The following is a 57671-nucleotide window of genomic DNA, read 5'->3' as shown; positions in this document are numbered from 1 at the left end:
TCTGCTGTAACAGCCTCCGAGCCCGCCAGGAGCATCCGAAACGATGTCTATCGCATCGGCATCGACAAGGGGAGTTCCGTATTCGATGAAGTCCTCAAGCTTTTCGTGTTCCCTCGTGCCAGCCTTAGCTGTGAGCGTCAGGTTCAGAGTTACTGGACGTAGGTTCGCGGATTCGTCCATTCGGGCGAAAACGTGTACTGCCGTCCACTGACCCGGATTACCGCGAATGTCGGAAAAAACTAGTCCGGCTGCATGTCTACGTGGTGGTTCTTGAGTCTGCGCCGTCTGAAGCTCGTAGGAGTACAAGGGGTCACAGGCGTTCAGCGTGTCGGCCAGGGCCTGGATGCGCTCCATCGAAGCGCCTGGCGATGCGCCAACACCAGGTGCGCCCAGGAGCGTAGCCATCCGATACAGTGCGGTTTCCGCGCGCTCACGGCCATTACCGACGAAGTAGTCGACCACATCGGGGTACTTGCTTGCAAGACCTTCGAGGAAGTCTCGACCTGCCCACCGAGCCTTGAAGGAGTCGTTAGCGGTGAGGTCGGTAAACCACTGATCGTTGTTGGGCGTCATCGACGATGGGAACGCGACTACCAACTCGGAAACTGCGAGGCCGGTCTCCGAGACTGTTTTGCGCAACCGTTCAACAGACTTTTTGATCTGGCTCCGCTCGCTGGTATCGATGGTGTCGGAGAACTTCTTGACCTGATAAATGGTGAAGCTGCTTCGGCCGGGCTCGTCTGGGACTCGAATATCTATCCCGCCGTCACCCTGACCGGGCTTGATCCGCTGCGCATGCGGATACTCGCGGCACAACAGGATGGAAACGAACTCCTCCACCTCGTCGCCGCTCATAGGCGACCACGACACGCGCATGAGTTACCCCTCGTCGGAAGTGACGGACTACACCTTCAATCTAGCCGTGCTCGTGCCTGCTTCCGGTAACAGCCAGGGCCCAGGCTCCGAGTGAGACGCGATGTTCCCACAAAATTTTTGCAACACGTCGAACCTATACCTGTATATAACCCGTAAAGGGCTTTACACGACTTCTTCTACACGCGAGGGATGGCATTGGTATGGAACGGCTCATCGATGATCGGGGGAGGCTGACGGTCGCGGGACAACGGTTGGCAGCCGAACTCTACGACCCCGCAGTGGGGACTATCAAAACGTGGTTGGCCGAGGGTATCGCCGGGGAAATGGCAAGCTTTGGCATGCTCCCATCCGCTGTGGTCGAAGCTGCTCAGAGTAACTACGACGTGCGAAACGACATTGCCCTCGATGTATTCGTCTCGGCGTTGCCGAGCTTCATGCGATATCTCGATAGCGGGAAGTACAGCGAAAGCGGTCCCGCCACTGTTCAGACCTTCTTCATTGGCGCATGCAGGAACATCCTTGCCGCAGTCGTGGAACGGCGCCACAAGAGCCTTCCCTTCGAGTACTCGCGTGCTGACATGCTCGAATGGGTGAAGGAGATAACTCATCTCGAGGGTGCGGACTATCGCTGGATACATAAGCTGCTCCAGCTTGCCCCGCATGATCTCAGCTCAGTCCTTATGCTGGTTGTCCGGGAAGGGATCAGTTTCAACGAAGCCGCACAACGACTGGGTAAGAAGCCCGCAACGATGCGTTCCCACCTTCATCGGTACCGAGGAAAGCTGGCCTACCTGCATTTCTCCGGGAAGATTGACATTCCGGAAACAACCGAGCTTGGCCAATGGGCACGACTCCAAGCCGCAAAAGGCGGCACGGCGTGAACACCCTCATATGGATCTGCGCGATCTGCTGGATTCCAATTGTCCTGGCAACCGTGTATGCCGTAGCCCATCCGGATGCCCAGCGCAGAAAAAACGCCCATCGTGTCCTTGCCACGCTCACCCACTCAATCAGGAGGCAGGACTCAGCCGGTGCAGAGAAAACGCCTAGTAGCTGTGACTGTCCGCGCCATCGTTAGCCCTCGTGTTCTGCACCGTCACCGCGATTGTGTGGGGAAGTGTCGGGTTTCCCAAGTTATCCTCCGCGACCACCTCAACCAGAGCTTCATCGCTCGCCCCTGCAAATCGAACATTGGCAATGAAGTCGGCGAGCGCACCGACAGTCAGATTCTCGACTCCCACGGAGACAGTGATGCAGGCATGACTCCATCCTAGGGTGTGCTGCCACTGAGGATTTGAAGTGTCATCACACTCAGCCCAATGCTTCCGCTAGGCCGCGCACGCGGATCAGCGCCCGTTGATGGTTGACAGTAGGTGCGGTGGTACTGGTTGTGCGGGTAGGTGGGGGTGTCCGAGGAATTCGCCGCTGCGGGTGGCGTCGGACATGGGTCCGGTTTCGGGGTCGAGGATGACTCGCAGGTGTGGTTCGAGGTGGTTGATCCACCAGGAGGACATGGCGGTCATGTCGTCGGAGGCTCGGGCTGCTTCCCATGCTTGGTGCAGTGCAGTGAGGCGGGCGACGACTTCGGGGTAGTGCCACCAGCGAGCGTCCCAGGACAGTCCGGATCCGGCTCCGTCGACGATTTTGCGGCGGATGAGTTTGAGGAAGTAGCCGTGGACCCAGTCCACGACGGTCGGGAACTGGGGGACGAACTCGCGCTCGCCACCGGCTGTGTCCTCGGTTGGAGTTTCGTGGCGGTATGCGGGTGGTTCGGGGTCGGTGAATTCGTTGCTGAACACGTCGTCGTCGAACATCTGCTGTCAGGCTTTCTGGGAGTGGTCGAAGAATTGTGAGGTGGCGAGTGCTTCGTACTCGCTGTCCACAGCGGTGCGGGGGGTTTGCGTCCGCTGGTTGGGTTTCGGCGGGAGCAGTGCGTTCGTGTCGGCTGTCTGTTTGGAGGCGGTGACGGCGTGTTTGTGTTTGCTTTCGAACCAGAAGTCTTTCTTCACGAGCAGGGGTTTTGACCCGCCGATCTTGACGATGGCGCGGGTGCGCGGGAGCGCTTCGAGGTCGGAGACGTCCATGATTCGTTCGCGCTGCCAGGATCGCTGTGAGGACCCTCCGGTGCCGTTGCGGAGACTGGTTGACACGGACATGGATTCGGTTTCGACGTAGTGGTCCCCGATCGAGGCGGAGAGGTCGCCGAGGTATTTTTTGTCGTCGACGTTGCCGCCGTACCAGGTGAGGTTCGCGGCGTCGCTGAGCAGTTTCGCGCCTGCTTCTCCCCACACATCGACTGCTTGTGAGGGTGATTGGAGGATGGTGATCGCGTTGATGCCTTGTGACCCGAAGTAGCTGTACCACTTTGGCAGTTCGCGCAGGCGGCAGACGTTTGCGGCTTCGTCAAGCACGGCGAGCAGCGGCAGTGGCATGCGTTTGTTCGGCTGGGTGCGGCCGTAGAGTTTCGCTTCGATGAAGACCGCACCGATCAGTGCGGTGCCGATAGCGGCTGCGCTGCCGGGGCCTTCCTCGGAGAGCGCGTAGATGGTGTCGGTGCTTCTGACGAACCGGGCGATGTTGAGTTCGGGCAGGTTGTGGACGTGGTTACCGTCGCTGACGGTGATTTTCCCGTTTTCGTCGAGGCTGATTTTTTTGCGCTGGTTGGGGACCACCGCGGCGGCGAAGCGCGGCTCGTCCAGTGGTGTCAGGTAGCGGCGGGCCATGCCGTAGAAGCCGTCGCGCTGGCGTGAGTTGATGCGCTGGCGCGCTCTCATGGATTCGGCGAGGTCGTGGTAGCCGTTTTCGTCGAGTATGGTCGGCGCGACTTGTGACTGGATGTTGCGCAGCCACGAGGTCACGTGCAGCAGGTCCCCGCCGGCCATTGCCGCGGCGAGGATGTAGGCGCCGAAGAGGTCGCGGGATTCGGGGTCGAAGTAGGCGTCGGGGCGGGAGCCGGGTTCGATCGCGGCGGAGACGAAGCAATCCATGACGTGTTTGGCGGTGGGCAGGTCACCGACACCGCGCAGCGGGTTGAACCAGAACAGTGCGCGCTGCTGCTGGTTCCCGGTGACGACGCCCTGCAGGTCGAGCAGCCACACCGTGCCGTGCTGGCGGCGTATTCCCTGGGTGTCGGTGAAGATGTCGGGCTTGTTCGAGGTGGCGATCACCGCGCCGGGGGCTGCCACGATCGCAGGCACACATAAACCGGCTGTTTTACCCATGCGGGTACCGGCGTAGGCGAGTGCTACCCATTCCCACATCATTCGCAGGACGCGGTTCGCGACGACGGTGGTGCCCACGGGGACGCCGAGGAAGCCGGGGTGATTGTCAGGGACTTCGGGGGCGAGTTTCCGGGTCGTCGCGGCCTGGAACCGGGGGTCGGTCTCGGGCACGTCGTGCGGATTGATCATCGAGGTCCGGGCGAGACTGTCCAGTCGTTTCTCCACCCGGCGGCGCCGCATTTTCTCCGCGATCCCGGTGTGTTTGGCGATCACCGCCGCGGCAACGAGGAGCCCGAGTATCGCGAGCCCGACCGCGGCGAGGTAGCCGGTCGCGGCAGCGGGCCATGAGGTTTTGCCGAGGAACAGCAGCACGATCAGCCCGAGCGGGTTCCAGTCAGCTTCTCCCCCGCCGAGCTTGTATGCGGTGCTCATTACGCAGAGTGTGGCGATAACGGCGAGCACGATCAGGAACACCTTCGTGCTGCCACTGCCGGTGCCGGGCCGGTCGCGGCGAACTCGAGACGTCATGGTTCAGGGGTTCCTTTCAGCTGTGGAATCGGTAACTGGTCAGGCGCCAGCCGTCACTGGCTTCTGTGAGCGTGGTGCGCCATGTTCCTGGGGTGAGCGGAGTCGACTGCCCGGAGGTGTGCAGGACAGTCTGGGTGCACTCCACATCGACCACCACGGTGCGGGCACCTTCGGGCACTGCGACACCATCAGGCGCGGTGTCGCAGCGCGCGGTCACCACGTCGATGGATTGTTTCCACGCCTCCCAGCGGGGGTCTGGGCGGACCTCGCTGTCCGCGTTCGGTGTGAGTGCGGCATCGAGCAGTTCGCCGCTTAGCCACTGTTGCGCGCGCCGCAGCGCATCGGTTTTGCTGGTGTCGGTGGCTGGCTGCCACGACAGGATCGTCTGCATCGCGGCTCTCGCGACCGGCTGCGGTGACGCCTCAACGGGGTTGATCTCGACGTGTGCGTCCGTCCCTTCCGGGATCGGCTCGTCAGCGGGCTCTGAGCGGCCGCACGCCGCGGTGACCGCGATGAGTCCGATCAGGACCGCGGCCTGGCCCTGGTGCTTTCTCAGCATCCTGTACCCCTTCTTCTCTCGTAGCGTTGGCTAGCTTCCTGTCTCAGCTAGCGTTGTAGCGCTTCTGTGTCTGGTAGCGCTCGTGTTGTTAGTTCATTGCCCGGTACTTCGGTTCCGCGGCGAGGATTTTGTCTGCGTACGGCCGTGTTTCGGTGGTGTGCTGCCCGCCTGTGGGGAATCCGCCGGCGGACAGGACGGCGCCTTCTCCGGCGTTGTAGCCCGCGAGGTACAGCTCGGCTGCCCCGTTCGGGGCGCGGACGCGGCCTTCTGTGATCGCGGCGTCGATGGTCTGCGCGATGTGGCACATGTAGCGGCCCTGTGCCATTACCGAGTCGGGGATGGCGTTGACGTTGCCGGAGCCGGGTGGCCCGGTGGGGTTGCCGTTGTCGTCGACGGTGCGGCCCCAGCTCGCCCAGGTGGTGGGGATGAACTGGGCGGGGCCCTGCGCGGCCGCGGAGGAGACGGCGTGGGTGCGGAATCCGCTTTCCGCCTCGATCTGCGCGGCAAGCAGAGACGGCCTGATCTGTGGGCACCTTGATCCGGCGCGGGTGATCCACGGCGCGAACTCTGGTGGTACGGATCCGTCCGCGAGGTGGTCCCCAAGCCCGTCACCGCTGATGACGCAGTCGATCGGGGCCATCGGGTCGTAGCTTCCGGTGCGGCCGGGAGCGTGTCCCCAGTCCATCGCGGTGTCATCGAATCCGCCGCCGCGGACGGTGACGTGCACGTGGTCGAAGTGGTTTTCAGTCTCCGACCCCCGGTCTTCCATCAAGGAGGGGGCCTGGCCGGGCTTGATGTACATTTGCCGCCAGATCACGTAGTCCACGTCGAAGAAGCCGGCGTTGGACAGGACATAGTCTGTGACCTCGTCACCGAGAGCGACACCAGCGCCGGACGAGTAGTTCGGGATCATGACGTCAATGGCCTGACCACTCGGGTGATCGGGGAAGGGATCGTGCGGGCGCCACCCGCCGATCGTGTCGATCCGGTCCCCGAATTTGGCGTGGACGGCGCGCATCAGCCGTTTTGTGTTGACCTGAAGGTTCGCTTCCGAACCGACTGACGCGGGGACGGGACGGGAGAGATCACCGAGCGGTGTGACCGCTGCGGCCGGGCTCGGTCTGGTCCCGGTGTCCGCGGCGAGCTGGCTGAGGTCCTCTCGGGGCCGGGCGAGTTGTTCACCGGGCGCTGGTGCTGCCATGTATTGCGGGTAGGGGTCGACGGCGGTGCCGCCGTGTCCGCCCTGCCAGATTTCGAAGTGCAGGTGCGGGCCTGTGGTGATGCCGCGGTTGCCCATCGTGGCGATCTGCTGGCCTGCCCGGACCTGCTGGCCCACCTGCACGGAAAAGGCGTCGATGTGCCCGTACACGGTGGAGACAAGCTGGCCGTTCATGTGGTGATCGAGTACTATCCACAGCCCGAATCCTTGCGCGCCGCCCGCGTGGCGCACGACCCCGTCCGCGGCCGCGTAGATGGGTGTGCCGACCGGGCCTGCGAGGTCGATGCCCTGGTGCATCGTTCCCCAGCGCATCCCGAATCCCGAGGTGAACAAGACGTCATCAGGTTTGACGGGTTTGATGAACGATCCCGGTGGCGCGATGAGGTCACCCCCGCCGCCGGGAATCATCCGGCTGCCGGGAAGGCAATCGGTGGCGGCGCGGTCTTCTTCGTCCTGAAACACCGTCGCGAAGAGTATGAACAGCAGCAGCGGGATGAGCGCAAACGTGCCCAGTGCGACGAGGTTGCGGCTGTTCACTGAAGCCACCTGGTCTCGAACTGCTGCTGCAGGCGGCGATTGAGGTGCATGGCGGCTTCAAGGCGGGCGCGCAGATCGATCACTTCGTCCCACGCTGCGCGGGGCCGCCGTCCGGAGCGGTTCACCCACGTGCGGACTGCCTGTTCGGACACGTCGATCTGTTCAGCTACCGCTCGGCATGCTGCCGTGAACGAGGTGCCGCGCTTGATCTGCGCGACAACCGTTTCCACAGCGGCCTGCTTGGTGTCCTCATCGAGGAGGCGATACCGGCGCTTCGGTTTTTCCGCTGTCACCGCACCAGCACCGCCTCCCCTTCCACAGAGAAGGCTTCTGCTTCCTTGTTCGCTGCGTTGAGACGGACATCGGTGTCGTGAATGCCTGATGCTCGTTCAGACGGGGTCATCCACGTCCGGAAAGGGATACCAGGGCGGCGGCCTTCACCAAGCTTCAGCAAGAAATGTCCGGTACCGGCGGCAGTGATTTTCGGGACTTCCTCTCCACCGCCGTCGTTCGCCCTTTTCTGCCGCTTCGCGGCTTTCTGATCTACGAGCCGGTTCTGATCAGCTTCGTCGCTCCAGCCGATCACCATGTCCTTCTCGCGCTCGGAGAACGACAGCACCTTAGCCAGGCGCTCCACCTCGCCGCGCGGGACAGGCCCGATGATCCGGGCACGCGAGCGCTCCACGAAGCCGAGCGCGCCTGCTTCTTCCATCTCCGCGATGCTGTGCGTGACCGCAGTGATCGCGACACCGTACACACGCTGCAGTCGTTGCACTGCGTCGATCCGCCCGACCATCATGGGGCCGACTTTGATGACCTGCCACAGCTCATCCAGCACGACGTGGAAAGCAAGATTGGGGCCGAGCCCGCTGTCAGCAATTACGTGGGCGGCCTCAATCGTGGCGAAAGCCTCCGACCAGCCAGCCAGCAGCGCGGCCGCGCGCATTGTTTCATCACCGGGAGGGATCGACGACATATCAAGACAAATGGAGGGCCTGTCCACGTTCAGATGGACGGTGTCGGTGCCATTGAAAACCTCACCGAACCGGCCCTTCACCAGCGCGCGCAGCGACCGCAGCAGCGGTTTTACCTGAGACCGGTACTCCTCGGCAGTGTCTGCCACAGCATCAGCGAGCAGCTCCTCATGGCCGTTGTTAACCAGCTCGATCAGATCAGACACAATGGCAGGCCGGTCAGGGCCAAACCCGTGGCCGCCATCCGCGGCGGGCGTATAGAGCAGCCGGATAGCAGATGCGAGCAATGTTTGTTCGTAATCCTCAAGGGGGCGGTGGCGGACGATCTCAAGCAGGCCCGCCACCACATTCAGCTGCCGAGCGGCCAGCGCGAACTCTGTCTGGCGGATGCGCAGCTCGCGTTCTGTGCGAGCCTCATCGGGCAGCGTGGGCAGTGACTCGCGCAGTTTCACCAGTGCTTCGCCGATCGGCCCCGGTGCCAGCGGGTTGATTGAGCCGATCCCATATCCAACGGGAAGTACCTCCCCACCGACTCGTTCACTGAGCACCTTCCCGTCTGGCTTCACATCCCCCGGCCAGATCACACGCACGCCCGCAGCGATGTCTCCGAGCGTGATCCGGCGCAGCAGCGTCGATTTCCCGAAACCGTTCAGCGCGATGATGAAACAGCTCGGTGCCGTCATCGCTTTCAATTTCCACGCATTGAGCGGGTCAAAGCACACCGGAGCTCCTGTTGCGAGGTGATGCCCCAGCGGTGTGCCGAGAATGGGGGAATCGGCGCCTACCGACCATGGGTACAGGCCCGCGGCCTGAACGGTCGTGCCGCGGTACTCCACGGGAGGCACCACCGTGGCTTGCCGTCCCCCTCCCAGGCCCGCGAACCCGCGCTGGTCGAGCGGACGTACCCCGCGGTCTGAGCTGTCAGCGCGGGATTTCTCCAGGCGGGCCGCCATCGCGCGGCGGCGGTGCTGACGTAAAACTTGCAGCTCCAGCCACTGCTTTTTCGGGCCGGTCGCTTCGTGTGCGCGCGCTTCCAGGTCTTTCAGGTCCTCGTCGGAGAGAAAACCGATCTTGCTCGCCTGGGCGTGCGCGCCACGTGGTCTGCCTGCCTGCTTCCGACTGCTGGGTTTCTTCGTGGTTCTCGTCATCTCTGCTGCACCACCTGTTAGCCCGCGAGGAACTTCGGGATCGTGGAGTGTTCTGGCGGGATCACCCCGACCCCGAGAGATGCCGCGAAAGCGGGCGCTTGCCAGCAAAAGCTGCGGCGCACCGCGAGTGAGCACTGCTTGGAGAGGTCACGCACGATTTCGTCGACGCGCGGTACGTCCGCGTCCTCGTGCGGCTGCGTCACCGTGATCAGAATCCCGAAGCGCGTCAGCCCATGTCCGCGGGCCTTCTCGATACGGGCCTGCTCTGTTGATGCCACGTCCAGCTCAGCCTGGGCTGACGCAATACCCCGCGCAGACGACCGCGCCGTCAGCGCGTCTTTGTAGTCTTTGTCGACAAGCTCGGCCGCGTCGCCGGCCGAGTGCGGCCGATAGATAAGCGCGACGCGCTTTATCGGCAGTCGTGAATCCGGTTGCAGCAGTTGATACAGCACGTCCTCGGTGACGGCATCCTTTGGGGCCTCCCGCATTTCCCACGTCACCGACACCGCGCCGTCATGGAGCAGACGGTCGCGCTCCTCAATCTGGGTGCGTGGCCCCGCGTCGGCCCATGCCACACCTGTGCCCGCCTCGGAATACAGGCCCGTTTCGATATCACCGAGCGCGCCCGGCTCATACGATCGCCTCACAAACGCGGCGATGTCTTCGGCTGGCATCGGCGTACAGGGCACACCAGCACGCGCCGCCATCCCGGTCAGGCCGCCGAGGCGACGACCGATTTCAACTGCCTGCTCCAGCGGATCAGCGCGCCGCTCCTCTGTCTGTGCGACAAACGTGACCGCTATCCGTGCGGTCAGGCGCACCCCGCCGCTGATCAGACCTGTCGCCAGTTCGTACATCGAATCGCGTGCCAGCTGCGGCGCGTCAACGCGCACGTTCGCTGCGACCGTCTCGTAAAGCTCGATCCCCGTCTCGGGCAGCGTTTCAACGACCGCGACGAGAGCGGCGATATCACCGTCACTGCCCGCTGCAGAAAGCAGCCGCGCCCACTGCCCCACGGCGTTGTCGATTGTCGCTTGATCGAACGCCTCCGCTCCTTGCGGAAATGCCTCCAGCACGATCGTCGATAGGTGCTTATCGGGCATGTGAATCATCCCGAACCTGCGGTTCTGATCATCCACACCCTCGACGAGTTCTGTATCAGCCAAAACGCCGGGAAGCCGGTAACGGCCACCCGGAATCCGTGAGAACGGGCCGCTGGAATAAACATGCTCGCCGCGGCGGCTAGCCCGCCAGAATTGCCAGCGCATCAGTAACCTTTCGTAACCTGACCGGCCGTCGTGCACCACGAGCAGCGGCGCGATCACTATCGCCGAAAGCAGCCCGCCGGCCACCGTGACGAGGAAGCCGAAAATCAGACCTGCCAGAAACCAGAAAACAAACGCGGCCAGCACAACCATCGTTGTGCCGAACGTGGCGCCCCACACGCCCGCTGACCGCGGTTTACGCCACCCGCCGTAGGTCAGGAAAGCCGGTGTTTCGCTCACCGCCGGAACCCTCCCGTGTTAGGGCGCGGCATGCGCGCGCCAGTAGCCACGACCGGACGCGAGGACTGGGTACGCTCACCACGACCGCCTTGCGTCTGCGGCGCCCCAGAAGGAGCCCCGCCACTGCGCACCCGGCCGCCGCCATCCCGGCCACCAGACGGGCTCCCGCCCGGCCGCGAGCTACCCCCACCAGCGGTGCCCCCTCCCCAGCCGCCGCCTCCGCGGCCGAAACCAGCAGGAGCACCACCGCCGCCACCACCTGGAGGAGGCGACGGCGGACTATTCGGGGCTCCACCGCCTCGGCCACCCCCAGGCCCGCCGCCGGACATGCCTCGTCCAGCGGACATCGCCGCAGAACCACCCTTCGTGGCAATCAGCTTCCCGGCCGCAGCACCGGCCGCGACCACTCCCGCAGCAGCAGCAAGACCGCTGCCCCCACCGCCCAGAGTCGACAGCGCTGGGACAATCAGCCGCATCAAGGCTGGCAGCACAAGCGCGACCGAGGCCAGCAGAATCGCACCGGCCACAGCCGTGAACGGCCCGCCCGAATCTTCGTTTGACGGCGCGGATTTCATGAACAACAGCGCCGCCACACCGATCACGAACGCGCCTACTGGTTTGATCAGCAGGAAGGCAATAATCCAGGCGATCAGCTTGTCAAACGCCTGGCTGCCCACACGTGTACCGCCCGCCGCGCCCGCGATCGGCAGCGCCGCAGCCGCCAGCACCAGGATGCCGCTGCGGAAGATCATCACCAGCAGCATCGCGATCCCGCCGAGAATCCCGATGAACCCGATCACGAACAGGATCGCTGTGCCACCTGGATACAACGCGATCTGCACCATCGCCTCAACCAGAGCCTTCGGGTCACTGCCGACCGTGCCCTCCACGAACCAGCGGGCGATACCATCTGTCATCCGCATCGCAGCAGTGACCACCGCAGTGGTCACACCCGCCGCCAGCGTTGCGCGCACCATCTGCTTGAAGCCTTCTTCACCGACATCGCGCAGCGCACCAGACCGCGCGAGCGCCAGTCGCCCGCCAAGCACAATCAGCGACAAAGCAAGGCACGCTAGCTGCACCTTGTACGTGTAGTCCGCGATCTCGGATAGAACGTTGCGGAACGTCTGCTCTTCCAGCTCAGGAACGTGAATCCACAGCCCGATACCCCACTCGAGAAACGTTGCGCCTGCCTCACCAAACGACAAAGCCATGTCCTCGAACGCACCCGACGCGGCACGCTTCGCGACCTCTTCCGCTCCCTCTAATGCTCGGCCGCCTGCCGTTCCAGCGCTCTCCAGGCAGTTCGAGCCGATGTTGTTCTCAACCCCAATCCTGTCGAGAGTTCTTCCGAATGTGTTAAGCCCGACGTTCACACCGGGATGGCATGTGACCAGTCCTGCGAGTGCTTCAGCACCTGATTGACCGACTTCCGGCTCATCATCAGCTTCCTGTGCAAACGTTGCAGCCGCGCTCCCGACAAGCAGCGCCAGAGTGAGCACGAAGATGCCCACGATCCGCCAAACGCTGGCGGTCACCACCACTGTGACCACCCCTCCAGCGAATCCGCCCAGTCAGTCTTGAATGTTTCCGGGCCGCGGATCTTCACGATCCAGCCAGTGCCGTCACGCCAGACCAGGTCCATCCAGCCGATCAGATTGCCTGTTTCACCATTTGGTGCCCGCAGACGCACGCCATGAGACACCCGGCTGAGGTCGTCGTGATACTCCACCCGCAGAAACTCCGGAGCAATCTGCGACCGGCCATTCTCAGCCGCACCTTCACCCCCTTGGGCGTTGAGCATCACGATTTGCTGCAAAAAGCCTTCGTCGTCCTCGACCAGGCCAGCCTCTTTCATGAGGCTGATCCGGTCGTTACCGGTACTGAGGAAGGCGAGATAATGTGTTGCTGCAAGGCCCGCGCCTTGGGGAGTGCGGGAAAATCCGGTGGCGACGCCGTTTTCCGTGAAGCCGGTAGGCCCGTCTGTGGTGCTGAACGGGAGAACCAGGTTGCCGTGCACCACCTGGAGGACGATGCCACCAGGAGCGTCGGATTCTGCCCGCACCGAGGGTGGGGCCACCTGAGTCAGAAGTGCGCCACGATCGTCAACTGGCGTGTAGACCGGCCTGCCCAAATCATCAAAGAACGGATCGTCTCTAAACTTTTCCGCTGGCGGGGTTGCGTCTTCGCCGGTAGCGGGCGCTGTGGGTCCGGCGAGTGGTTCATCCCCGCCTTTGACGATGATCCAGATGCTGACAATCGCGCCCATCGCGATGATGACAGCGACGATCGCGATCGCGATCGTTGTTTTCGTTGAGGTCGGCTCGACCGTTTTCTCCGGGCGATCCGTCGCGTCGGGTTTCTTCTGGCCGCGCCACATCATTTGCTGGCCTCCTCTTTCAGGCGCACGGTGTCGTCAGGGATCGCGTCGAGCACTGTCGCCGTCCGGTCTTCACCTGGCCCTGGAAGTTCCAGCTGCCAGTCCTCTCCGTTCCACACCACGACAACTCGGTTCGCGCCGAGTGAGTCATCCGGGTATCGCTGCACCACGTTGATCTCGGCGAGAGCAGGCTCATAGGACCGCCACTGGTAGCCAATGATTTCCGGTGCTGCGCCGGGATCGACCATGTCTGTGATGGATATGAGCGCTCTGTGAGCGGCGTAGAAATCTCGTCCTTCACCAGGCGCGGCCACCGTGGACAGGATCTTCGTCCACTGTGAATCCACGGCCGTGGAAAGCTGCACCGATTGAGTGATCGCCGCCAGCGCTGCGCCCTGTGGCGTGTGCGTGAACCCGGTGAACGGCTGGTAGGGGCCGCTGGCTGGTCCATCTTCTGCCCCGAAAGGCACGTTGATCCCCTGCACGTCCTGCCACAACGCAATGACCGGAGGGTTATCGAGTCCAGAGCTATTCTCTGAGACTTCATCCTGAGGGGCTGAGCCGCATGCAGCCACACCCACGCACAGGACTGCAGCCATTGCGATCAGTCGTGCTCTCATCGTCCGCCTTCCCCACCGCCGACTCCGCCGCTGCCGGGTTCGCCGCCGTATTCATCGCTGATCTGATTGACCAGGCACTGCCGGTGTTCTCGCGTCGCGGTTTCCTGGCACTTTCCCGCAGGGGCAGACGCCTGTGGCCCGTAAGCCGAGGTCAGAAGCAGCGTCGCTATCGGCAGTGCGGCCGAGGCAGCAATGATCCAGCCCGCAAGTGCGGCAAGCAGTTCCGCTGTGGTTGGCGTTTCCACACCGGGATTGTGCCGACGGTCCCAGGCCCAGCGGCCGCCCACGAAGATGACCTTCGCGACAGCCGCCGCGCCGACAAGCCCTGCTGCCCACCCCAGGAGCAGGTTGATGTCGCCGACCACTGAGTCCGGCAGTTCCGCCGCCGCGAGGACAATCATGCGACGACCGCGTTGAGAATCTGGTTAGCCGAGTACGCGATGACTGCGCCGATGAGCGCCCACACCATGCCCTGGCCCGCTTCACCGCGGCCAGTCATGTATTTCTCCCAGGCAAATTTGCCGCCACCGTAAATCAGCGCGGCGACGCATGCGAGGACAACCGCCCACAACAGCCAGTTCACGATCCGGATGAACCCGTTCGCGCCCGGAGGCATCTCCGGGACGATGTTGAACTCCAAAGCGAGGTGACTCACCGTTGCAGCCTGAGCGAGTGTTTCGACAACCATGGGGTCATTCCTTTCGTGACAAGCAAAGAGGTGAAGGATTAGGCAGTGCCTGAAACTGGCGGCGCGGACTTCGCCGCGGCGCGGGAGCACAGCCGGTACGTGCCCGGCGCAAGCTGAACCGCACCAGCAACAGCAGTCTGGGACGTGGCGAACCACAGCATCCAGCCAAGTGCTTCCTGATGGTCAGGCGTGAGTCACCACCGGAATGACCAGGTACATCGCGTTCACAGGGGCACCCCCATCTGGGGCAGCTGCTGCTGGATGGCGGTGATGATCCCGGCACCGGCCGCGAGCACATCTCCGGGGAACTGGTGGCTGCCCGGAGGAATTCCGTCCTTCGCGCGCCAGCTTGGAAGGCTGTCAGGCCCTGCCGAGATAAGACCTGGATGGTGGCCGATTGCCCAGTGCGCTGGCGCGGCCGCGCGAACCACTTCCCGGTACTGGCGGACAGGTTTTGTGTCCTCACGCGACGCACTCACGGTGATGACACCGAGCGGCCTGCACGCAAGGTTCTCGCTCTGGTGCTGCATGAGCAGAGCGTGCGCCGCCTTCAGGCTCGCGATGGTCTCGCGCGCGACAACCACCACGAATGGTGACTCCGAATGGGGGTCCGCCCCGGATGGCCACTGGTGCTGGCAATCCTCCGCGAACTCGAAAAACGCGGCGAGTGTGGACACTCCCGCACCGCCGGTTGCTCCCAGAAGCCACACCGCTGGGCCGGGCTGCGGGGCGGGGATAGACCCGTCCCACACCGTTGTGGTCATGCGAGGTTCTCCTTTTCCTCAGAAACGGGGGCAAAGCGGCCGATGATGTCGAGCACGTCAGTCCATGCCTCGAACGTGGCGCGGCTGATCCGGGTATGGTCGAGCACTCCCGGCCTGGCCAGAACAGGGTCGAACGGGATTTCGACCACACCAGCTGTGCGTGACTCGAGTGCTTCGCGCACACCGCTGACATCGACCATCGGTTTCGGTGCCTGGTGTGAAAGCACAACGACGGTTTCACTAAGGAAGTCCTGCCCGTAGGTCGCGGCCAGCCACTTCAACGCGGCCCGAAGCCGCGCAAGCGGTTCCGCGCGGGCGGGCGCGGTCACGACCAGTGGTGGACCTGAATCAATCAGTCGTGTTAACCGGGGTGAGCGAAACGCGCTCCCCGCGTCATAGACACGGGCGCTGCCCCTCGCGGCGAGGAGTTCGTCAATCAGCGCTGGATCACCGAGAGACCCCTCCTCGCCCGCGCCGAAGACCACCGCGCCTGCAGAGGTGACGGCCATGGTGTCCTCGAACTGGCGCAGCCGCTGCGATTGTGCAACGGTCCCAGCTGCCGTGCGGGCGAGAAGATTCCCGCCGTCTGAGGTGGTATCGACCACAGACACCTCGCATCCGGTGCCCAGCCGCAGAGCAGTCGATAACCCGAACGCCGTTGTCGTCGATGCGGCGCCACCAGAGCCCGCGACGATGACCGCGCTCAGCGCGGCAGGATTACTGATCTCCGGTGACCGCATAAGCGTGACGATCCGTGACTTCTCAGGCACCGCCGATCACCTCCTCAACCGAGGCGATCCGGTACTCCTCGCCAGCAGGCACTACCACGACGCGCTGAGTGAACCTGCCCTCATCATCGGAGGGTGCACGAAGGTGCATCTTCACCTCGAAGACCTGTGGACGATCCGTCGTGCTCACCGTGACGCAGTGGTCAGTGCCGCGCGGCACCTCACCAATCCCGGCTTGCAGCTGTTCGACCGACCGTTCCGGGTTCATCAGTGATGCTGCACGCGCCGCATCACGATCCGTGTAATAGGCATACTGAAACGCCAGGATGACGCCCACAGGTGTCCGTGGATCGCCCGGGCCGTTCGACACCAGGCTGTACTCGGTCGTCTCCGGCGCACACCACGGAGTGAACTCTTCCTCTGGCTCCGGTGCTGGTTCGGGTTCAGCGGACACCTCCGGGGACGAAACCGCTGTCGTCGATGCCGCGTCCGCGGTGATATCGGCAGGCTCATCACCGCCACCACCGAGCACCGTCACTAAACCCGCGACACCCAGCACCACTGCCGCCGCCCCCGCCGCGCCCAGCATGAGCGTCTTGCGTGTCGGATTAGCCGACTGCTGCTGCTCAGCGAGAGCATCGATCAGGTTTTCGCTGGGGATATGTGCCCGCACCCAGGCAGGTATCTGCCCAGTGCCAGCCCCGAGGCGCACAGTGCCGAACTCGGCATCAAGGTCGAACCCGGCACCGAGGCCAGAATCGGTATCTGACCCCGCCCCGGCCATCTCGGAGAGCGGATCATCGCTGTAATCCTCTGCAAGATCGGGGAAAAGGTCGTTCCCGCCGTCTGAAAAGTCCGTGGACAATCTTCACTCCATGAATAGGAGGGCAGGACACACGCAGTGCCCTGCCCTGCTGCTCTTACTCGCCGAAGAATCCCGCCAGGCTGGACTCGAAGTCAGCGATCGCGGCCTCCGCTTCGGAGACCAGATCGACCACGGGAACCGTGGGAAGCACGTCAGTAAACGGTGCCGGTTCCTCGAACACGTTTGCCTCCGGTTCCGGTGCGTTCGCGGCCTCAGCGGCCGGGGAAGGCTCTGCAGTTCCCTCAGCAGCCGGTTCAGGATCAGTCGCCACCTCCGGCGCAGCGAACTGTTCCAGGCCCGGAATGTTCTCAGCGCCGGGGATGTAAATCGGTTCGGGTTCGGGGAATAGCTCGCGCGCTTCCTCATCCGGCAGGGTGTCACCCGCCCCAAACGCAGCTCCGGCGAAGGCGCCAGCCGCACCACCCGCGACCGCGGCAGGAATGCCAACAGCTGCCGCACCGATCGCGCCGCCGGTTACCGCACCGGCAGTGCCTCCAGCCACAGTGCCCACACCCGGCACGACGACGCTGCCTCCAGCTGCGCCGATCGGTGTGCCGATCCCCGCGCCAGCCGCACCGCCAATCAGGGCGCCCGCGCCACCCGTGACCAAAGCGCCGGTCGCGCCGCCAGCCATCGTCGCGGCAGCAACCCGGTCTGCGCGGTCGATGTCACCCAGGCCAGCGTCTACCCACGCGTTCGCGATATCCGCCTCGATGAAGGCGCTTTGGTTGTTTGTCTTCTCCAAGTCGTCATCCGACATCCACTCAGGCTTGTCGGTGATGAAATCACCGATCCGCAGACGCCCTTCCGGTGCTGCGATCGGAGCGATCACGCCGCTGCTTTGAGGAGCGGGCGCAGGAGCCGGAACGGATTCCTCAACAGGAATGCTGTCCGGTGCCGGTGCCGGTGCCGGTGCCGGAGCAGGTGCGGTGTGCGCTGGTGCGTCGTACTGCCGCCACTGCACGTTCTCGTAGCGCTGTGTCTGCTGCGGCACCTCGACCCACACCTGACGCTGCGGAGCTGGTGCTGGTGCAGGGGCGGGCGCGGGAGCTGTTCCTCCCTGACCGGAAGGTGCCTGTGACGGCGCATCCGTCACCCCGCCCTGCCGTTCAAGTGGATTCGCTGCGGCGATAGCTGCACCCAACGACCCGGTTGCCACGAGTGCCACGAGAGACGTTGCGGTCACTCGTCTTCCCAAATGTTTCATTGACTTCCTCGATTTCCTCTCCGTGATGCTGAAACAGGTCCCGCCGGGCTGCTCAGGAACAGCGATCGGCTCGGTACGTGTGCGTGTTCGGGAATCCGTGTTCCCCCGAACGCGGCAACCAGGTCGTGGATCAATTCCTGGTTGATCTCGTGCGGACGCCGGTCGCCGGACGCCGGTCGCCGTGCAGCTGCAGATACGCACACGCCGTCTCCTCGTAATCCACGCCGGGTCAAAGCCTGGCGCTGCGGCAAGCTGGTCCCGAATCTCTTCCAGCGATATCCTCACGACTGCCCGGCCTCCCCTGGCTCACGTGTTGTGACGGAGTCGATCGGCAGTCGCCCGGGCTGTGGTGCCGGTACCACCCCTGATGACGACGCTTCGGTTTCCGAAGGAGAAACAATCGTTGTTGGCGAAGGCGCAGTCGATGAGTGGGATGTCGTCGACGGTTGAGGTGATGGTGTCGCTGGAGCGGTCGTCTCAGAAGGCTTCGTACCGGTTCGCGCCTCGATATCCGAAGCTGCCGCTGTCAGCCACTCAGCGACGAACTTCGTTGGGGACCAGCCCCCCGCGGTGATCGGTACAGACCCGTACGAGCCATGCGCTGCTGGGTTGCGGGCGTAAGTCGATAGCGCCTGCAAGTCGAACAGATCTTCATTTTCCTCGAGTTCCGCTGAGACAATGTCGAATGTCTGCTGCACGACGCGGGATACGGTCGCTGGAGGAATCACCTCAACTGCCGCTTCTCCGACTTTCGCGGCCAGAACCGCGAAAGCTGCTGGCGGGTGCGCTAATCCGACTGCAGCAATCTGCGCGATCGTTTCAGGAGTAATGACCTTCTGCGCCACCGAGATCACCGCATTCGCGGCGACAAGGCCCACCTTTGTCAGCGCCGCGAGTGCTTCGTCAGGGGCCGGAATGCTGGCGTTGGGTGCGGTGGCTGCTGCGACTCGCTCTGAGATGGACTTCGTCGGCTCAATTGACAAGTTCTCCAGCGCATTTCCGGGAACCTGGATGTCTTCGTTGATCGTGTCGACCGCCACGGTGAACGCTGAGCTGGAAAGGGATCGGCCGATAGTTTCCAGAGCAACGATCGGGTCACCGCCGATAGCGGTTTGCCCCGCAACCTGCACGACCGCCCGTGCGATCGGAGCTTTGACCGGGGCGTCACACGCTAGGTCTCCAGGTGTGCAGAACTCCGCCACACGCCCAGTGAGCAGCCCGTAATCGGCGGCGATATCTTCTTCCGGACCAATTCCGGCGCCCTCCGGCGCGATGTAGGACGGCTCGGGCAGGGACCGGACAGCTTCTCCCCCCGTGCCGGGCACAGGGGCTGGCGACGCCGACTGCGTGCCAGGGAATGGCCCCGCTCCCGCACCGCGAGTCGGTGAGCCGAACACCGCTCCGGCGGCGACTGCTGAGGCAGGGATCGAGCTTGCGCCGCTTCCGATTTCGGAGAGGAACCTCGATGCTACGTGACCGCCCTGCGAATAGCCGATCGCGGCAATTCTGGTGCCCGGGCAGTCAGCAAGAACGCGTTCCGCCGCGGACTCCAGATTATCGACACCCTTGGCTACCGAGTCGATGTACGGTTCGGGGCCGCCAGGAACCATGCCGCCGAATCCAGCCGGATACGGCACGTAAGCGCGGTCAACCTGCACCCCTGCCCGGCGCGCCCGGTCCAGAAATGGGGACAGAACCTCACTCAATGCCCCGGTATCTGTCTTTACGGGGGCACTCGGTGACGATTGCCCCGTCCCCTGCATCGCAAGGACATACAGGCCAGGGCAGCTGTCTACGAGCTGGTCACGCCAATCAGCAGACGCATGCGCAGGAGCGGCAGTAACCGCTGCAGTCGCGATAGCAGCGGCCGCTGCAGCACTCAGCTGGCGAAAAAGGGACATTTCCGATCCTTCTCCTGCTCCTGCGCCCGGATCGCCATGACGCGTTCTGTTTGGTGTCTTTTCCGGCTCGCGAAATGGGAATTGCGGCGGGTGAGCCGAGACGAATAGGGAGATGCAGAGATCCAGCGTCCAGCACGCTGAGATCACGATCAGTGCCCTCCTTTGCTGCTGCGTTCCTGCAGACAGCGGGGGCACCTACAATCGAAAGTGCCCCCGCTATCGGACTGTGGGTCCGCTCTGGGTGGTAATCACCCGATGCGGGGACTTAGGGCCTCCCGTCAGCAGCCATGTCGCCAAACTTGATCTGCTGACGGTGAGGTTTTATTTCTCGCCGTCTCTACCGATATTTCAGCTATTAGTACACTACCACTATTCCTTACCACAGTGACTTACCGCTAGGACGTGAAAGACGATGAATCCCCGTGACCGTGACCAACTACGCGGGAGAAGACAAACTGTGAGCAGGCGTGTCATGCGGGGCTTCCGGGGTGAGCGACTCCGCGAGATGCGCGAAGCGTGCGGGATATCGCAGCAGGACCTTGCGCGCATGGCGGATTTGAGCGCCGGGCTGATCGTTGGACGGTGGGAGAACGGTGAACGCTCGCCGCAGGTCGACCTCCTGGCGCGTGTTGCCCGCGTCCTGAATAAGCCGATCGAATATTTCGTCGACATCTCCCCTGAGGAGCGATTCCTTGGTGACCTGCGCATCCTGCGCGGGCTTACTCAGCCCGCTCTCGCGGCGCGCATCGGCATTTCTACCGGATCGCTCGCCGAACTGGAACGAGGCCAGAAGCGCCTGCCCCCTGAAGTCGCGCAGCGCCTTGCCGGCGTGCTCGACTTCCCCGTCGAGGCGGTCATCGCCGCGCACGAAGCTGTGCGCACCCGCCCGCCTGGTACCCCACCCTGAGTGCATGCGATAAATTTAAGCAGTTGGCGGTCAAGTTGCAACACAGACGTTCCTGCGCGGACCGCGCGACATGTATGACTTTCCAGGTAATGCCGTGTTTTCCTTCGTCGGTTACCGTTAGAGTTTAGCAATGTGCCCTTAAATTTCTCTTGGAGCGCCATGGATGAGGATGCTGCGGATCGTCTGGCCCGCGCGGTGCGGGAGCGGCGGAAAGAACTGGGGCTCAGTCAGTCTCAGCTCCATGGGAGGGGCGGACCGTCCGGGCCGACTCTTGTCAGGATCGAGCACGCTGAGGTGCCCCTGCCCGGTCCTGTGACGCTCGCGAAGCTTGACCGGGCGCTCGGCTGGACGCCGGGGTCAGCGAACGCGGTCGTCGAGGACGGGACAGAGCCTAACCTGTCAGAACAGCAACCGTGGATTCCCGGACGAGGCTCCACCACCGTTCCGATCACGGTTGTTACGGACTTGATTGGCGTGGCCGACCGCATCGGTCAGCTCGCTGAAGACACCAGCACCACTCTGTCCGAGCTACGACACCGGTTGCGCGCCGCCCAACGCGACCTCGCCGTCATCCTGCATCCCATCTACGGGGCGTACCTCACGCATCTCCTTGAAAGAAACCGTCGGGACGGTGCCGCTGACCTCAATCCGCTCGTGCCGGTCTTCGAGCAGCTCCTCAGAACCAGCGAGAGCACCGAAGACATCGGGGAGCGGCAATACAGGCGCTGGCTCGTGGGTATGTTCGAGCCTGACGAGGAGACCAAGCAGCGTTTTCACGCACGCTGGAAGGCAGCGACGACACAGTGACGTACCCGGAGCTATCCACAGCAGAAAGGATTAAGACGCTCTTCCGGCTGTGGGAGGGCGTGGATCACGTTGCGACCGGACTTGCCGATGTCGCTGCCGCGCTGACGTCGGCAGGACTATCTGTCACCGCGCGGGAGCTGGAAGACGCCACCACTGGTGAAGGTGCGCTTTCCGGCGATGTGCTCGCCGCGCTGGCGGCGCATTTCCGCGCACAGCCGGAGTATCTGACCAGTAATGACCCGGCCGTCTACAGCACGATTCATGCCGAGGCGAGTCTACTGATCAGGATGAAGAAAGGCGGCGTCACCCAGCTCTACCTGCGCGGTGCCCCAACCTCAGCCACGCGGCGTCTGCTCAACCAGATTCTGGGGAAGGATCAGCGCTAGCTCCTGCCCCACTGAATCCACAAAAACCAGCCACTCATCTGCTGTGTCGCACCGGGGTACAAGAAATTCCTCACGGGGGGATTGAGCGGCCGGAGTCAAGCACCCCAGCACCCTGCGCGCAACCTCGCTAGAGGAGACAGAGTGCTCTGACGACGGTGCTTCCGTAGCGCCCAGGGCGCGCAGCCCGTCGTAGATTTCTGTTGCCATTCTCAGGCGACTCTGTCGCGAGGACAGCGCGCTGCCTGATGTGAGGATCACTTCCGGCATTTCAGTGGTCACGACCGACCACAATGTGGCGACACCATCGACCCGGCGGCCTCTAGCATGCGTGATCAGGGCACGTGCACACACGGCCGCGGCAGCAGCTAGCAGCACGGCGAAAACCCAGGTGTTTGTGGATTCCTTCGCGGATACCACTCCCGCGCCGGAGCCGAGTGCCTTCATGCCGGCAGCCAGCAGCATCGTCGCGGCATCGATGAACATCAGAACCAGGACGATGATTACCCCGAGGACCGTGCCATTGCCGCAACGGCGGCCGCGCTGCAGCAGGGACGTGAAATAGGCCGCGCTCACACTGAACAGGCCCGCGCTGACTGGAAACGCAAACAGAGCGAAGTACATGACGGAACGCCAGTCAGCGAGCGACTCTACTGTGATGTCCGCTTCCCTAGCTGGAGACGCCAGCAGGAACATCACCACCCCAAAGCCCAGAACCAGCCCATACCTCGCAGTCATCCTCCGGCGGCCCGGATTGATGCGCCAGGCATTGTGCAGGCCAGACAGTGCAGTAACTGACAGCATGACCATGACATGCACCAGCACACGCAGATTCACCGAACCGAGCAGATGAGCCACAACTGGTCCCACTATGGGGTCCTTGAGCACTAGAGCGGCCCCGCCGAACGCCAGGGCCGCCGTGAGCCGGCTGTTATCGAGCGAGCGCGGCAAGTAAATGAACCGAGCGATCACAATGCTCCACACAAACAGCACGATCAGCAGGTGCGGAAGAGCCGGAACGGTGTTAATCATGGCTCACCCCAGAAACGTCCCGAGCATGCGGGCTGACTTCTTCGCCGTCCCCTGATCAACGATCAAGGTCGCGAGCAGCTCCGCTTCCTGTTCCTCACGCGTATCGAATGTAGTGCGGCCAAACATCATCTGAACATCGTCGGGGTCAAACGACGGAAACCACGCTTGCAGCAACTCGCGTGGCGGCTTCTCCCCTGACTGATGCTCCAGCAGCATATGTGCGAGCTCGTGACAAATGACCAGCTCGGTATGCCACCGCGGGCTGCCCTCCGCGACAACGAGTACGGCCTGGCCGGGGCAAACGAGCGTCATGCCGCATGGCGAATCCTCGAGCGCCTCAGGCGGCACCGTCTGTACCTGAATTTCGAAGCCCATGACAGCGCTGACCTCCCCGATCAGCGCGTCGATACTCCACGGCTCCGGCATCCGCAGCCGTGCCAGCACCTCACGGGCACGGCGCTCAACGGCGCGCTTCTCACTCATGGCACCAGCACCGAAGGCATCAGCATGCCCCTATCGTCTGCTGGATCCGCTCCAGCACCGCCTGATAGTCGACCGCGGTGGCGAACTCGTGCGGCCCGTCCCCTGTAGCCCACAGCGCCGAACACCCGTCAGCGCGAATGACTTCGCCGGTTCCTTTCTCGGACTCGACCACAACACCGGGCTGTGCCAGCACCGCAGCAGCAACCGAATCATGCGCCGTAACAATCAATTCTGCACTTTCGTACATGCGGGTCGCGTACTCGGCGTACCCCGCAGAAATGGAGCGGACAAACTCGCCCAGAACCCCTTCAGCACGTTCGAACAGCGTAAACGGCACATGCAGCGGTGCGGTGACATTCATCCCCACCCACACCACAGCACCCGCGGCCGCGGCGACAGCGGCCGTTGCGGCGGGATCATGGTTTGTGTTCGTGTCACCCTTGATCAGGAACTGGGGGTAGCCCGCGAGAACACGATCGGTATTCGCGCGCGGTCCCATGCCGCCCATAATGACGACCCGGCGATACCGCTCCAGAACGCCTGGGTCATCCCGAAGCGCGGCCGCGACATTCGTCAACGGTGCCAGACAGAGTAAGTCGCGGGTCGGATCTGCCATCTCACTGATCAGCGCCGGAGCTGGCAGAGCGGACAACTCAGCCGAGGAGACTCCCAGACCCGTGTTTCCCAGACCGTCACTGCCGTGCGGTGACTGGCTGTAGTCCTTGCCGTCAGGCTCGATCCCGGCAGCGATAGGCACACCCGAATGGTCGGCGGCAGCCAACACGGCTGCCGCGTTGCGGGCTGCCTGCGCAGCAGAACAGTTCCCCGCCGACGATATGACGGCCGCAACATGAACGTCTGGATCACGCAGGAGTATCAGCAACGCCAGCGCGTCATCAACGCCACAGTCAGTGTCGACAACCACCTCGCGCACGCAATCCTCCTCATGCCAGCCCTCTGAGTTTAGGCCAGCATCCGCCGCCCCTCCGTGCGATCTACGCCACCTGCGGCCCGCTCAAAGCGAAGCGTCTACCGTTATTACAGGTGTGCCACGGCGTGCCGAAGCGCTGGAGTCAGCCTTCCTGCAGCGGTATTCGCGCTGATTTCTGGCCCTGTTCCGCTGCTAGTGGGGCGGCGTAGCCGCTGGAGGACAGTGGGCTGACCGTGTTGGTGATCGTGCGGTAGCCGGTGAGACAACCTCGGCCGCAGCGGAGATGGCTGGCATGGCCAAACGCGTTCTCATGTGCGGTTTCCCACCCCTGTTTCTCTCTCCCCTTGGAGTCGGCCCGATGAAGGGGCTCGTTCTGCAGGATTGGATGCGCTTCCTCGTGGGGGAGTTTCGCCTCACACCAAGACATGCCCCGGAAATACTTAGTCGGGCCTGCTGAGGCGGCGCAGCTGGTCGGTGATCCGTTCGAGTCGGTCGAGGATCGCTACCGCGTCAGGGTCGGCGTACACGCGGGCCAGAAGTTCGGGGTCATCGGGGTAGACCCCGGCGTGGAGATCGGCGAGGAATTCTTCCGGCCAGGGCGGGCCGTCAGGGACGGGAGGCGGTATGTCACCGCCGGGTTCGTGACTCATGATTGCCAGTCTTTCTTCGCACCACAGCAGTGACGGTTCAGCCCAGCTACAGCAAAAAGCCGACCACCTCAACAACATAGTCCAGCCGTGCAAAGTCGCGTTACCGAACACCTGCTTGTGTGAATGTGACGTCTAAACGCGCTGCCGGTACGGGGTCATTGTGCGGGACGCAGAATCCCGGCTGTATCTCCATCATTGGGTTCCGCGGTTTGGTCACCACCTGTGCTTCTAGCTCCGTTCGGGGCGTAGGCAGGGATTAGACGAGGCTGTAGCCGATCCGGACCGCGGCGGCGGCAAGCCGGATCTGGATCCCCGGATGCGATAACGGGTTCGAGGTCAAAGGACGATTGGGGAAGGCATCCGCAACCGGTCTGAACAGCACAATGCAGGGGCCACCGGAAAATCGGCCCCGATACACAAGACCATCCAGATCGGGGTGTGCAGCCACGATCGCGCGGGCCCACCGCTGCGTGACGCTGTGCGGCGCGCTCGCCAGCGCGAAGTTGCCGCCCACGCGGGTCGGCCACCGGCCCTCACCGAACCCGCCGACATCAAGAAGCCGCAGCTCACGCGTGAACCGGAACCCAGTGAGATACGGGGATTCACAACTGCGATCGATCACCCGGCTGTGCTGGAACGCTTCCGCGAGCGCGCCAGCAACATCGAGGGCTCCGTACCACACCCCACGCCGGGGATGCTCTCCTCGGGGGTATGGCTGCGGATCGAAACGGAGCACCGGACCAAACATGCGAAAAGCGTTCCAGGGCAGGCTGTGGCTACTCTCGGTGCGGTGGACACGCCACACCACCTGGCTAGGTGGCAGCGCGCACACCTCGCCGGACTCGATTCCGAGCGCGCCCAACTCCGTCACCGAAGGTGGATGCGGCAGCATCCGCGCCACTAGATCAACTGCCAGCTGGATGCGGCAACAATATCGAGCGCAGCCTCCGGATCGCCACCAGCTGCGAGCCATTGCACGATCGATGACGGAGCACCCTCAATAGTCAGATCTGCACTGGGTTCAGTCAGCAGCCCGTGCACAGTCAAAGGGTGGGTGCCGTCCGGCATCGCAGACAGTACCTTGTCAATGTTCGGCACCAGCCCATCCTCGGTGAACTGAATCTGCGGAAGCAGCAGCTTGTGTCCCACCTTGAGAGCCCACAACGAACCCGCGCCAGTCCGCTGCCGCACACGCGAGGCAGAAACACCAAGCCGCTGAGCGGCCGCCTCCACAGTCAGCGCGCCGCTTGTCAGGGACCGCATTCGTGCTTCACGGTCAGCGCGAGCGACGGCCACCGACAGTGGGTCCTCACCAAACCCGGCTGCGTCATAGAGTTCCGCGTCATGCTCACTGATCTGCGCACCCGGATGCGAATGACGGTGCAGAGCGCGAAGGAGAGGGAGTAGCGCAGGCCGGGCAACATCCGTTCCCAGCGCTTCACTGGCGGCGGCTTCGAAGTCAAGCTCGCCCGCCAGGTAGCGGTCTTCCAATGCACCCATAACACCACCCCTCACTACTTCTAACAGTGTAGCGAACTGTTAGCTGCTTGAGGCTGCTCTCCACACCATGTCGCCGACGCCGCGCGAAGCACACCGTCGCCGAAGTCCACCTAGACCGCGAAATCAGTGCCACTTATCGCCGCGAATGATCCACAAAGACCGGGTGAGGCCGTCTGGCCTCAGGTTAGGGCGTACCGAACCCTGAAATCCCCAGTCGGTCAGGGCCGCTGCACGGATGAACTCAGACATCCGTGCAGCGGGTTCAGGCGTGGATGTCGTTGTAAGGACTCAGGACATGCTTGACAGTGCGACCTTTTCGCGTGCGCACCCTCCGATGGCTACCAACCGAAGTATGCCGGAAGGCTTACTTCCGGACGGTCGACCCTATCTCAGGCCTTCAGCGCAACGGTAGCTGTGTCCGCCGGTCGCTCGGGAACTCGGCGTGGACCGCAGCGCCACCAGCATCTCGCAAAACCTGCTCCCTCTCAAATCCCGCGTTGTGTACGTTAGAATCTAACGTACACAACGTACACGGAGGAGGTGTCATGGCGTCTCGTGTTCCTCACAGAAAGGCTGGCATTAGAAGCCATGTCAAGCCAGGACTGTCGGCCGTCGCCTTCAAGAGAAGCAGAACCCTTACGTCAGCCCGGAGCAGCGTCCACGTTCCCGTGAGAGCCTTTACGCAGCGGGCTGGCTGGAGTCAGGGGAAGGGGCCTGTCCTTGTTGATGAGCACCGGATTGCCAGGATCGTAGAGGACGTACTTGGTAAACGCGGCGTGGGCCTGCCGGATAGCCCCGCAGGCGGTTCTCCGCTTCCGGAGGGATATGCCGATGCAGTACACCGAAGCAACCTTTCGCTGCTGGAATCCCTCGAGACGGTTAAATCCGGGCAGGCTAACAAGCTGCTCTCCCCCAGATCGGAGTCGGATAGCCGCTCCCAGGTTAAGAAACTCCGCGACAGCGGGGATCTCATCGGCCTGCCGCGGGGGCAGCGCCCGGACTATGTCTACCCGGTGTTCCAGTTCGACCGGGCCAGACACCGGGTTCATCCTGTGGTGGCACACGCGAATCAGCTGATCGGTGCCGCATCCGATCCGTGGGGTGCAGCGTCGTGGTGGCTGACCCCGGCTGAGCCGCTGGACGGTGCAACCCCGCTCACTCTCCTGGAGTCGGGCAGGCTCACCGAGCAGCAAGTAGACGCGGCGGTTCTGTGGGCGCAGAGAGCTATGTAGGCATTGCGCGAATACAACGGCAATCCTGCGGACACAGATGTCATTCCTGCAGGCGCCAGCCTCTGGCGCGTGTACCGTACCGGTTCTCCCTATTCACCTGTGTCGTTCAACACCAGCGGCATCCCTCCGCTAGCCGATGAGAGACAGGCTGAGCTTCTCAGTTCCTCCCAGGGCAGGTTCGACCTGGTGCACGATCCGGAGATCTGTCCCGGAGGAGAGGAACTCGGCGGGCAGCTCTATGTGGGCATGAGCCTGGCAGCAGCAGTCGCGGAGGGCGTCCTGCGCAACGCGAACATACCGCAGTCGCTGCGCGTTCCCTCGATCTGGCTGGCAGGCAAGTCACTGGCACTCATCTCCGTGCTCTCCCCTGTCAGGGTTGCCGTCTTGCATGGGACTCCCAGTCTGACCAGGCTCAGCCTGGACGGATCACTGGCCTCATCGACCTGGAGGGACTACGCCTGGTCCAGGATCACTGCGGCGCGTGTACTGCTCGCAACCCCTGGCGCACAGGGAATGCGGTACCAGTGCAGGCACGCCCCGGCAGAACTGGCTTCCATGCTGATCGACGGGCGCGGCCAGCCGGCGCTCAGACTGGAACGTCATGGCAGGCTCGACGTACAGGGCTGGGCACGAGACGCAGTCGTGTCCTCATTGTTCTCGGATTTCGGCCTGGTCACTACATAGGCGGTCGTGGTGTTTCTGGTGCTGGCGTTCAGTCGCTAACGACGACCGTCGTCGTGGATGCTCGGACTTGTGTGGCGTGTCAGGTGGTTTCGTGTCTCTAGTGTCGCTGTTTAGTGCTTCCCTGGAGGTGAGGATGACTGCGCGGACGTGTGAGCGGGGCGGGGCTGGCTCATATCGGCGAGTCATGAATCTTCGCCACACAACAGTGCCAGGTTTAGCGCCTCATCGCCACGCAGGATAGGCGGGTCGCTCCTCGGATTCATGCCCACGCCCTTGTCGCACTTTCGTCCCCACGCTCGTCGCCATTCCAGCTATCACGACTTACTCATTTCGAGATTCTGCCGAGTTCCTTGCCCTACGACGAGCGGTTGAACGCTGGCCGCATCTATCAGGGACACCGCGAAGCTTGGTGTGCCCAGGCGTACCCATTTCGCTTCAATAGCGCTCATGGGGCAGTCGATGTGCTGATGGCTATTAGGCGCCAACGGCATTCGAAATTGGCTATCCGCAACTCGCCGGCGTGTCCTCCCCGTTACCGGATAGCCAAAACGGCAAGATTGTGCCCATGGCTGGATTACGCAAACCTGGTCGCCCGAGCAAGGGGCCGAGAGAAGCCTTTCTCGCGCGCATGCACCCCGAGTTGAAATCCGCCCTGCATAAGGCGGCTCAGGACCGAGGAATCACCGCGAACGACCTGATTGCTGTGCTGATTGCTGAGCACACCGGCCGGACGCATCTTGTGGACTACCAGGAGGTACTGCCACTGCAGAAGACCGCCTAAACGCGAGCGGATTCGTACATACCGGCGGTACAGGCTCTGCAGAGACAAGAGAAGACCCCGGCTGCCACCGGGGTCTTCCGAGAGCCAACCAGAGAGCCAGGCTTTTCTCTGATTCTGTGCTGCCCCTTTGAGAGGAGCAAAACTGCTTGTCGGCAGTTTTGAGGGTACCGTGCACCCTCACACCATTCAACTGAACACGAGCGAAACACGCACGAAGTTCCATAAACATCACGTGGAAATTTGTCGTATGACCTCGCCGTTCAGAGTTTTTCTGTCTCTCGCGGGCGTGCTCAGCGGGTCATCGCCCGTGCATCAAGCCTCCCAGTTGCCGCATCGCATCGCTCAGCCGTTTGGTCGCGTTAGGCCGGTACGTCAACTGACTCAACCGCATTCACCGAGCATCCACCTAAATCTCGGGACGCGGCATCGATCTCCCATCGGGTATGGCCGTAAGAGCCGCACCCAGCTTTCGGCAGTAAGGAGGTACTCCAGCACATCGATCGGACAACTGCATTTGTCACTGATCAGGCACATACCCCAGAAATGACGAAAACCCCCGGGCAAGGGGGTTTTTGAAAACTTTCGTCAGGGTGAAACGAAGTTGGCGCTTCGTTTCGGTCTGGTCCTACTGAGAGGACAGAATTGCTTACAGGCAGTTCTGAGGGTAGCGCATACCCTCATACCGCTTCAACGTTTTCAGCCAAAACACCGTGTGTGTCGCGATACCGCGGCTGTACCCGCACTCGGCGCAGGCGCGGTACTGCGCGCACTGCACCGGCAATCGTGGCCGCGCTCGCCCCCGCTCGGTCTGTTGCACTGGAACTCGAACCCGATGCATACCAGAGTGTTCCCTGCTGGTATCGCCGCGATACATGGCTAGCGGACGTCGAGCGTGTCTACACGCGCCACTACAGCCGGGCCCGCCGCAACCTCACAGCTGGGGTTAGCCTCAAAACACTCCTGCGCGTCGCAACCGTCATGGCTGATGCCGCAGATCACGCCACCGGCCGCAACTCTCGCGTCGACAACACCACCATCGCTGCGAAAATCCAGTGCGCCACAAAAACTGTCACCCGCGCCCGCAACCTTCTGCGCGAACTCGGCCTTGCCACGGAAATACTCCGCGGTCGCCAGCGCACCCGCACCGAACGGATGGCGTCCTGGCGCTGCGGCGACCACTCTCGCGGGTGGGCTTCGGTGTGGGCACTCCACCACCCTAAACCCGCTATCCCTGTGGATAACTCGCACGTAAAAAGTGCGCCATACAACAGAATGTCTACCCACCCCCGTAGGGGTCACTTTGAAAGTACCTCTTACGTTGAGAGAGAAATAACTACAGGCACGCCTGTGGAAAAACGAGCGCCTACGGCGCAGGCCCCTACCAAGGTGGCCCGCGCTGTCGATCCGGATGGGCTGCGGCTCGCCAGAACATGGCTTTCCGACCCCTCAACACCACACTGGGCGCGCAGACACACCCCGCACGGGTGGGCCCGTGTCCTCACCAAACCCGCCCTGCACGGCTGGAGCAGCCGCGACCTCAACCAGGCGCTACGCGACTGGCAAAGCTTGGGTCACTACCTCCCCCACCAGCCCCACCGCCCCATCGGACTCATCGGCAGAATCCTCACAGCCCTCGACCTCAACGAACGCCCCGCCTCCGCGGACATCGCCCGCGAAAACGAAGCAGCCCAACTGCGGCGCCAGCGCGCACGCTGCCCCCACTGCGACGAACACGGCTGGCGCATACCTCCACCGAACTACACCGGCCCCGACCTCGCCGTCCGCTGCAACCACACCGAGGAACAGAACGCAGTCTGGATGCAGCTACAAAGGAGCGAACTACCGCTTCAACAAGAAGGGGATGCATAGAACGAAGAGGACATTCACCTGCTCAAAGTTGCACATTCCCGGCCAACTTCCGCCAGCGGAAAGCCCATATTAAGTCCATATTAACGACCTAGCCTGACCCGTACGTATGGTCGTTCAGGAGGCCCCATCACATGGGCAGCCCGGCGCTATGGCTTGCCTGAGGGTTCGGTCTGGTGAGACTGATGACGCGGGCCGGCCGCCACTCAGCAACACGTATACTCCCCTAGACTTTCCGCCTAGATATAGTGATCTGACGGCGGGTTGGTGTGGGCCCCTCCCGGTTAGTACGCACCGTAGCCGAGTGTTTCGGCGGCTCGTTCAATCAGTGACCACACCATCGGATGAGACAGAGGCCTCGAAAAATCAGGTGCGGACGGGATCGATGCTGCGGTCCGGTCGTAGAGCACCGGCATGGATTCACCGGTCATTGTGGACGGCGCCCACAGCCCATCGAGGTCTTCCCACTGTTGGTGAATGGCACGAGACCAAGCCCGGCAGGTCGACCGCGGGGCCGCCGTCAGCGCGTACGCGGCGTTGTTTCTGACTGCCCAGCCCTGCGTGAGATCAAGTAACTTCAGCGGTCGGACCGGCGTCCACGAAGTCAGGCAGGGCGCACCGGTCACGGTGTTGACCCTGCGGGTGGTCTGAAATACCTCCGCAACCGCGGTGTGCACACTGCATGCGGTGTACATGATGCCGAAACCAGGGTGGATTCCGCGTTCCGGCGGGTGCGGATCATAGCGCGAGCTCACTACTGGACCGAATTCGCGAAACATGTTCCACGGCAGGACATGGGATCCGCGGGTTCGGTGGATTCTCCACACGGGATCGGCGTACTCGATGATGTCACCGTCGTTGCGGACTAGCGGCATATGCGGTTCACGAGGAACCTTCGGTTTTACCACCGATCGAAGTCTTCAATCATGCTGACGATGACGCCCGGGTCGCGGCCAGCAGCAAGCCACTGCGCTGGCGTGTGGCCATCGATAAATTCGTGCGGGCTAGTCATCATCGCGGCGATATCGAGGGGATGCGCATCATCCGGGATCGCCGCAACGACCTCAGCCAGCCCTGGAAGTAAGGCGTTCCCGGCGAACTGCCAACGTGGAATGCGGAGCCTTGAACCCACTTTGAACGACCACAGGGCATCCTCGTGGATGCGGCGTGAAATCCCCGACGGATCGACCCCTAGCTGCTGCGCTGCCTGCGTCCGGCTCAGGGAACTGGCAACGAGATCCTTAACAGACCTGGCGACGGCGACGGCGTGCCGATGCTGTTCGTCTACGGGATCCCATTGCGCGAGCACCTCATCGGTGCCCTCACCAGCATGCTGGGTTAAGTATTCCAGTTCGTGAGCGGAGAGCGGCGCGGAGCCGGGATGCTGAAGCGATCGCAGTGCTGCGTCAAGCTCCCCCGCCAAGTCGTGCTCCGTCAACCCCACGTTGTACCGGTCAAGCACATCTTTGATTGCCGACATCGGATCGCACCTCCACTAACTCTACGCACAGTATCGCACACAGGTGCGCTATGGTGCGAGAGCATGAGCGAAGGCAGTGGCGACACACGAGAACCGCGCTACAAGATAATGCCGCCGGGTGCGCTGGCACCGACAGAGCGCTGATGGATCACGGCCGTCATCCGTGGAAGTCTCTTCGAAACTTGGGTGCCGGGTGGATACGACCACGGGCACTGCACCGGCGATCCGCACGCACTCTAAGCAATAGCCGTCGCCTCGCAATCTGGTGGCTACGAGCTTTGGGTGCAGGTGCCTTCACCGTAGGCCCCGAGCTCCCGAAGCTGTCCTGAAGTGCAAAGTGGAGTCTGGACACTGGCCAGAGTTGTTCGAGGTCAGTCGATCGCGGTGGCTGGTGTGCCGGTGAGGGCGCCGGGTGTCCGTTGAAGGTTCCTCAAACGGACGCCGTTGTCACTGCGTTTGGATTTGCGGAGCGTCTGAGACCGAATGCCTGCTCCATGCGGGCTGGCATCGATGTGCTTTTCGCGGGAAGTTCGCGCGCGATTCAAATCCGTTAGGCAGTGTCCCGTTCCATGAGGGAGGTCACCGCGGTAGGTGCACCTCAGCCGCTGAGATACTCGTTCACGCCCTTGTACATTTCCTCAACTCTGGGACGGAGCTGCGGGTCGATCTGGTTGTCGTGCCAGAGGCCGAGCTTTTCGCTCGTTGCCTTCCTGGCCGGCTTGGTGCGGATGTCATCAGCAGGTAGAACCGCAATGTGATAGCCCGGGAACGCTTCTCTGATCCTCGCTGCGGTAGCGGACTTGTCGCCGTCGAAGACTGCGACAACACGTCGGAAGCCCAACTCCGACAGCATCTGCATGATCATGTCCATTTTCTCGGCGCCGCCGACGCCCCAGCCGAAGAACGAGCCTTCCATCCGCATGCCGAGGGCCTTGTCGATCTTCTTCTCGAAGAACACTACGTCTTCCTGGCCCTCGGTGAGGATTACCCCGTCTTCCAGGAAGAACACCTCGTTCGCTGCGAGCCCCAGGGCGTGGGGATTATTGGTGTCCGATCCCAGCCTGCAGACCTCCCGAAGTGTTTCAGGAGTGGCTTGTCTGATCTGCACGGCCCCGTTCTCGTTCTTGTAGACCCGTGCGATCCTTGCGCCGTTCTCGATGTCGCTCCAGTCGATCAGATACGGCGAATGCGTTGTGTAGATGATCTGTCGTGTCGTTGCATGCTCCGAGAGCACCGTCCGCAGTCGCTTCTGCAGTTGCGGGTGCAGCGAGAGTTCGGGTTCGTCGATCACGATGATGTCTTGGTCGTCAGAGTCGTAGAGGGCATCGAGAATGGAGAAGAGGCTGATGATTCCCTCCCCGACGCCGTCGCTTGTATGTGACGCGCCTCCAGAAAGGAGGAACTTGATGAAGTAATGGTCGCTGTCCGCCAGATCGATCGTCCAATTCGGGCAGGGCACGACGACCTTGGCAAGCAGCTCGTCAAACTTCGTCTTCGCCTCGGGATCACCCACGATCTTGAAGAGCCTGGAGGCGAACATGCTGTCGAGCTGCTGCGGGCGCCGCCTGTGCTCCGACTCGTTGAGCAGGTAACTGTGCCGGGCCATTATGTCGGTCCTGCCGAACATGGGGTCGAACCCACGGCGGGACTGTACGAACATCGCCTGATATGTGTGGTCTCCCCTACCGCCCCCGTATTCCCAGCGAGTCTCGCTCGACGACGGCTCGACGGACACAAGATGGCTTCCCACACCCGACGGAAGGGTCAGCTTCAGGTCGACCCTATCCCCGAAAGCCTGGTTTCTCTTTGACGCAGCGAACGACGAGTTCTGCCTTCTGGTGACGGCACGCAAGGCCTCAATGACAGTGGACTTACCGCTGTTGTTCGCCCCAAGCAAGACTGTGAGGCCGCTTCCGGGCTTGCCATCCGGAATCGCAAACTCACTCCTCTGCGAATCCGCAAACCCCCGAAGACCGCCGACCTCAAGCGACGAGATAAGTCCCATAGTGCTCTGCTCCAATCAGACCTGATGGTGCAGCACCGTACAGCAGAACACTGACAAATTCTGCGGTGGCGGTGCAGGCATTGCGTGCGCCCTCTTTCGCCCGCTATGAGGCCGCCAAGCGCCCAATTTTGCGGTAGTTCGTACTCGTCGGATCCTCAAGTGCAGTAGCCGTTTTCGATCCGTTGTCCCTTAACTCCACCAGCGAGAGAAAGGTTCCAGGGAGGTGTCTTCTTGCCAAAAGTACCTCCGCATCACCGAACTCACATCCGGTTCGACCAATGCAGCAAGTCCGGTCTCATGCCAGGCCCACACCCTCATTTGCGGCCGGTGACACGATCCTTACCGGCAGCCCCTCTATTCACGGCTCTCGCGCCGGAGATTTGATGATAAGGGCGATTTATCAGCAATTCCCCAGAACTGGCTGGTCTTCCACGGTGCTGACTGGATCCTCCAGCGCTAATCCGTCACGTGACGGGCAAGCCTCTGCCAGGCCGGATTGTCAGAGTCGAAAGCTACAGTCAGGCAAGACAATCCCCCATTGCCAGAGAGGGTGCCGGGCCTGCTCGTGACGACACTCGACCGGCCGCCAGCGGGCGGCACAGCGCCTGGTGACCTGTCGGATGAAGCGACCTTCCGTGCTGAATACGGGGCGCGTATGCGACAGGCGCTGCGCGCACCAAACACCCACCGCGCCTACAACTCCGACCGGACGCACTTCGAAACCTGGTGCGAAAAACGAGGAATAACCGCGCTGCCCGCCGGGGAGCAAACCCTGATCGGCTACCTTCTGTACTGGGGCGATCCGGCCGCAACACGTCACTGCGACGAAGTACTGCTGAGCCCAGTAACACTCGCCCGCCGAATCTCGGGCCTGAAAGCCTGGCACGCTGCGACCATGCAACCCTGGCCCCAATACCGCAGTGGTGAAGACAATCTCATCGCCTACACGCTCGACTACATCGCCCGCGCACAGAAGGCCACGCCAGGGCGTGCACGAGCACTCTCCCTCAAAAAACTCGACGCCGCCGCGCGTGCTTTACCCGCCACTCCCCTAGGCCGCCGCAACAAAGCCATCCTGCTCACCGGGTTCTACGGCGCGTTCCGCCGCTCCGAACTCATCAGCATTGATCTTGCCGACGTGACCTTCGACGACGACCACGACGACGGGATGATCCTTCATCTCCGCGCATCCAAAACGGACCAGAAAGGCAGCGGCAGGTATATCCCCATTAACTACCAAGCCAGTGACACGTGCCCCGTCATGGCGGTGAAGCAGTGGCTGCAAATACGAGGCCAGCGACCGGGACCCCTGTTTACGAACATCGGCGGAAGCCGAAACGGCAACCGTGATGCCCGCCTCTCCCCCGCTACCATCACTCACATTGTCAAAAACGCAGTTCACGCGATCGGTGAAGACTCCAACACTTATAGCGCCCACTCGCTGCGCTCAGGATTCGTCACAACCGCGGCGAAGAAAGGCGTCCCTGTCAGACTCATCCGTCAGCAGACTGGCCACGCGTCCTACGAAATGCTCGACCGTTACATCCATACCACCGCCAACCTCACCGACAACGCCACTCGCTACCTGCGGTAATCGTTAACCCAAGAGGCACATATACGAGCATCGACCCGGTACCTGCGCCCGTCAGCTGTGCGGCCGGTGTGCCGTGTCGAAAGACCGGCCTTAGGCGTTCCCGTCAACACGTCATGGCACCGACCGTATTGTCAGAGGCAAGTCCCTGCTAGATCGATGGGAAAGTGCATGTAGATCGCCGTTATGTGGCCTGCCAGCAGACATTAGCGATGCCAGCTGTGTGGCCATAAGCCGTCGCTGCATACTCCTGGTCAAGATGACCTGCCACAGACTGGCGTACGTCGCTAGCTATTTACCGGCAATCGGTGCGATACAGGTGATAGGTAAGTCGTTTAGATAGGAGATCTGCTGCGGCGCATAAAAGGAGATGCGCAATACTCACCCAGCGGAGGCAGGCCAGACAAGCAAAAAGGCCATGGCACCGGTGCGTACAACGAACCTGCAAAGGGGACAGAAAAGGCCCATAACGCGCCGCGTGCATGGGTTTGAGAACCACCAGATACAAAGACGTAGTAAGGCCAAAGCCCATGGCGTGTAACAGGGGCTAAGAAAGGTGGTGTAACAGAGTCTACGCAGGGGCAGAGCAACGGCCCGAATAAGACCATACGTACACCCATGCGAGCGGGACTAGTAGGGACCATCTGATGCGCCCAAGGCGAAGACATGCACCAGGGCCGGACATGCCCTTAAACAGGTCGCACGGCGCTACCACTCTACGACCGCTACTGCCGCAGATCTCAAATACCTTGCAGGACAGCATCAGAACCGTGTCACATGACGATATCTAAACCCGCGGGCAGTAACCTCCCAGGTATGACCACACAGCCCTTGCGCAGTGTCCTCGTAGCGAACCAGAAAGGTGGCGTTGGGAAGACTTCCATCGTCACTTCAGTGGCGAGTATGGTGGCCGCGACCGGACGCCGCGTCCTTATTGTCGATGCTGATCAGCAGGCCAACGCCACCGTCTCCGACCTGGGCGTGGAAGGCGACGGTGGGGGAGCGCTGAGCATGGCGCTGCAATACGCTCAGCCGTTAGCCCCGCTGAAGGATGTGCGGCCCAACCTGGATCTGATCGCGGGTGGGACCGCGCTCGCACTTGTTGGTGCTGCCGCGAACACGGCTGCGCATTCGGGTATCGATATGCGCGCCAACCTCCTTCAGGTGATGTCGGCTCTGCAGGAGCAAGAGAGCTATGACCTGGTGCTGGTTGACTCGGGTCCGGGGGACGCGCCGCTGCTGGATGCGCTGCTGGGCAGCTGTACGTATCTGGTGGTGCCCACTAAGGATGATGATGCCAGCCTGTCCGGTGTGGAGCTGCTGGCACGTCGTTATTTGCGGGCGCGGCGGGACGGCGCGGCGATCGAGCTGCTCGGTGTGGTCCTGTTTGATGTGAATCCGCGGGCGACGGTGCGGAACAGGGAGGCAATGGGCCAGATTGAGGATCTTCTCGAGGGAAGCAATGCTCAGCCGTTCCAGACAATGATCCGGTCTGACCGGGCCGCCGCGGTCGACTTGCGGACGAGGCACCTGACTCCGTCGGAACTTGTTGCTGCCGCGGAGGAGCATCAGCGCACGCGGATTCAGCAGTTGCGCACGAAGATTGCGGGGGAGCGGCGCATGTGGTCTCGTGACCCGTCTGGTTTGGCGTCTGATTATCAGCTGCTGACGCGTGAGATCCTGCAGCGGGTCGCCGAGCGTGAAACCGCGACGGTTCCGGGGGGTGTGGCGTGAGTAGCGCTAAACGGCGCGGGGCATTTGACCCGAATGCACTTGGCGGCGATATTGATTCGCTGCTTCCGCAGACCCCTCCGCGGCCCACACCGATTCGGCCCGTGCAGCCGGACTTAGCATCGGATGGTCAACAGGAACGGGAGCACGGGCGACCGGGGAGTGTGAGTGCACCTCCCGCTCCGGTGGTCCGGTCGGCACGGTCCGCGCCGCCGGAGGCGGTGGTGGCTCCCGAGGTGTATCAGACGCTGCGCAAGCTGACCATGCGGGAGCGTCAGGAGAAACCGGACCGGGCGCGTTCTTACGGCCAGGTTGTGCTCGACGCGGTCGAAGCCCACGTCGATGACCTGGCGTCACATTGGCGTGAGACCACAGCTGGTCCGGCTGTGAGCCGCCTGTTCCAGCGCGTTGATCCGTCCCAGCCGCGCCGGCGTCGACATGCCACTTCGCCGGCGCGGATACCGCTTGCCGGGATCATCCCTGAAGACATCCGTCAGCTCGACGCGCTTGCCTCTGAGTGGGGTGCGGGCAGCCGTAGCGCACTTGTGGAAGAAGCACTGCGCCGGTACCTCAAAGTTGGCCAGAAGTAACCACAGCCATCGCATCTTGGGTAGGCGCGGTGGGGGAGCGGCGTACGCGTTTGGACCGAACTTTAATCTGTTGCGGTTAATGTCGGTCCGACCAAGACCTTTTCGACGTTTGCGCGCAACGCCGGTACCACGGCTAGCTTGAACGATTGGGCCGTGAGGCACAGCAGGAAACTGCGGCAAATCCCGAGCGTGCGCTGCCTCGACGATGGCGCGAATCACGAGAAGTTGACCTCATCGGTCATCTTGAGAAGATGGCAGACCGAACGCCACATTCCTCGCAACCACCGTAAGGCTTGGCATGCGCCGACGAGATGACGTGCCCCCCAATATAACAACGACCGCGGATACCAGCCCATTCGTTGCCACGCAAGGATTATCTTTGGCCAGTTCACATCCGGGTTAGCGGCGTTGATTGCTCCGCGGTGCTTACCCTGAATCCACCGACGCAGCTGCGGTGATGGCGCCGAGCTTTGAGTCAGTTGTCTGGCGTCCGATTAGGGTACCAACACCACACGTCAGGCCGGGTAGAACATCGCGCCTCTGCGCTGCCATTTTTCCTGCGGGAACAGGTGATGCGGTGCCTGCAGCGGACACCTTAGCTGCGCAGCTGTGATCGTGGCCTCGGATGAGCTTTGCCTCAGCCAGTAGATAGAGGATCTCGTGCGGAGCAAACCTTTATCCCGAGGAGCGACTGCCTCATCTGGCCGACCTGGGGAGCGTCGGCAGGAGCGCGTGGCATCCGCCGCCACCAGTCCACATTCACCAATCACTGGTGGAATAACGCAGCATGCAACAACTGGCGGCGATCGGCAGTCGCTTGGCAGTCAGCGCCTCCCTGCCGCGGGCAACGCAAGTGGCTGGCGCCCGAACAGCGCCCCGACCGTACTTGGCTTCGCAACCCATTCCCCTTAATCGGCTTTCCTGGCGATGAGCACCGACGCAGCGTCTGTGGCGGTCATGGTATCGGAAACGCCGAGGAAGACACGGTTGAGAAACTTCAGAATGAAGTCCGAGCGGGTGCAGTTTTCACTAAGGTGGACGCTCTTGATTCCCTCAGCTTCCGCGACCTTCGCCGCGCCTTCCTGCAGCCCCAAAGGACTGACAATGATGCCGCCGCTCGCCCCGGTATCGATAATCCGGTAGGCAAGTGCGGCCATGTCTTCTTGCTTCTGCTTCGACGTGGTGTAACGGCGGCACTCGATGATGACGAAGCCCTCGCCGTCCACGGCAACGCCTTTACCATCGACGGTCCAGGTCGTCGTTGAGCGCGTTCCGATCAGTTCCTGGCTTCCTTCAACGCGCTGAAGCTCGAGAGCGTCTGCAATCTGGTCGAGCAGGAAGATAGCGACCTCTTGATAGGTTTGCCAACTTATTGCTTGCGTCACGACAACGATTTTCCTCCCCGCTGCGTCCGGGAAAACCTTCACCGTGGACTGATCATCATCACCACCTATAAGTGTGGTGCCAGCGCTCAAGATGCCAGCACGCCAGACACTCCCTGTCGAGGGAATTGGGCTCGCGGATGTCGCCGCATCACGTGCGTCACTGCCCCGAGCCACCACATTCAAATTCGAATGGCCGATAAAGGAGGACAAGCGAGCCCGGCACGCGTCGCGAGCGCGCACACCCGTCGTTTCAGCGAGTCGGTGCGGCATCTGCTGCATGACGAGCAAATGAAGCGAGCGCGTGGCGTGAGAAAGAACGCCGAGAGCCAGGCATACCGTTGCGCGCGATTAGCGGTTCGCTGGCGAGTTTGCCGATCACATCAATTGTGGCTTCCGAGCGGGGCACTCCTATCGGGAGCGGTCGGTCGGAAATCGCCGTGCGCTCCGCGCAGGTTCCACAGCAACGCCAGGTCGTCGACGCTATTCGGCGAGCAAACGACCACGACGTTCGGGCCTGCGTCAAACTTGGCGAACGCCGGATCTGGCATCGCTTTCGTCTCAGAACGGATGGCGCTGCTTCCCCGACTGCCGTAGGCGAGGTGGATCATGGATAGCTCCCGCGGTGTTAGGCGGTCGGCGGCATTGAGGCGCGAAAGAAGATCCTCCAGTGAGCACTGGGCTTCGACACGATTGACAGTGACGAAGTCCTCGAAACGCAGGTCAAGTGGCAGATAGCCTGCGCCGAGGACGTCTGTGTCAGGGCTTTCAGGCAGCAGGCCGAGGCATGCCGCGTAGATATCCTGCCAAGGGTCGTTATCGGGCAGCTTCACAATCTCAAGACGCGAGGGGGCGGGTAGTCAGGCAGCATCTTCGCCGCAATGGGGTCGGGGTGCCATCCCCGCTTGCGGATAGCGTCGCGGCGGGCCAGCATCTGCGGCGGCCCGACGCCTGGAGCATGCCTCTGCGCGGCGAACCGCTCAAGAACGGCGAGCTCAGCGGGCCGGTTCCGGCGCTCCTGGAAGTAGCTGGCTGCGGAGTGATACGGCGCAGGAGCGACACCCTCGTACAGCTCAGATCCAGGGATCACCTCACGGTGTGAGTTGTTTTCCTCGGCGTCCATACATTGGTACCACTGTCGGAGGGCGCCTTCTGGGTCGTCACGGTCAAGCCCGCTCTCCGAGATTCGCTCAACAACCCTGTCAGCCGACTCGCCGTGCACATCCGTGCCTTTAACAGGGCGTGACGCGCCGTCTTCAAACGGGGTGTCCGCGCGGAGCCGGTCGCGAGGGTCACGGATCTGGGTTGTCCAGAAGCGGCCGTCCCAGTACCGCGATGCACCTCGCCGCCCGGGATCGGGGTACCACCCGGCAGCTGGACCCGCCGGGCGCGGCGGTGGAGGGGAAGGCAGCCGCACAACCGCCCGCTTCATCAGGGGGCGGCGTAGGACTGGCCTGCGGAACGTCGTGGACAGGTTGATCCCGAGCCGCTCGGCGACCCGGTTCTGGGTCCGGCCCCAGGCCGCGATGTCTTTCGGGTAGATCGCGATGAGGTCAACCTTGTGGCGCCGGGCAAGCGCCTTCTTCTCCCTGGTCTTCCGGTCGTACTCCGGGTCCCCGGTGAGCCCGAAGTACTCGATGAATGTATCGCCGACCCGGAAGTCAGCCCGGTAGTTGCTGTCCGGGTACTGGGGTTCGCGGGTATGTTCGATCCCGTAGGAGGTGAGCCAGTCATCGATGGTCTTCTCTGCCAGGGACAGGCAGACGTGGCCGTCCGCCGCGATCGTCCTCGTGCCCCGGGACGTGCGATGCGTACCGTCCTCGAGCACCTCGGCCGCGATGAGCGCGTGCAGCCACGAACCGTAGATCTCCTGGATCTTCGCGACGGTGGGCCGCCCTGCGCCAAGGTTCAATATCTGCGTGCGGGTATTGTCATCGAATCCAAGTAGGAAGTTCGCCTGGTCGAACAGGTTCTGCGGTGGCACAGCCTGATACAGGTCCGCCAGTTCGCGCAGGTAGTGCTCGGCGTCGGCGGCCGCACACCAGTCATCGTTCAAGTCATTCTCGTAGAGGCACTCTTGGCAGCACGACCGGCAGTAAGACCACTGGCCGATCCCGCCGAGCCGCCTGACTGCTCCCCAGGAGACGTCATAGGTCGAGAAGACAGCCTGGCAGCGCAGACAGGTCCGGGTTTCCGGGAGGGGGGCGCGGTCGAACAGCCCCGCCTGGAGCGCCCGCGTATTGCAGAAGCGCGTGAGCGCGCTATGCCAGCCGCGCCACTCGCGCTCCCGGCAGGAGGGATCTCCAGCGCGCCACCGCTCCAGGTCCTCCGCCCTGGTGACAGCGACGATCTCATCGGCTACGAACATCGGAAAGTGCCACGCGTACTCGGTAATCGCTCGGCTTAATGCCGCTTCCTGGATAGAACCCCACCAGCGCAGGATGTACTGGTTATCCGCATACTTCGGCTTGGTTCGCCTTGCCACTTCGTATGGGTCGGGTTCGCCGTCCCCCGAGATCCTACTCCGCGATCTTTGTTGTCCTTTTGCTAAGTCTCGAACACATTGTTTTACGAGAAATGGAAGATCGTCGTCATAGGCGTCCCAACGTGCAGTCGGCATCAGGCGAGACAGGTTCCGCACGCGAGTTAAGTAAACCTCTAGCTCCGCCTCGCCAAATGACTCAAGCAGTCGTTCCCTGGTATCTGCTGGTAGCTCTTGCCACAGCTCTTTGAATCCTGAGGAAAATCCCGCATGTTCTCCGATCGGGATCCATCTATTCCAATCAGGTAAGTTGATGTTAATCCACTCGCCGACATCATTGTCGTACTCTGATTCTGCCTGGGCTAGCACACGGTACCCACGATTGTTGAGGGCGCTGACTATGGGGTGCCATACCTCAGCAACCTTCCGGTTTAGGTAGCCGATTTGAACGCCGTCAAGATCAAGGGCTACCGCGGTGGGGTCGAAACAATTGAGAGATTCTGGAACAAGCTCTACTAACAGATTCTCATACACGGGAAACTGAAGCGGAACTGTCGTAGATTCGTGGTGCGTAGAAGGGGACACGCATATGTGCACAAACTCTCCACGTTCCAGAACCTCGTCTTGTGCGGGCTGTATGTAATCGTTCCGCTTGCGCAGGCAATCATGCCCAAGGCATCCCTTATATCTGATAGGGCAGCTCATTGTGCACCGCCGACTGGATTGGAATTGTGGTTATGCGCGTTCAGCCCGCGTGGACGCCGGGTGTGCCGCTTGGCCGGAAGACACGGCCTCGGCTGAGTTCCGGTCTTGTCGGGATACGAGTCCATGCCTCGACTTCGGGTGGTCATACTGTACAGGCCACTCCCGACCCACGAACCAGCAGTGTGAGCACGGACCTCTCTGAGAGCCGGGCCAGCTTATCCGTTCGCTCAGGGGGTTCCTTGGTCTCGACTCGGTAGCCAGTTCCGCATCTATCGCAATGGCCGGGTGTCAGTGTCCGAAGTCAGTCACCTTAGCTGATGTCTGTCTTCATGCGTTTGGGCCGCATGGAAATGTCAGGTTGAGGTAAACCGGCGAACTCGCGAGTAACAGCCGCGACGAGCAGGAACTGTCGGTACTGCGGCCTGCGCATCGCGCAGGCCGCGCTCGTCTTCGTCAAATACCCTGATGATCCAAGACCTACTTGACGACCCCGAATGCGTCGATATCCTGTCCACCGACGCCGACAAACGCGGCCTGACCCCGCTGATCTGGGAACACATCCACCCGTATGGGAAGTCAAGCTGAACATGAGCAGCCGACTCACCCTCAACGGCTGATCAGGCAGAAGAAAATGACGTCAGATGACGCCGCGTTCGCGGCGAGGTCCACGGCCCATTATTTCAGTGTGTAGGTAGTCCTCAACCACGGACAGATGCTTGCTCCGGCCCGCGATCACCGGCGGCAACGTGCCCGCACCAGGAGCGTAGGGAGACGGCAGAGACATCTTCACCATATAGGTGCCTATATATAGGCAGTAAATATAGGGAAGTATAGCCAGTGGTGGGCGGTGTGGTGGGTAGAGAACACGCCCGGCTTCACGCAGAAATCCTAGTCACCCCCCTATCCCATAAGCAGGGCCATATGTATGGGTATCGCAACTGAAATTCGTCCAGGTCGAACCTGCCAGAGAGACAGGCTGAGCTTCCCGGTTTTAGCAGTAGACGATGCTGAGTGCGCTCCAGCCGGAGAGCAGCGTTTCCCCGTGTTCGTGGCTGAGTTTGGTGTCGGTGGGCTGGTCTTGGAGAGCGAGGATGTGTGTCATCGTGTGGTCCTTCTTGTGGGGGTTCGTTCCTGGTGTTGACGGTTATGCCACCTGCTCAGGTTTTTGGTTTTCGTGGTGCGGTAGGTGTGGCTGTGGCAAGGCTGGCCATGTCCGCGCGGTTCGGTCGGGTGGTGTGAGTGCGTAGTGGATCCCGGCTGATCCGGTGGCGAGATCTGTGGAGAGGCGGAGGTTGTGTTCCCCGGGGAAATGGATGCCGGTTCGGTACGGGATGGCGTGAAGCTGGAGAAGCCGTCGCTGCTGACGGATCTTCTGCTGGATGCTTGGGGGAGCGTATGGCGTGGCGGCGAGCGCGGTGAGGTAGTAGAGGAGCCCGGCGCGGCCGTTGAAGAGCCCGGATTGGGCTATGAGGGCGGGTGTGGCGGCGGCGGTGATGCCGTCGAGCACGGTCAGGTAGTCGTCGCGGTGTTCATGGCGGAGCAGCTCAAGCAGGACCAGGCCGACTCCGGTGGAACCGGAGGCGAGGTAGGGAAGGGTCCGGTTGCCTTGCCTGGTTTGCAGTGATCCATCGGTACGCCGGGTGAGTGTGGTGAGATCGTGTGTGATCAGGGCGTGAGCGGTGGCAAGTGAGGCCGGGTCGCTGGTGTGTTCGTAGTGGCGGCTCCAGAACAGGGCCTGCCCGCTGGCCCCGCGCATGAGCCCGCTGATACCAGGTGGGTGGGTTTCCGCGTGGGGGTGTGTCTCGAGTGCGTGGGCGCGGTGGGCGAGGATTTCCCGAACATCCGCGAGAGCGCGGTCGGTGTGTGGTGCTGGGTGTGTTGCTGCTTCGTCGATGAGGTGGCAGCCGATCCCGGCTAGCCCGTTGTAGAGGTGAGAGGAGTAGCGTTCGAAGTCGAGACGGCTTAGCCGGGCGGTCAGGGTGTCAGCGCTGTGGTCGCGGTGGTAGCGGCGCAGCAGATGCGCGGCCCCGGCCAGGCCATCGAAGAATCCGGGCGAGGTGTCGCTGGTTTCCGTGGCTGCGGTATGGATCCAGTCGAGGATGGGGTCCCGCAGGTGTTCTGGCGGCATGACGGCCAGGAGGATGCCGCTGGCGCCGTGGGCGATGTTGTACCCATTGGTGGTGAATTGTTCGATATCACCGGGGAATACCCGGTCTGCACGGGACAGGTCAGCGGTGTCGTAGATACCGTGCCTGATTAGCCTGGTGAGGCAGCCTCGCGCGGTGGGGGTGCTGATGTTCCACCGGTTCGTGAGGCAGGCGGCCTCGTGCGCTTTTTTGCTCGCGCGGATGAAGGGCGGGTCAAGGCTGATGAGGTCACGGATTGACTGCAGGTAGGCAAACGGGAGACTGAACTCTTCCGCCGCGACAGCGAGCAGGTGTTCGAGTTTGGATGGACTGAGCGCGAGCAGGCTGGTGAGAGGCAGGAACAGGGCGAGTTTGAGGCAGCCGAGCGCGTACCGGTCGGCGGCGACGCCAGTCCGGTTGTCGGGCGGGGTATAGCCCGGCGGGCCGGCGGGCAGGGGGTGAGGTGCGTTCAGGTCGTAGGCGAATTCGAAATCGAGGAGGGTGATGCCGCCATCAGGGCGGCAGATCACGTTCCCGGGGTGCAGGTCTGCGTAGGCCACATTGTGGTGGTGAACCCTGTTCAGGGTGGTTTCGATCCTGTTGGCGATCGACATTGCCCAGGTCCGGTAGGTGCCGATATCTGCGCGCGTGTACCGGGCCCGTACAAGGGGGTTGCGGGCGGTGATTTCTGAGAGCAGTGACGTTCCGGTGACCCTTTCAAGAACCAGGAACTCATGCCCGCACCGCTGGAAACGATCCAGCACCGCGACGATGGCGGGATCGTTAGCGAACCGGGTGAGCAGTGCATGCTCGTCACGGATGCGGGCGGAGGCATCGCGGCCGCGGGGATCGAGGCCAGCGAACGGGCGGCCTTCCTTCAGCACTACGCGGTGGCCGTTGGCGGCGGCCGCTTTGTACACACCGCCCCCGTTGGAATAGTGCAAAGCACCCTCGACGGTGTACGGCAGATCAGCGTCGCTGGCATGCAGGGCCTCGAGCTGGTGCTCGACGAATCCGGGGATCTTCACCCATGGCGGTGGGGTGAACACAGGGCGGCGCTGATCAGGGATCAGAGTCCCGTCTGGCGCACGCACCGCCGGGACGGGATCGCCTGTGTGCGGGTCGAGGGTGAACAGTAAGTGGAACGCGCCGTAGCGCAGATACACCGGGCCTTCCCGGTAACGCACGTCAGAAAGAATGTAGGGCCCGTCCCGCCCGCCAATCAGATCATCGAGATCTGCCGCAGTGGTCTCACACTCTTGCTCGCTGACCGGATAGAGGGTCAGAAACTTCCCGCTCGACGCCCTCGGGGCCTGCTTGCTGTTCGCGACAGTGAGATCAGTCGTGGAGCGCAAGTGCTTAAACGCGATGCGCTGCTCGGCACAGTAGCGGGAGACTCGCTCCAGCATCGCGGCCGCATTCTCGAGGGTAGCGGAACAATGAATCTTCCAGCCCTGTTCGGGCAGAACACATTCTGCTGGCGCGTAGGACACCCACCGCCCCATATGATGCTGACGCCAGTCCTGCCACGACACGGCATGCGAGACGTGCAGCCGCATGCCCCGTGATCCCGGTGCTATGGGCTGCACGTGCGGACAGTCATAAAACAGGGAACCCGCCACCGTGTACTCGGCATACCGCGCATCCATCCCGGGGACTCACTCCTTCACGTTTTCGTGTGCGCGCACCGTTCCCCGCACATTCCAGAACTGAAATGGAACCTGGACAGCAAGACCAGCGAACGGGCTAGCGGGCAGTCAACGCATCAAGACGCAGCTCGGCAATAGCGGCGGCCAGCGTGGAAAACTGGCGAATCCCCCATTCGGGGGAGCACCTAGACCATGGTGGTGAACAGCTGAAACACGGCTGTGGAAACGGCTGGAGTTCCTGCTTGCGCAAATGGGCTCCACTGAAAGATGGACTCGTGATTTCCGCCTTTCAGGGGAGAAGACCACCATCTAAGCGTGATCACCACCAGCTAGGCGCCGCCCGCCTGAATCATCTGGCTCTGGGTGTTCTTCTATCCCCAGGGCCAGTGCGGTTTTCTGGACAGTTCACCCCCAGAACGCGGGCTTGGAGAGGGGGACACTCAGGCTGGAAAGCTGCAGTACCCTGCCGGGGCGCGTTCCCCCGAATGGGGGATCTTTGAACGGCACGGCACATGCGAGTCACCGCGCAGTAGCGGGTTCCGTGCAGCTCAGCACTCTCTGGAAGCCCCGAAGACTCGGTCGCAGGGCCCGGTGAGCCGGGACCTGGCGGTGGTTGTATGCAAATCTGTCTGGTACTGACCCGTGAAAGGCGTATCCGTTAGTGTCCACACCCAGCTCTGCATCGCTCACTGCGCAGGAGCCCCCACCCACCGGTCCTGTGACTGACCCGCAGCATCCACTTGCAGACAACCTGCTTCGGGGCTACACAGCAGCGGCTGCTGGTATTGCCAGTGGTGTGCTGCTGTATGTGCTGGCCATGATCCCGGAGCTGTCCGGTGACGCGGGCAGGCGGTTTTTGTCCTCACCGGGAACTCAGATCCTGGCGATCATCCTGATCGGAGCGATGACCGGCATGGCCGCATTGCGTACGCGGTTCCCGGAGTGGATGTTTCTCGCGACGATCACTGCGACCGTTCTGCTGATGATCGTGCTCGATGACCGTTCCCTCGGCGCGTCAGTGCTGTACTGGTTCGCGATCGCCTGGCTTGCCGCGTCCGTGTCCGGCAGCAGAATGGCCTGGCTGCTGCTCACCGGGATGATCGCCGACCTCGCCACCGGATTCACGCTCGGGGCGGGCGCGACCCATAGCACTGAATCCTACACACAACTTCAGGTAGGGGAGGTGGGGCAGATGCTGATCGCCCCCGCCGTGAATATCCTCGTCAGCTACGGAGTGTTCATACTCGCCGGCAAACTCATCGCCCGACACCAGCGTCTCAAACAGGACAGCACCCGCCGGATCGCCGCTCTTGACGGGGAACGCGAACAGCGCATCCGCGAAGCGGTCCTTCGCGAGCGCGAAGACATGGCCCGTGAACTGCATGACGTCGCCGCCCACGACGTCGCCGGGATGCTCATTCAGGCCAGAGCCGCCGACAAAGTCTTCGACAACCATCCCGGCCAGGCCCGCGAGCTGCTCACCGACATCATCAGCCAGGGCGAACGCACTCTCACCAGCCTGCGTCAGGTCGTAGGGATCCTGCGTCTTCATGACGCTCACCACGACCAGCCTCGCCCCTCACTCGCTCACCTCGCTGACCTCGCCGAGGCTGCCCGCCAGCATGGCATCACCACCGCGCTCACCATTGATGGTGACCTCACCAGTCTCGACAACGCTGTACAGCTGTCTTGCTACCGCATCGTGCAGGAATCCCTCGCCAATATCCGGCAGCACGCCCCCGCAAGCACCGCCACTCTCACCGTCACGCGCACTCCCGCTGGTGTATGCATCATGATCACCAACACCGCAAGCACCCACACGCCCGAACCTGGCGGCAACGGCTACGGTATCGCCGGGATGCGCGAACGCGCCGAAATGCTCGGCGGGACCCTCACCTCCGAACCCGGACACCACGGGGGGTGGACCGTCACCGCCTCCATCCCCGCCACAGGCAGGATCAGCGGATGATCACCGTGCTCATCGCTGACGATCAGCCTGCCGTGCGTAAAGGCTTCACACTGTTCCTCGCCGACCACCCCGACATCCGTGTGATCGGGGAAGCCGAATCCGGGAAACGCGCGCTCGACCACGCCCGGGCAATGCGCCCCGATGTTGTGCTCATGGACGTGCGTATGCCCGGCGGTGACGGACTCACCGCGACACGTGAGATCCTCACCCTCGATCAACCACCCCGTGTGATCATCGTGACCACGTTTGACCTAGACGAATACCTCTTCGCCGCGATCGATCTCGGCGCCGCCGGGTTTCTTCTCAAAGACACCGGACCCGATGAACTTGCCAGTGCAGTTCTCACTGCCGCGGCAGGCGGCCTCGCCCTCGCCCCCGCGCTCACCCCGCGGCTGGCTGCCGAATTCGCCCGTCGCCGTCCCCGTCCCACCGCAGCCCAGGCAAACGAACACAGCGCTCAGGCGCTCACTCCCCGTGAACGCGACATCGCCGCCAACCTCGCCCAAGGGCACAGCAACCAGGCTATCGCCACAAAACTCCACCTCGAGCCCAGCACCGTCAAAACACACGTCAGTAACATCGCCAAAAAAATTAACGCCAAGAATCGTGTCCAAATCGCCGTCTGGGCCGCAACTACCGATCATTCCGTACTTAACAGCGACCTCAAATACAAGCACTGATGGCAAAATTCAAAAAAGAAACCTAGACACCGGAAGCAAAAAACCCAAACAATGCTAGACACGACCTGCGGCATGTCGAGCAGTCGTTCCGGATGTCGACGACCGATCTGCGGGGACACTAAGCAGAATGTCCTAACTCAGGTTCAACACCTGCCTGCCCGCCGAGGGTGGCCTGAGACGGCAGCCACGATCACAGGCTCGGACCGAGGGGCCACTGGAGGCATAGGCAGCAATAATGACCGTGCGCCACGGTAGATGATCGGACTAGGGACACAGAGCGAGGTGTGGCTGCGTAGACTCGCGGTATGCCAAAGTCGACGGAAACCAATGGCGACATCCCGCAAAGATGGATGTCTTTCAGCAATCCTACCTTTTCCTGGCTATCAATTCTAGTGTTCGGTGCAGTTATTCTCGCAACTTCTATTAGTTCGGAGCCTAGAGGTGTATTCTACTATCTAGTTATCGTTTGTTCGGTCGCAGCAGCAGTATGGGTATTGATTGTCCAGCGACGAAGGTGAAGCTCTACCCCGAACAACTCATTAATTACCCAAATACGGGCTGGGATTTACTCTATCAGAGAAAACTGATACGTCATGATCATGTGTAACCAAGGAGTATTCTAAATGTTTAGACACGATCAGTGATTGCGCACATTCTCGATCGCAACCAATATAGGTCGAGTTTAGATCTGCGTCAGTCGCTACAAACCACTTGCGATCCTTCGGTCGCCATATGGAGGGACCTTTCAATTGAATGTTCCCTTACACAGCATCACGTACCTCACCGATGGTCATTAGCATGGTCCCCAGCAAGGTCTGAACACGGGCCACATTACACGGTATTTTAAAGCTGAAGTGAACTTCCCAGAAGCCAAAGAAGCACTGGTTCGCAGTCTGAGTATGTGCGACAAGCACCTGCGCGAGCGCTGCAGCCATCTTGTGGGGCATCGATCCCAATCGGGAGGGGGCTACAAGGATGCCTCGCGGGCCTCCTTCCGGCATTCGCTCATTGCTATGCACTCCCACTGCATTGCGGGATGTGGAGAGCACCCATTTCCTGAGCAACCTCGCGCCAACTCAGAGGGGTATCAGTGGACTCTCCATTTAAGTCCACTCTTCCAATTACTGGAGGGCGATGAGCGCCCAGTACTGCGCTCCTGCCTTCGCCGGGCGAGCACGACCATCATCCGGCCGTCGTCGAACGACACCCTGGGTGACGGCCTTAGCGATCACATGACGCCCGAGCCGTTCGCGCGCGACGCAAAGGCCTCGACGATGATCCGCTCGACGGTCGGCGGTGTGCTGTAGTTCGGCAGCACCACTCTCACACTGAGATCAGGACACTAGCCGAAACCTCCTCTTACGTTGTGCGCAAGACGATTCGCTATTTCACCATTTTCAATGGTTAGCAGCAGCCCAACTCGCGCTAGGCTAGAATTCATGGGTTAACGTCTTCCATCGTCGAGCATTTGGGTTGCAGGGTCGGCAGCTGAGAAGCGAGGTATTCTATATGTCGCAGGCCGCGGTGCAACCTTAGGTGGATCGTAGCGAAATGCTGGGCCTTTGGACTGGCTGGGATGGACACAGGAGGCGAGACTTTGGGTTCAGAGTCCGGAAAGTCAGAGACACACGTTTACGCCGCCGAATACGAAGATATGACCGTCGAATACGATCGAGTCTTCGACCCATGGAATCTATTGTTTGCGGAGGCGATCCTCGCTGGTTTGCTGGCTCGCCAGAGGCGCGGCGGGATCCGAGTGCTGGAGTTTCGTGTTCATGATGAGGAACGGATAATAACCGTCGCGGTCTTGCATCATCAGGTCGACCCGCCAATCTGGGTGGAAAATCGGTTGGACCTTTGCCAACTCAGAGAGATGGCACGGGACGATGACGCCGCCTCTGCTGCGAGTATCTACCTTGAGGATCTGACTTTTCGACCAATCGCACATTCAGGTCACGAGAATTGTTCTGAGTTCTATCAGCGATTTCCTCGTATGTAGCACTATGCCTGTCACACACGAGGTGGTGCGTGACAGACATAGTGCAGTTTTACTAGTTTGTTGGGTTGAGGAGAGCCACGTCAACCCAAGGGTCGCAGATCGTAGTGCCAGCCAAGGGTGACGTTCCGCCGCCGCAGAATGCGGTGACCACCCCGATTGGATCTCCGCCAGGGGTGAATTTGTACGTCGGCCATGGTAGCGGGTCATAAATTGCGTGTACCACCCGTCGTTCAACCTCCTGGCATTGCCGACCTGACCAAGTCAATTCGCAGATGCTGTGTGTGGCGTACGCCCAGAAATCCCTGCCAGCTAAGGTTGTGTCGCTTCGTGGTCCGGAATACCGGGACTCGAGCACGAACTCGATGGAGTCAATATAATTCAGTTGGTGGTAGTGCTGAGCCTTGTTTTGGCCCCACCCGTCTTGCCAAGCGCCACTGTAGTACCCTTGACGGATCACCATCGTGCCGTACAGAGGATGATGGATATTAGTGGCTTCGCCAACGATCTTCGACGTATCGTGATCTTTAGGGATATCTGGTGGCCAGGTGTCATTCTGTTGTCGTGTTTGTTCCAGCTTGTTGGTCACGGATGTTTGAGGTTCCGGAACATTGTCTGGTGTTGGATCGTACATCCCGACGTATGCATCCCTATCTCCGGCGAGGTTTACAATTCCACCTTCGAACTTCTGATGTTTCGTAATTGCTGGCCCGTCGTGAGCCGAGTTTCGCGCATTGGACTGGGGGGTCACCGCAGGGCTCACTGGGTACCCCAGGTTTCCGTCATGTGCACCGTAAGTTTGCCACACAGCGAGAATGTCGGACGAGATTTCGTGTGCACCAGTGACAGCAGTCCACCAAATTGAAGAGCCGTTTTCAAATTCTACGTAACGTGCCGTACCGTTTGCTGCTGATTGTTCATCGCTGAGTGGGTACCCTAGAGGACCGTCTTCGCGGCCCAGTTGCGTCCACCTGTCACGAATGGGCCCGTATAAAACGCGCGATCCAGTGTCTGCGGACCACGATATTGTTCCGTTTTGAAAGTTGTTGTACCGTCCATTTTTGTTGTTTACGGCAATTTCGTCGGTGGTCGGATAGCCGAGGGGCCCGCCAGGCCCGCCGGTACTGTCGTATTTGGTTCGGATGGCGCCGCCGACGGCGTAGACGCCAACTGGCTGGGTCCAGAATAGTCCTGCGCCTTGGAATTCTTGCTGGCTTCCGATGGGGCTGTGGGGGATCTCGGCTGCTGTGGGGTAGCCGAGCCATCCTGTTTCCCAGCCGAGCTGGTCCCATTTGGTCATGTAGAGGATGGTGACGGGGTGGGCTCCGGTGGTGGGGTGCCAGTAGATGGATCCGTTGAGGAACTGGCTGCGTTTTCCGACTCCGTCCGGGTTGGTGTATTCGGGGCTGTTGGGCAGGCTCAGCCAACTGTTCGGGCCGCCCATCGCTAGGTAGCGGTCGAGGATCGCGCCGCACACGAGGTGCGGTGAGGGCCAGAATGTTTGGCAACCTGAGGTAGTGGCCATTTCCATCCGTTCAGCAAGGTCGGCTTCTTCCTTGCTGAACCCCTCGGGGATGGGCTCGCGCTCCGAGCGTGGTGTGCCGCGGAGTTCAGGCAGGCTTTGAGCTGAGCGCTGCATCGGCTGGCTTTCAACGCCGTCTGTTCGCTCCGGGTACGGCAGGCCTTCACCCTCTGCGACCGAGGGGGGTGCTTCTTCTGCTGTAACAGCGGGTTCACGAGTCGCTTGAACACTCGGGGATTCTTCGTCCGGTGCTGTTTCCTCAGGTGTTTCGCTAGGTGGCGTTTGTGGTGCGCGCGTAGTGCGCTCGGGGTCGACGGTTTCCGGGGCGGGTGTTAACGCATCTTCACTGGTGTTGCTGCCAGGCCGCAGGGCTTCTCGGGCTGGCTCTTCAGCTTCCGTCCCAGACGGCGACAGGGCCGGGGCAGTGGTTGCCTCCGAGTCTGCGGTTTCCGGTGTTGCCTGTGTTGTAGTCACAGGGCTGGGAGACGGTGTTGTGTCAGGCTGAGCCCCTGCGGGTGCTGCCCCGGATGCGGCCACCATCGCGATAGCAGCGGTGATCAACCACTTCCGCGTCATCGAGTGGGTTCTTGTTCCGTAACGCACGTGCGCGAACCTCCCTTACAAGCACCAGCACCCCGTGAGGCTTGCCGGACTGAGCAGCGGCACCAGAAGACCCGCTAGTTATCGGTGGCATCACACAACCCACCAGTCACAAACGTCAATCAAGGAGCATCGGGGAAGCCGGAGCAGTTCAACTACAGGAAGTTTGGTTCTCACCAGCTAAAACGCTCAAACATTCAGATCGCGGCAGTGCCCGCCGGAGAATCCAAAGATCCCCCAAAAGGCGGAGTCCGTAAGCCGCGGGCGACCTCGCATCGCTCCGTACCATGGGACGCAACCGAAGACTGAAGGGGAGCGTTTCGATCCGACGATGACGCGGTCAGGAAGGCCGCGTTTGACGGAGCCGAGGAGCATCATTGCGACGTCGACAACCTCGGCGCCTTCACCCTTGCCGGTTTCCTGGCGCGCGGTGACACCATCGAAGATCATGACGCGGCAGAACGGGCAGCCAGTCGCGATCTTCTCAGCGTTGGTGGCGAGGGCCTCATCGGCGCGTTCGATGTTGACGCGTTTGCCGAGGTGCTTTTTCATCCACATGCGCGTACCACCGGCGCCACATGCGCGGCATTTCCGTAAGTTGCGCTCCGGCGGCACCGACGAGCTCACGTGGTGCCTCGTAGATCTTGTTGTGGCGACCGAGGTAGCACGGTCATGGTAGGTCGTCGCCGCAGTGCTTTCCGGGTCGGTCACCGGGATCAGTCGCTTGTCGCGCGCGAGGCGGTTTAGCAATTGAGTGTGGTGGATGACCTCGGAGTTGCCACCGAGTGGAGTCGACGGTGTTGAAATACTACAGGGGTGGACTTATGAGTCCGAACGCTTACATGGTGGGGTCAGTCTTAGTGGACGGAGTGCCGCGATTTCGAGCGGGTCGACTGATGCGCGCATTAGAAGGCGACATGTAACCTCAATAGTTCTGACGCATGTTCACAGTCCGACTCAGGGATCTGCGGTCGTCAAGCTCCCCCGAAAGTCGGAACTCTTCTGCGAAGACACTGAGCTGCGCGGGGGTGTTAGAGAGCTGTCTAGGCAGGGTTGGCGGCGGGCGATGGGCGATTGTCCTGCTCGTCATCGAACATACTACTTTTGGCGGATATTGCGATAAACCGCTACCTGGCTGAGTAAATCGAGTCTTTCCTTGTTTGCGTACACCTGCCGAGGGTCCCATCAGAGGAAGGAAATGACTTTGTTTCGCAAAGCGTTCGCTATTATTGCCGCTGCTGTAGTCATCCCCACAGCAGTAGGGGTAGGCGCCGCCGCGGCGGAGCCGTCGCAGCCAGAGCCGCTGCCGCCGGCAGCTACACTCCCGGGCGCTAGCCCGGAAGACGAACCTATTCAGCCGCTGGGCACACACTGGTATGGCTCTGGGTACGTCACTGTTGCCCAGGACTGGTACTCGCACCAGCAGTCTTTCGGCACGTGGAGTTCGTTCTCATCAATTACTGGCGTTGTGAACGCACGTTTCCAGGTCAGGGTGCTCGACAGGAATGGCAGCGTTCTTCAGGAACAGAACCGTTACTTTGATGGCAGGCGCTTCAGGGAAACCGTCTACATGAACCACCACGTCCCACGGCCTGCAGGGAGTGTTTGCACGACCTTGTGGGAAGGCGGACATCAGCTGGGAACGGCTTGCGAAGCGATTCATTAGGCTTCGGTGCTGCTAGAGCTGTTCGGCGGCGGCAATAATTGGTTTCAGAAGTTCAGCTTCCCGCTTGAACGCGGTTTCTCCTTGCGGAGTGAGACTGATCCATGTCCGGGTCCGGCTTCCGTTGTACCCTTCCTTAAGATGGATCAGTCCGGCCTCATGCAAGGTTGTGAGATGCCTGCCCAAGTTGCCGTCGGACAGCCCTAGCTCAGATATTAAGTAACGAAAATCAACCTCAGTTCCGCCTGCGAGTATCGCAAGAATCGAGAGGCGCACCGGTTGGTGCACCGCACTATCGAATGCTGATGCACGCTCACGCCGCATGGGAGCCAATTCCAGCGCCTTGAGATCGCTGCGCTACAAGGTTTCTCGCCCCTGCAACCAAAACGATGACACCAAGACCGATCTGCACCGAAGCAGAAACCGCAGCAGCGTCTGAGGACTCACGGATGCCGATCATGCCACGCACCACAGAAGACCCTGTCAGCACCCCGACAACCATGGTGAGCATGCCACATACCCAAGTGACTTGCTGTCGAGATCTCCAGCCCAGCACCAGGAGTGCAGCCCCCAGGAAGGTCAAGTACCCCCAGTGATACGCAGCTACGGGGAGGGCGAGTGGAGCGGCAAGTACCGCGAGGAGGGCCACAATCCCATACCCCACCCTGCGGTCACGGACCCCGCGGCGTGACGCCATAACCAAACGGGCGCCCCACAGTATGACCAGAGGCACCGCAACGGCAACGGCCGCTTCCCAATTGGCCATAACCGCCCTGCCATCAGACACTGTAACGACAGCCACCAGAAAGACACCGACGGCTAGGGCCACGAGTGAGGGCCATACAGGGTCCCGATGAGGGCCTGGTCGCAAAACTGTTCCACTCGATGATGTACTCATGGCTCTACTCTCTAATAGAGAGTGATTCTGTGCAAGTGGTCATCTGTTGATGGCTCGAGACTGAGCCGAGCCTCTCCGGCGACGAGCTCGTCCGGTTGCTCATGCGCGAGATGGACTGGTCACGGTGCAGCCAAAGCCATCTGGGCCATCGTTCTCGGTCACGGCCGGTCAACGAGATGCGCGCAGACGCGTCCGACGCTCCAGCGCCGTCCATCGAATGTGCTCACATGGGCGACTTGAACATCGAAACATGCTGCACTACAAGAAAAGACACTGCCAGCGAAGACTCGATCAGGGGCGTGCAATTGATTCATCTGCTGCAATATGTCGTGCTGTATCATGAATAATCGTTATTATTCATGGGCGAATTCATATGGTCCTTGCAACACCCCTGTTGAACAGGGGTGTTGTAGATGGTCATGACGCGTCCGCGGAAGCGAGCCGACATTCAGCGCGAGTTTTGGTTACGAATTCGATCGGGTGAATCGATTACTGACGCGGCGGCTTCGATGGGGTTCCATCGTCAGACGGTGACGCGCTGGTTCCGCAAAACTGGCGGGGTGACGCCGTCATTAGTCAAGCCGCCTTCCGGGCGGTATCTGTCGTTCGAGGAACGCGAAATGATCGGGATGCGATACGCAGCGAAATGCTCGATACGTGAGATAGCGCGGCAGCTGGATCGTGCCCCGTCGACGGTGAAGCGCGAGATCGATCGGGGATACAGCAAAACTTCCGGCAATCGCCGCTACTACACCCCGACCTACGCCCAGGCGAAGGCGGAAGAGCGTGCTCAACGTCCTAAGGACAGTAAGCTCGCAACGAATGAGCGGTTGCGCTCCTATGTGCAGGACCAGCTGAAAAGGAACCTGAGTCCTCAACAGATCGCGGGAAGACTGAAAGTGGACTTCCCCGATGATGAGGAGATGCGGGTGTCACATGAATCGATCTACCGGTCGCTGTACGTCCAGACTCGAGGCAGCCTGAAACGGGAACTCGCCAGACACTTGAGAACCGGCCGCAGCCTGCGTAAACCCAACCGCACAGCCGATAAGCGGCGCGGTCGTATACCTGGCATGGTCAATGTCAGTGAGCGCCCGCCCGAGGCCGATACCCGGAAGGTTCCCGGCCACTGGGAAGGCGATTTAATCATGGGGAAAGACGGCGCCACCGCCATCGGCACCCTGGTAGAACGCGCCAGTGGGTTCGTCATGCTGCTGCACCTGCCCGATGGTCATAGCGCGATGCAGGTACAGGACGCGATCGTCGAGAAAATGGGGCAGCTGCCAGAGCTACTGCGCAGGTCTCTCACATGGGACCAGGGCAAAGAACTAACACGACATGTGCAGATCGCAGCCGCGACCGGACTCAAAGTTTACTTCTGCGATCCGCACAGTCCCTGGCAACGCGGATCCAACGAGAACACCAATGGCCTGCTGCGCCAGTACTTTCCAAAGGGAACGGATCTGTCCCTTCACGGCCCTGGGATCCTCGACCTTGTTGCCACCGAACTAAACGATCGCCCCCGCAAACGTCACGGCTACGCAACACCCGCAGAGAAACTCCAGCAACTACTCTCAAACGAACAACCAGAAAATCCAGGTGTTGCAAGGACCCCCTGAATCCGAG

At 61.7% G+C, this 57671-nt stretch carries 52 protein-coding genes and 1 pseudogene (1 of these 53 running past the window's edge); 15 read left to right on the top strand and 38 right to left on the bottom strand.

Going from position 1 to position 57671, the window contains the following annotated elements; all coding sequences use genetic code 11:
- Positions 1-876, bottom strand: partial view of a PDDEXK family nuclease gene (locus tag AS9A_RS22280; protein WP_148262665.1) — the 5' portion only. It extends 858 nt beyond the left edge of the window; 876 of the gene's 1734 nt are visible here — the first part of the coding sequence; the start codon lies at positions 874-876; the stop codon falls past the left edge of the window.
- 200 nt (positions 877-1076) lie between these two features.
- Between AS9A_RS22280 and AS9A_RS22275 the strand changes: the two genes are divergently transcribed.
- The gene (locus AS9A_RS22275; RefSeq protein ID WP_013798122.1) at positions 1077-1757 is read left to right on the top strand and encodes an RNA polymerase sigma factor; all 681 of its coding nucleotides are present in this window, start codon (positions 1077-1079) and stop codon (positions 1755-1757) included.
- A 165-nt stretch (positions 1758-1922) separates the two neighbouring features.
- On the opposite strand, the gene AS9A_RS22270 is transcribed toward AS9A_RS22275, so the two are convergent.
- From AS9A_RS22270 to AS9A_RS22185, 18 genes are all read right to left on the bottom strand, one after another.
- On the bottom strand, positions 1923-2117 hold the full coding sequence (locus tag AS9A_RS22270) for a hypothetical protein (protein ID WP_013798121.1): 195 nt from the start codon (positions 2115-2117) through the stop codon (positions 1923-1925).
- A 105-nt stretch (positions 2118-2222) separates the two neighbouring features.
- Entirely contained in the window at positions 2223-2690 is a 468-nt protein-coding gene (locus AS9A_RS22265) for a DUF4913 domain-containing protein (protein WP_013798120.1), read from the bottom strand.
- 6 nt (positions 2691-2696) lie between these two features.
- The gene (locus AS9A_RS22260; RefSeq protein WP_013798119.1) at positions 2697-4625 is read right to left on the bottom strand and encodes a type IV secretory system conjugative DNA transfer family protein; all 1929 of its coding nucleotides are present in this window, start codon (positions 4623-4625) and stop codon (positions 2697-2699) included.
- Positions 4626-4641: 16 nt separating this feature from the next.
- Positions 4642-5184 (bottom strand): hypothetical protein, encoded by a 543-nt coding sequence (locus AS9A_RS22255; RefSeq protein ID WP_013798118.1) that lies wholly within the window; start codon positions 5182-5184, stop codon positions 4642-4644.
- 88 nt (positions 5185-5272) lie between these two features.
- The gene (locus tag AS9A_RS22250; protein ID WP_041452409.1) at positions 5273-6949 is read right to left on the bottom strand and encodes a peptidoglycan DD-metalloendopeptidase family protein; all 1677 of its coding nucleotides are present in this window, start codon (positions 6947-6949) and stop codon (positions 5273-5275) included.
- Positions 6937-7233 carry a hypothetical protein gene (locus AS9A_RS22245; RefSeq protein ID WP_013798116.1) on the bottom strand — a complete coding sequence of 99 codons (297 nt, stop codon included), beginning with the start codon at positions 7231-7233 and terminating at the stop codon, positions 6937-6939. Before AS9A_RS22245 ends, AS9A_RS22250 begins: the two co-directional genes overlap by 13 nt.
- Positions 7230-9062, bottom strand: a complete 1833-nt coding sequence (locus AS9A_RS22240) for an ATP-binding protein (RefSeq protein WP_013798115.1) — start codon at positions 9060-9062, stop codon at positions 7230-7232. Before AS9A_RS22240 ends, AS9A_RS22245 begins: the two co-directional genes overlap by 4 nt.
- 17 nt (positions 9063-9079) lie before the next feature.
- The gene (locus AS9A_RS22235; protein WP_013798114.1) at positions 9080-10567 is read right to left on the bottom strand and encodes an SCO6880 family protein; all 1488 of its coding nucleotides are present in this window, start codon (positions 10565-10567) and stop codon (positions 9080-9082) included.
- The gene (locus AS9A_RS22230) at positions 10564-12105 is read right to left on the bottom strand and encodes a hypothetical protein (protein WP_237707997.1); all 1542 of its coding nucleotides are present in this window, start codon (positions 12103-12105) and stop codon (positions 10564-10566) included. Before AS9A_RS22230 ends, AS9A_RS22235 begins: the two co-directional genes overlap by 4 nt.
- Entirely contained in the window at positions 12102-12950 is an 849-nt protein-coding gene (locus tag AS9A_RS22225; protein WP_049793983.1) for a hypothetical protein, read from the bottom strand. Before AS9A_RS22225 ends, AS9A_RS22230 begins: the two co-directional genes overlap by 4 nt.
- A complete protein-coding gene (locus AS9A_RS22220) occupies positions 12947-13567 on the bottom strand; it encodes a hypothetical protein (protein WP_013798111.1) in 621 nt (206 codons plus the stop codon). The genes AS9A_RS22225 and AS9A_RS22220 overlap by 4 nt, the downstream gene beginning before the upstream one ends.
- Entirely contained in the window at positions 13564-13968 is a 405-nt protein-coding gene (locus tag AS9A_RS22215) for a hypothetical protein (protein ID WP_013798110.1), read from the bottom strand. Before AS9A_RS22215 ends, AS9A_RS22220 begins: the two co-directional genes overlap by 4 nt.
- On the bottom strand, positions 13965-14255 hold the full coding sequence (locus AS9A_RS22210) for a hypothetical protein (RefSeq protein ID WP_013798109.1): 291 nt from the start codon (positions 14253-14255) through the stop codon (positions 13965-13967). The genes AS9A_RS22215 and AS9A_RS22210 overlap by 4 nt, the downstream gene beginning before the upstream one ends.
- A 224-nt stretch (positions 14256-14479) precedes the next feature.
- Positions 14480-15019, bottom strand: a complete 540-nt coding sequence (locus AS9A_RS22205) for a hypothetical protein (RefSeq protein ID WP_013798107.1) — start codon at positions 15017-15019, stop codon at positions 14480-14482.
- Entirely contained in the window at positions 15016-15789 is a 774-nt protein-coding gene (locus tag AS9A_RS22200) for a hypothetical protein (protein WP_013798106.1), read from the bottom strand. The genes AS9A_RS22205 and AS9A_RS22200 overlap by 4 nt, the downstream gene beginning before the upstream one ends.
- Positions 15782-16612 carry a hypothetical protein gene (locus AS9A_RS22195; protein ID WP_013798105.1) on the bottom strand — a complete coding sequence of 277 codons (831 nt, stop codon included), beginning with the start codon at positions 16610-16612 and terminating at the stop codon, positions 15782-15784. The genes AS9A_RS22200 and AS9A_RS22195 overlap by 8 nt, the downstream gene beginning before the upstream one ends.
- A gap of 55 nt (positions 16613-16667) precedes the next feature.
- Positions 16668-17798, bottom strand: coding sequence for a hypothetical protein (locus AS9A_RS24265; protein ID WP_013798104.1), 1131 nt, complete (start codon positions 17796-17798; stop codon positions 16668-16670).
- 302 nt (positions 17799-18100) lie between these two features.
- Positions 18101-19720, bottom strand: coding sequence for a cutinase family protein (locus AS9A_RS22185; RefSeq protein ID WP_148262664.1), 1620 nt, complete (start codon positions 19718-19720; stop codon positions 18101-18103).
- Positions 19721-20177: 457 nt separating this feature from the next.
- Here AS9A_RS22185 and AS9A_RS22180 point away from each other — a divergent pair, with 457 nt between their 5' ends.
- The 3 genes from AS9A_RS22180 to AS9A_RS22170 all read left to right on the top strand — a co-directional run bounded on the left by AS9A_RS22180 (position 20178) and on the right by AS9A_RS22170 (position 21820).
- Entirely contained in the window at positions 20178-20627 is a 450-nt protein-coding gene (locus AS9A_RS22180; RefSeq protein WP_013798101.1) for a helix-turn-helix domain-containing protein, read from the top strand.
- Positions 20628-20786: 159 nt separating this feature from the next.
- Positions 20787-21434 (top strand): helix-turn-helix domain-containing protein, encoded by a 648-nt coding sequence (locus tag AS9A_RS23025; protein WP_013798100.1) that lies wholly within the window; start codon positions 20787-20789, stop codon positions 21432-21434.
- Positions 21431-21820 carry a hypothetical protein gene (locus AS9A_RS22170; protein ID WP_041452407.1) on the top strand — a complete coding sequence of 130 codons (390 nt, stop codon included), beginning with the start codon at positions 21431-21433 and terminating at the stop codon, positions 21818-21820. The genes AS9A_RS23025 and AS9A_RS22170 overlap by 4 nt, the downstream gene beginning before the upstream one ends.
- Here AS9A_RS22170 and AS9A_RS22165 read toward each other — a convergent pair.
- The 7 genes from AS9A_RS22165 to AS9A_RS23980 form a co-directional block, all read right to left on the bottom strand.
- The gene (locus tag AS9A_RS22165; RefSeq protein WP_013798099.1) at positions 21770-22849 is read right to left on the bottom strand and encodes a hypothetical protein; all 1080 of its coding nucleotides are present in this window, start codon (positions 22847-22849) and stop codon (positions 21770-21772) included. The two genes, AS9A_RS22170 and AS9A_RS22165, sit on opposite strands and share 51 nt — an antisense overlap.
- Positions 22850-22852: 3 nt before the next feature.
- Positions 22853-23332 carry a hypothetical protein gene (locus AS9A_RS22160; protein ID WP_013798098.1) on the bottom strand — a complete coding sequence of 160 codons (480 nt, stop codon included), beginning with the start codon at positions 23330-23332 and terminating at the stop codon, positions 22853-22855.
- A 19-nt stretch (positions 23333-23351) separates the two neighbouring features.
- Positions 23352-24266 carry a nucleoside hydrolase gene (locus tag AS9A_RS22155; protein ID WP_013798097.1) on the bottom strand — a complete coding sequence of 305 codons (915 nt, stop codon included), beginning with the start codon at positions 24264-24266 and terminating at the stop codon, positions 23352-23354.
- A gap of 437 nt (positions 24267-24703) precedes the next feature.
- Positions 24704-24913 (bottom strand): hypothetical protein, encoded by a 210-nt coding sequence (locus tag AS9A_RS23585; RefSeq protein ID WP_013798095.1) that lies wholly within the window; start codon positions 24911-24913, stop codon positions 24704-24706.
- 256 nt (positions 24914-25169) lie between these two features.
- A complete protein-coding gene (locus AS9A_RS22145; protein ID WP_041452423.1) occupies positions 25170-25805 on the bottom strand; it encodes an RES family NAD+ phosphorylase in 636 nt (211 codons plus the stop codon).
- A gap of 8 nt (positions 25806-25813) precedes the next feature.
- Positions 25814-26413, bottom strand: coding sequence for a hypothetical protein (locus AS9A_RS22140; RefSeq protein ID WP_013798091.1), 600 nt, complete (start codon positions 26411-26413; stop codon positions 25814-25816).
- A 641-nt stretch (positions 26414-27054) separates the two neighbouring features.
- On the bottom strand, positions 27055-27453 hold the full coding sequence (locus AS9A_RS23980) for a hypothetical protein (protein ID WP_148262663.1): 399 nt from the start codon (positions 27451-27453) through the stop codon (positions 27055-27057).
- Between the two features lie 15 nt (positions 27454-27468).
- On the opposite strand from AS9A_RS23980, the gene AS9A_RS24260 reads away from it, so the two are divergent.
- The 3 genes from AS9A_RS24260 (at position 27469) to AS9A_RS23580 (ending at position 29110) form a co-directional block, all read left to right on the top strand.
- A complete protein-coding gene (locus AS9A_RS24260; protein ID WP_158307403.1) occupies positions 27469-27645 on the top strand; it encodes a hypothetical protein in 177 nt (58 codons plus the stop codon).
- A 69-nt stretch (positions 27646-27714) separates the two neighbouring features.
- Positions 27715-28329 (top strand): hypothetical protein, encoded by a 615-nt coding sequence (locus AS9A_RS22130; RefSeq protein WP_237707996.1) that lies wholly within the window; start codon positions 27715-27717, stop codon positions 28327-28329.
- A 565-nt stretch (positions 28330-28894) separates the two neighbouring features.
- On the top strand, positions 28895-29110 hold the full coding sequence (locus tag AS9A_RS23580) for a hypothetical protein (protein WP_083826723.1): 216 nt from the start codon (positions 28895-28897) through the stop codon (positions 29108-29110).
- Between the two features lie 876 nt (positions 29111-29986).
- On the opposite strand, the gene AS9A_RS23975 is transcribed toward AS9A_RS23580, so the two are convergent.
- Positions 29987-30289: a hypothetical protein gene (locus AS9A_RS23975; RefSeq protein WP_049793981.1), complete on the bottom strand. Its 303-nt coding sequence runs from the start codon at positions 30287-30289 to the stop codon at positions 29987-29989.
- A gap of 168 nt (positions 30290-30457) precedes the next feature.
- On the opposite strand from AS9A_RS23975, the gene AS9A_RS23970 reads away from it, so the two are divergent.
- Entirely contained in the window at positions 30458-30979 is a 522-nt protein-coding gene (locus AS9A_RS23970) for a hypothetical protein (RefSeq protein WP_148262662.1), read from the top strand.
- A gap of 281 nt (positions 30980-31260) precedes the next feature.
- On the opposite strand, the gene AS9A_RS22120 is transcribed toward AS9A_RS23970, so the two are convergent.
- From AS9A_RS22120 to AS9A_RS22110, 3 genes are all read right to left on the bottom strand, one after another.
- Positions 31261-31884 (bottom strand): RES family NAD+ phosphorylase, encoded by a 624-nt coding sequence (locus AS9A_RS22120; RefSeq protein WP_013798084.1) that lies wholly within the window; start codon positions 31882-31884, stop codon positions 31261-31263.
- On the bottom strand, positions 31878-32456 hold the full coding sequence (locus AS9A_RS22115; RefSeq protein WP_013798083.1) for a MerR family transcriptional regulator: 579 nt from the start codon (positions 32454-32456) through the stop codon (positions 31878-31880). The genes AS9A_RS22120 and AS9A_RS22115 overlap by 7 nt, the downstream gene beginning before the upstream one ends.
- A gap of 598 nt (positions 32457-33054) precedes the next feature.
- Complete coding sequence (locus AS9A_RS22110) at positions 33055-34476, bottom strand: ATP-dependent nuclease (RefSeq protein WP_148262661.1); 1422 nt, start codon at positions 34474-34476, stop codon at positions 33055-33057.
- Between the two features lie 550 nt (positions 34477-35026).
- On the opposite strand from AS9A_RS22110, the gene AS9A_RS23005 reads away from it, so the two are divergent.
- The 3 genes from AS9A_RS23005 (at position 35027) to AS9A_RS23570 (ending at position 38373) form a co-directional block, all read left to right on the top strand.
- The gene (locus AS9A_RS23005; RefSeq protein ID WP_049793978.1) at positions 35027-36055 is read left to right on the top strand and encodes a site-specific integrase; all 1029 of its coding nucleotides are present in this window, start codon (positions 35027-35029) and stop codon (positions 36053-36055) included.
- 813 nt (positions 36056-36868) lie between these two features.
- Positions 36869-37786: a ParA family protein gene (locus AS9A_RS22100; protein ID WP_013798078.1), complete on the top strand. Its 918-nt coding sequence runs from the start codon at positions 36869-36871 to the stop codon at positions 37784-37786.
- A gap of 161 nt (positions 37787-37947) precedes the next feature.
- A complete protein-coding gene (locus AS9A_RS23570) occupies positions 37948-38373 on the top strand; it encodes a ribbon-helix-helix domain-containing protein (protein WP_237707995.1) in 426 nt (141 codons plus the stop codon).
- Between the two features lie 908 nt (positions 38374-39281).
- Here the strand turns inward: AS9A_RS23570 and AS9A_RS24745 are convergent.
- The 4 genes from AS9A_RS24745 to lanKC form a co-directional block, all read right to left on the bottom strand.
- Complete coding sequence (locus AS9A_RS24745; RefSeq protein ID WP_237707994.1) at positions 39282-40037, bottom strand: hypothetical protein; 756 nt, start codon at positions 40035-40037, stop codon at positions 39282-39284.
- A gap of 101 nt (positions 40038-40138) precedes the next feature.
- Positions 40139-40588: a hypothetical protein gene (locus tag AS9A_RS22085; protein ID WP_013798071.1), complete on the bottom strand. Its 450-nt coding sequence runs from the start codon at positions 40586-40588 to the stop codon at positions 40139-40141.
- The gene (locus AS9A_RS24740; RefSeq protein ID WP_237707993.1) at positions 40585-42240 is read right to left on the bottom strand and encodes a DUF2510 domain-containing protein; all 1656 of its coding nucleotides are present in this window, start codon (positions 42238-42240) and stop codon (positions 40585-40587) included. The genes AS9A_RS22085 and AS9A_RS24740 overlap by 4 nt, the downstream gene beginning before the upstream one ends.
- Positions 42241-44086: 1846 nt before the next feature.
- On the bottom strand, positions 44087-46717 hold the full coding sequence (gene lanKC / locus AS9A_RS22075) for a class III lanthionine synthetase LanKC (RefSeq protein WP_013798066.1): 2631 nt from the start codon (positions 46715-46717) through the stop codon (positions 44087-44089).
- Positions 46718-47435: 718 nt separating this feature from the next.
- On the opposite strand from lanKC, the gene AS9A_RS22070 reads away from it, so the two are divergent.
- Both AS9A_RS22070 and AS9A_RS22065 read left to right on the top strand, forming a co-directional pair.
- Positions 47436-48686, top strand: a complete 1251-nt coding sequence (locus AS9A_RS22070; RefSeq protein WP_049793976.1) for a sensor histidine kinase — start codon at positions 47436-47438, stop codon at positions 48684-48686.
- Positions 48683-49366, top strand: a complete 684-nt coding sequence (locus tag AS9A_RS22065) for a response regulator (protein WP_013798063.1) — start codon at positions 48683-48685, stop codon at positions 49364-49366. Before AS9A_RS22070 ends, AS9A_RS22065 begins: the two co-directional genes overlap by 4 nt.
- Positions 49367-51417: 2051 nt before the next feature.
- Here the strand turns inward: AS9A_RS22065 and AS9A_RS22995 are convergent.
- Entirely contained in the window at positions 51418-53460 is a 2043-nt protein-coding gene (locus tag AS9A_RS22995; RefSeq protein ID WP_013798060.1) for an LGFP repeat-containing protein, read from the bottom strand.
- A gap of 360 nt (positions 53461-53820) precedes the next feature.
- A pseudogene (locus AS9A_RS23960) lies at positions 53821-54270 on the bottom strand ((Fe-S)-binding protein); the annotation flags it as partial.
- A 412-nt stretch (positions 54271-54682) separates the two neighbouring features.
- On the opposite strand from AS9A_RS23960, the gene AS9A_RS22040 reads away from it, so the two are divergent.
- Positions 54683-55150: a hypothetical protein gene (locus tag AS9A_RS22040; protein ID WP_041452401.1), complete on the top strand. Its 468-nt coding sequence runs from the start codon at positions 54683-54685 to the stop codon at positions 55148-55150.
- Positions 55151-55162: 12 nt separating this feature from the next.
- On the opposite strand, the gene AS9A_RS22035 is transcribed toward AS9A_RS22040, so the two are convergent.
- Positions 55163-55435: a transcriptional regulator gene (locus AS9A_RS22035; protein ID WP_237707992.1), complete on the bottom strand. Its 273-nt coding sequence runs from the start codon at positions 55433-55435 to the stop codon at positions 55163-55165.
- A 25-nt stretch (positions 55436-55460) separates the two neighbouring features.
- The gene (locus AS9A_RS23555) at positions 55461-55949 is read right to left on the bottom strand and encodes a hypothetical protein (protein ID WP_148262660.1); all 489 of its coding nucleotides are present in this window, start codon (positions 55947-55949) and stop codon (positions 55461-55463) included.
- A gap of 509 nt (positions 55950-56458) precedes the next feature.
- Here AS9A_RS23555 and AS9A_RS22025 point away from each other — a divergent pair.
- Entirely contained in the window at positions 56459-57664 is a 1206-nt protein-coding gene (locus AS9A_RS22025; RefSeq protein WP_013798052.1) for an IS30 family transposase, read from the top strand.
- Positions 57665-57671 lie beyond the last annotated feature (7 nt).

Origin of the sequence: Hoyosella subflava DQS3-9A1, from assembly GCF_000214175.1 — a bacterium.
Lineage (GTDB): Bacteria > Actinomycetota > Actinomycetes > Mycobacteriales > Mycobacteriaceae > Hoyosella > Hoyosella subflava.
Note: the sequence above shows the minus strand (reverse complement) of the source record. Positions and strands in the feature narration are given on the sequence as shown.

Bases quoted from the DNA above. Each gene is read 5' to 3' on its own strand.
- AS9A_RS22275 (WP_013798122.1), top strand. From the start codon at position 1,077: ATGGAACGGCTCATCGATGATCGGGGGAGGCTGACGGTCGCGGGACAA.
- AS9A_RS22265 (WP_013798120.1), bottom strand. From the start codon at position 2,690: ATGTTCGACGACGACGTGTTCAGCAACGAATTCACCGACCCCGAACCA.
- AS9A_RS22260 (WP_013798119.1), bottom strand. From the start codon at position 4,625: ATGACGTCTCGAGTTCGCCGCGACCGGCCCGGCACCGGCAGTGGCAGC.
- AS9A_RS22255 (WP_013798118.1), bottom strand. From the start codon at position 5,184: ATGCTGAGAAAGCACCAGGGCCAGGCCGCGGTCCTGATCGGACTCATC.
- AS9A_RS22240 (WP_013798115.1), bottom strand. From the start codon at position 9,062: ATGACGAGAACCACGAAGAAACCCAGCAGTCGGAAGCAGGCAGGCAGA.
- AS9A_RS22225 (WP_049793983.1), bottom strand. From the start codon at position 12,950: ATGATGTGGCGCGGCCAGAAGAAACCCGACGCGACGGATCGCCCGGAG.
- AS9A_RS22220 (WP_013798111.1), bottom strand. From the start codon at position 13,567: ATGAGAGCACGACTGATCGCAATGGCTGCAGTCCTGTGCGTGGGTGTG.
- AS9A_RS22215 (WP_013798110.1), bottom strand. From the start codon at position 13,968: ATGATTGTCCTCGCGGCGGCGGAACTGCCGGACTCAGTGGTCGGCGAC.
- AS9A_RS22210 (WP_013798109.1), bottom strand. From the start codon at position 14,255: ATGGTTGTCGAAACACTCGCTCAGGCTGCAACGGTGAGTCACCTCGCT.
- AS9A_RS22205 (WP_013798107.1), bottom strand. From the start codon at position 15,019: ATGACCACAACGGTGTGGGACGGGTCTATCCCCGCCCCGCAGCCCGGC.
- AS9A_RS22185 (WP_148262664.1), bottom strand. From the start codon at position 19,720: ATGTCCCTTTTTCGCCAGCTGAGTGCTGCAGCGGCCGCTGCTATCGCG.
- AS9A_RS23025 (WP_013798100.1), top strand. From the start codon at position 20,787: ATGGATGAGGATGCTGCGGATCGTCTGGCCCGCGCGGTGCGGGAGCGG.
- AS9A_RS22165 (WP_013798099.1), bottom strand. From the start codon at position 22,849: ATGATTAACACCGTTCCGGCTCTTCCGCACCTGCTGATCGTGCTGTTT.
- AS9A_RS22160 (WP_013798098.1), bottom strand. From the start codon at position 23,332: ATGAGTGAGAAGCGCGCCGTTGAGCGCCGTGCCCGTGAGGTGCTGGCA.
- AS9A_RS23585 (WP_013798095.1), bottom strand. From the start codon at position 24,913: ATGAGTCACGAACCCGGCGGTGACATACCGCCTCCCGTCCCTGACGGC.
- AS9A_RS22145 (WP_041452423.1), bottom strand. From the start codon at position 25,805: ATGCTGCCGCATCCACCTTCGGTGACGGAGTTGGGCGCGCTCGGAATC.
- AS9A_RS22140 (WP_013798091.1), bottom strand. From the start codon at position 26,413: ATGGGTGCATTGGAAGACCGCTACCTGGCGGGCGAGCTTGACTTCGAA.
- AS9A_RS23580 (WP_083826723.1), top strand. From the start codon at position 28,895: ATGGCTGGATTACGCAAACCTGGTCGCCCGAGCAAGGGGCCGAGAGAA.
- AS9A_RS22115 (WP_013798083.1), bottom strand. From the start codon at position 32,456: ATGTCGGCAATCAAAGATGTGCTTGACCGGTACAACGTGGGGTTGACG.
- AS9A_RS22100 (WP_013798078.1), top strand. From the start codon at position 36,869: ATGACCACACAGCCCTTGCGCAGTGTCCTCGTAGCGAACCAGAAAGGT.
- AS9A_RS24745 (WP_237707994.1), bottom strand. From the start codon at position 40,037: ATGCAGCAGATGCCGCACCGACTCGCTGAAACGACGGGTGTGCGCGCT.
- lanKC (WP_013798066.1), bottom strand. From the start codon at position 46,717: ATGGATGCGCGGTATGCCGAGTACACGGTGGCGGGTTCCCTGTTTTAT.
- AS9A_RS22065 (WP_013798063.1), top strand. From the start codon at position 48,683: ATGATCACCGTGCTCATCGCTGACGATCAGCCTGCCGTGCGTAAAGGC.
- AS9A_RS22995 (WP_013798060.1), bottom strand. From the start codon at position 53,460: ATGACGCGGAAGTGGTTGATCACCGCTGCTATCGCGATGGTGGCCGCA.
- AS9A_RS22040 (WP_041452401.1), top strand. From the start codon at position 54,683: ATGACTTTGTTTCGCAAAGCGTTCGCTATTATTGCCGCTGCTGTAGTC.
- AS9A_RS22025 (WP_013798052.1), top strand. From the start codon at position 56,459: ATGGTCATGACGCGTCCGCGGAAGCGAGCCGACATTCAGCGCGAGTTT.